The organism is Grimontia sp. AD028 (assembly GCF_000973155.1).
GTDB lineage: Bacteria > Pseudomonadota > Gammaproteobacteria > Enterobacterales > Vibrionaceae > Enterovibrio > Enterovibrio indicus.
This window is the reverse complement of sequence record NZ_LASY01000039.1, coordinates 1-57,671: the sequence shown is the minus strand read 5'-3', so window position 1 is coordinate 57,671 and position 57,671 is coordinate 1. Positions and strand designations below refer to the sequence as shown.

Annotated in this window: 46 protein-coding genes, 1 tRNA gene and 1 pseudogene (1 of these 48 running past the window's edge); 23 read left to right on the top strand and 25 right to left on the bottom strand. The window is 48.4% G+C overall.

The genetic code is table 11. From position 1 onward, the window contains the following. On the top strand, positions 1–531 hold the 3' portion of the coding sequence (locus RN22_RS09780) for a hypothetical protein (RefSeq protein WP_046304116.1). It extends 108 nt beyond the left edge of the window; the window shows 531 of its 639 coding nt (coding positions 109–639); its start codon lies beyond the left edge, outside the window; its stop codon occupies positions 529–531. Between the two features lie 29 nt (positions 532–560). Here the strand turns inward: RN22_RS09780 and RN22_RS09775 are convergent, their stop codons facing one another. Beyond that, entirely contained in the window at positions 561–1,343 is a 783-nt protein-coding gene (locus tag RN22_RS09775) for an ABC transporter substrate-binding protein (protein ID WP_046304115.1), read from the bottom strand. 140 nt (positions 1,344–1,483) lie between these two features. After that, positions 1,484–2,116: a PolC-type DNA polymerase III gene (locus tag RN22_RS09770; RefSeq protein ID WP_046304114.1), complete on the bottom strand. Its 633-nt coding sequence runs from the start codon at positions 2,114–2,116 to the stop codon at positions 1,484–1,486. Positions 2,117–2,427: 311 nt separating this feature from the next. Between RN22_RS09770 and RN22_RS09765 the strand changes: the two genes are divergently transcribed. After that, a complete protein-coding gene (locus tag RN22_RS09765) occupies positions 2,428–2,640 on the top strand; it encodes a cold-shock protein (RefSeq protein WP_002537692.1) in 213 nt (70 codons plus the stop codon). A gap of 77 nt (positions 2,641–2,717) precedes the next feature. Here the strand turns inward: RN22_RS09765 and RN22_RS09760 are convergent, their stop codons facing one another. The 5 genes from RN22_RS09760 to RN22_RS09740 form a co-directional block, all read right to left on the bottom strand. Next, entirely contained in the window at positions 2,718–4,421 is a 1,704-nt protein-coding gene (locus tag RN22_RS09760) for a glycoside hydrolase family 30 beta sandwich domain-containing protein (RefSeq protein ID WP_046304113.1), read from the bottom strand. Positions 4,422–4,605: 184 nt separating this feature from the next. Beyond that, the gene (locus tag RN22_RS09755; RefSeq protein ID WP_052737517.1) at positions 4,606–5,457 is read right to left on the bottom strand and encodes an alpha/beta fold hydrolase; all 852 of its coding nucleotides are present in this window, start codon (positions 5,455–5,457) and stop codon (positions 4,606–4,608) included. Between the two features lie 391 nt (positions 5,458–5,848). Next, on the bottom strand, positions 5,849–6,196 hold the full coding sequence (locus RN22_RS09750; protein ID WP_046304112.1) for a hypothetical protein: 348 nt from the start codon (positions 6,194–6,196) through the stop codon (positions 5,849–5,851). Positions 6,197–6,354: 158 nt separating this feature from the next. Then, the gene (locus RN22_RS09745) at positions 6,355–8,199 is read right to left on the bottom strand and encodes a diguanylate cyclase (RefSeq protein WP_046304111.1); all 1,845 of its coding nucleotides are present in this window, start codon (positions 8,197–8,199) and stop codon (positions 6,355–6,357) included. Positions 8,200–8,290: 91 nt separating this feature from the next. Next, a complete protein-coding gene (locus tag RN22_RS09740; RefSeq protein WP_046304110.1) occupies positions 8,291–10,462 on the bottom strand; it encodes a lipoxygenase family protein in 2,172 nt (723 codons plus the stop codon). Between the two features lie 679 nt (positions 10,463–11,141). On the opposite strand from RN22_RS09740, the gene RN22_RS09735 reads away from it, so the two are divergent. Further along, a complete protein-coding gene (locus RN22_RS09735) occupies positions 11,142–12,386 on the top strand; it encodes a site-specific integrase (protein ID WP_046304109.1) in 1,245 nt (414 codons plus the stop codon). Here the strand turns inward: RN22_RS09735 and RN22_RS09730 are convergent. Continuing rightward, the gene (locus RN22_RS09730) at positions 12,383–14,719 is read right to left on the bottom strand and encodes a DUF262 domain-containing protein (RefSeq protein WP_052737516.1); all 2,337 of its coding nucleotides are present in this window, start codon (positions 14,717–14,719) and stop codon (positions 12,383–12,385) included. The genes RN22_RS09735 and RN22_RS09730 overlap by 4 nt on opposite strands. A 13-nt stretch (positions 14,720–14,732) precedes the next feature. Further along, positions 14,733–15,977 (bottom strand): putative phage abortive infection protein, encoded by a 1,245-nt coding sequence (locus RN22_RS09725; RefSeq protein WP_046304108.1) that lies wholly within the window; start codon positions 15,975–15,977, stop codon positions 14,733–14,735. Between the two features lie 869 nt (positions 15,978–16,846). Here RN22_RS09725 and RN22_RS09720 point away from each other — a divergent pair. From RN22_RS09720 to RN22_RS09705, 3 genes are all read left to right on the top strand, one after another. After that, positions 16,847–17,776: a hypothetical protein gene (locus RN22_RS09720; RefSeq protein ID WP_046304107.1), complete on the top strand. Its 930-nt coding sequence runs from the start codon at positions 16,847–16,849 to the stop codon at positions 17,774–17,776. Between the two features lie 78 nt (positions 17,777–17,854). Beyond that, entirely contained in the window at positions 17,855–18,097 is a 243-nt protein-coding gene (locus RN22_RS09715) for an AlpA family transcriptional regulator (RefSeq protein WP_046304106.1), read from the top strand. Between the two features lie 257 nt (positions 18,098–18,354). Further along, positions 18,355–19,893, top strand: coding sequence for a replication endonuclease (locus RN22_RS09705; protein ID WP_046304104.1), 1,539 nt, complete (start codon positions 18,355–18,357; stop codon positions 19,891–19,893). A gap of 85 nt (positions 19,894–19,978) precedes the next feature. Here RN22_RS09705 and RN22_RS09700 read toward each other — a convergent pair whose 3' ends face one another. From RN22_RS09700 to rpsU, 7 genes and pseudogenes are all read right to left on the bottom strand, one after another. Then, positions 19,979–20,254 (bottom strand): hypothetical protein, encoded by a 276-nt coding sequence (locus RN22_RS09700; RefSeq protein WP_046304103.1) that lies wholly within the window; start codon positions 20,252–20,254, stop codon positions 19,979–19,981. Between the two features lie 328 nt (positions 20,255–20,582). Next, the gene (locus tag RN22_RS09695; RefSeq protein WP_046304102.1) at positions 20,583–21,362 is read right to left on the bottom strand and encodes a restriction endonuclease; all 780 of its coding nucleotides are present in this window, start codon (positions 21,360–21,362) and stop codon (positions 20,583–20,585) included. Positions 21,363–21,596: 234 nt separating this feature from the next. Beyond that, positions 21,597–21,672: transfer RNA gene (locus RN22_RS09690), tRNA-Ile, on the bottom strand. A 153-nt stretch (positions 21,673–21,825) separates the two neighbouring features. Then, positions 21,826–23,673: pseudogene (gene rpoD, locus RN22_RS09685) on the bottom strand (RNA polymerase sigma factor RpoD); the annotation flags it as partial. An 81-nt stretch (positions 23,674–23,754) separates the two neighbouring features. Further along, on the bottom strand, positions 23,755–25,509 hold the full coding sequence (dnaG, locus tag RN22_RS09680; RefSeq protein ID WP_002537658.1) for a DNA primase: 1,755 nt from the start codon (positions 25,507–25,509) through the stop codon (positions 23,755–23,757). Between the two features lie 123 nt (positions 25,510–25,632). Further along, positions 25,633–26,076, bottom strand: a complete 444-nt coding sequence (locus RN22_RS09675) for a GatB/YqeY domain-containing protein (protein ID WP_002537657.1) — start codon at positions 26,074–26,076, stop codon at positions 25,633–25,635. 24 nt (positions 26,077–26,100) lie between these two features. Then, complete coding sequence (gene rpsU, locus RN22_RS09670) at positions 26,101–26,316, bottom strand: 30S ribosomal protein S21 (RefSeq protein ID WP_002537656.1); 216 nt, start codon at positions 26,314–26,316, stop codon at positions 26,101–26,103. Positions 26,317–26,524: 208 nt separating this feature from the next. Between rpsU and tsaD the strand changes: the two genes are divergently transcribed. Next, entirely contained in the window at positions 26,525–27,544 is a 1,020-nt protein-coding gene (gene tsaD / locus RN22_RS09665) for a tRNA (adenosine(37)-N6)-threonylcarbamoyltransferase complex transferase subunit TsaD (RefSeq protein WP_002537654.1), read from the top strand. A gap of 216 nt (positions 27,545–27,760) precedes the next feature. Here tsaD and plsY read toward each other — a convergent pair whose 3' ends face one another. Then, entirely contained in the window at positions 27,761–28,393 is a 633-nt protein-coding gene (gene plsY, locus RN22_RS09660; RefSeq protein ID WP_046304101.1) for a glycerol-3-phosphate 1-O-acyltransferase PlsY, read from the bottom strand. A gap of 194 nt (positions 28,394–28,587) precedes the next feature. On the opposite strand from plsY, the gene folB reads away from it, so the two are divergent. The 3 genes from folB to RN22_RS09645 are packed head-to-tail and all read left to right on the top strand — an operon-like array spanning position 28,588 to position 30,255. Further along, positions 28,588–28,947, top strand: coding sequence for a bifunctional dihydroneopterin aldolase/7,8-dihydroneopterin epimerase (gene folB / locus RN22_RS09655; protein ID WP_039849772.1), 360 nt, complete (start codon positions 28,588–28,590; stop codon positions 28,945–28,947). After that, on the top strand, positions 28,944–29,429 hold the full coding sequence (folK, locus tag RN22_RS09650; protein ID WP_046304100.1) for a 2-amino-4-hydroxy-6-hydroxymethyldihydropteridine diphosphokinase: 486 nt from the start codon (positions 28,944–28,946) through the stop codon (positions 29,427–29,429). Before folB ends, folK begins: the two co-directional genes overlap by 4 nt. Positions 29,430–29,451: 22 nt before the next feature. Next, positions 29,452–30,255, top strand: a complete 804-nt coding sequence (locus tag RN22_RS09645; RefSeq protein ID WP_002537649.1) for an undecaprenyl-diphosphate phosphatase — start codon at positions 29,452–29,454, stop codon at positions 30,253–30,255. Between the two features lie 149 nt (positions 30,256–30,404). Here the strand turns inward: RN22_RS09645 and RN22_RS09640 are convergent, their stop codons facing one another. Further along, a complete protein-coding gene (locus RN22_RS09640) occupies positions 30,405–31,649 on the bottom strand; it encodes a multifunctional CCA addition/repair protein (RefSeq protein WP_046304099.1) in 1,245 nt (414 codons plus the stop codon). 205 nt (positions 31,650–31,854) lie between these two features. Between RN22_RS09640 and RN22_RS09635 the strand changes: the two genes are divergently transcribed. Next, positions 31,855–34,137, top strand: coding sequence for an AAA family ATPase (locus RN22_RS09635; RefSeq protein WP_046304098.1), 2,283 nt, complete (start codon positions 31,855–31,857; stop codon positions 34,135–34,137). Between the two features lie 156 nt (positions 34,138–34,293). Here RN22_RS09635 and RN22_RS09630 read toward each other — a convergent pair whose 3' ends face one another. The 3 genes from RN22_RS09630 to RN22_RS09620 form a co-directional block, all read right to left on the bottom strand. Next, entirely contained in the window at positions 34,294–34,908 is a 615-nt protein-coding gene (locus tag RN22_RS09630; protein ID WP_046304097.1) for a TIGR04211 family SH3 domain-containing protein, read from the bottom strand. 165 nt (positions 34,909–35,073) lie between these two features. Next, entirely contained in the window at positions 35,074–36,339 is a 1,266-nt protein-coding gene (locus RN22_RS09625) for an inorganic phosphate transporter (protein WP_002537644.1), read from the bottom strand. Between the two features lie 35 nt (positions 36,340–36,374). Continuing rightward, positions 36,375–37,055, bottom strand: coding sequence for a TIGR00153 family protein (locus tag RN22_RS09620; protein ID WP_046304096.1), 681 nt, complete (start codon positions 37,053–37,055; stop codon positions 36,375–36,377). A gap of 226 nt (positions 37,056–37,281) precedes the next feature. On the opposite strand from RN22_RS09620, the gene RN22_RS09615 reads away from it, so the two are divergent. Beyond that, positions 37,282–38,808 carry an inorganic triphosphatase gene (locus tag RN22_RS09615; RefSeq protein WP_046304095.1) on the top strand — a complete coding sequence of 509 codons (1,527 nt, stop codon included), beginning with the start codon at positions 37,282–37,284 and terminating at the stop codon, positions 38,806–38,808. Between the two features lie 33 nt (positions 38,809–38,841). Here RN22_RS09615 and RN22_RS09610 read toward each other — a convergent pair whose 3' ends face one another. Next, positions 38,842–39,624 (bottom strand): potassium channel family protein, encoded by a 783-nt coding sequence (locus RN22_RS09610; RefSeq protein ID WP_002537641.1) that lies wholly within the window; start codon positions 39,622–39,624, stop codon positions 38,842–38,844. Between the two features lie 151 nt (positions 39,625–39,775). Here RN22_RS09610 and RN22_RS09605 point away from each other — a divergent pair, with 151 nt between their 5' ends. After that, positions 39,776–41,374 carry a methyl-accepting chemotaxis protein gene (locus RN22_RS09605; RefSeq protein WP_046304094.1) on the top strand — a complete coding sequence of 533 codons (1,599 nt, stop codon included), beginning with the start codon at positions 39,776–39,778 and terminating at the stop codon, positions 41,372–41,374. Positions 41,375–41,466: 92 nt separating this feature from the next. Next, the gene (gene glnE / locus RN22_RS09600; RefSeq protein WP_046304093.1) at positions 41,467–44,319 is read left to right on the top strand and encodes a bifunctional [glutamate--ammonia ligase]-adenylyl-L-tyrosine phosphorylase/[glutamate--ammonia-ligase] adenylyltransferase; all 2,853 of its coding nucleotides are present in this window, start codon (positions 41,467–41,469) and stop codon (positions 44,317–44,319) included. A 92-nt stretch (positions 44,320–44,411) separates the two neighbouring features. On the opposite strand, the gene lpxL is transcribed toward glnE, so the two are convergent. Then, positions 44,412–45,341, bottom strand: coding sequence for an LpxL/LpxP family Kdo(2)-lipid IV(A) lauroyl/palmitoleoyl acyltransferase (gene lpxL / locus RN22_RS09595; RefSeq protein WP_046304092.1), 930 nt, complete (start codon positions 45,339–45,341; stop codon positions 44,412–44,414). A 205-nt stretch (positions 45,342–45,546) separates the two neighbouring features. Between lpxL and hldE the strand changes: the two genes are divergently transcribed. Continuing rightward, positions 45,547–46,983: a bifunctional D-glycero-beta-D-manno-heptose-7-phosphate kinase/D-glycero-beta-D-manno-heptose 1-phosphate adenylyltransferase HldE gene (gene hldE / locus RN22_RS09590; protein WP_046304091.1), complete on the top strand. Its 1,437-nt coding sequence runs from the start codon at positions 45,547–45,549 to the stop codon at positions 46,981–46,983. A 70-nt stretch (positions 46,984–47,053) separates the two neighbouring features. Here the strand turns inward: hldE and tolC are convergent, their stop codons facing one another. Beyond that, on the bottom strand, positions 47,054–48,373 hold the full coding sequence (gene tolC, locus RN22_RS09585) for an outer membrane channel protein TolC (RefSeq protein ID WP_046304090.1): 1,320 nt from the start codon (positions 48,371–48,373) through the stop codon (positions 47,054–47,056). Between the two features lie 270 nt (positions 48,374–48,643). Between tolC and nudF the strand changes: the two genes are divergently transcribed. The 8 genes from nudF to idi all read left to right on the top strand — a co-directional run bounded on the left by nudF (position 48,644) and on the right by idi (position 57,041). Next, on the top strand, positions 48,644–49,279 hold the full coding sequence (gene nudF, locus RN22_RS09580; RefSeq protein ID WP_002537635.1) for an ADP-ribose diphosphatase: 636 nt from the start codon (positions 48,644–48,646) through the stop codon (positions 49,277–49,279). A gap of 25 nt (positions 49,280–49,304) precedes the next feature. Further along, a complete protein-coding gene (locus RN22_RS09575) occupies positions 49,305–49,733 on the top strand; it encodes a DUF1249 family protein (protein ID WP_046304088.1) in 429 nt (142 codons plus the stop codon). Positions 49,734–49,778: 45 nt separating this feature from the next. After that, positions 49,779–50,603 (top strand): 3',5'-cyclic-AMP phosphodiesterase, encoded by an 825-nt coding sequence (gene cpdA / locus RN22_RS09570; RefSeq protein ID WP_046304087.1) that lies wholly within the window; start codon positions 49,779–49,781, stop codon positions 50,601–50,603. Positions 50,604–50,606: 3 nt separating this feature from the next. Beyond that, positions 50,607–51,185, top strand: coding sequence for an esterase YqiA (gene yqiA, locus RN22_RS09565; RefSeq protein WP_046304086.1), 579 nt, complete (start codon positions 50,607–50,609; stop codon positions 51,183–51,185). A 97-nt stretch (positions 51,186–51,282) separates the two neighbouring features. Further along, positions 51,283–53,175, top strand: a complete 1,893-nt coding sequence (gene parE, locus RN22_RS09560) for a DNA topoisomerase IV subunit B (RefSeq protein ID WP_046304085.1) — start codon at positions 51,283–51,285, stop codon at positions 53,173–53,175. Between the two features lie 28 nt (positions 53,176–53,203). Further along, on the top strand, positions 53,204–55,498 hold the full coding sequence (parC, locus tag RN22_RS09555; protein WP_082111390.1) for a DNA topoisomerase IV subunit A: 2,295 nt from the start codon (positions 53,204–53,206) through the stop codon (positions 55,496–55,498). Between the two features lie 183 nt (positions 55,499–55,681). Then, positions 55,682–56,407, top strand: a complete 726-nt coding sequence (locus RN22_RS09550; RefSeq protein ID WP_002537628.1) for a 1-acylglycerol-3-phosphate O-acyltransferase — start codon at positions 55,682–55,684, stop codon at positions 56,405–56,407. A gap of 97 nt (positions 56,408–56,504) precedes the next feature. Next, positions 56,505–57,041, top strand: coding sequence for an isopentenyl-diphosphate Delta-isomerase (idi, locus tag RN22_RS09545; protein WP_046304084.1), 537 nt, complete (start codon positions 56,505–56,507; stop codon positions 57,039–57,041). A gap of 82 nt (positions 57,042–57,123) precedes the next feature. Here idi and RN22_RS09540 read toward each other — a convergent pair whose 3' ends face one another. Beyond that, complete coding sequence (locus RN22_RS09540; protein WP_046304083.1) at positions 57,124–57,513, bottom strand: RidA family protein; 390 nt, start codon at positions 57,511–57,513, stop codon at positions 57,124–57,126. Between the last annotated feature and the right edge of the window lie 158 nt (positions 57,514–57,671).

Here is a 57,671-nt window from a genome sequence, read left to right as displayed (position 1 = left end):
AGTTTTGAGTGTGATGGTGTGAGCTTTACTGCGCTGTCGGGATTAATTGAAAAAGCCACCGAACAAGAGGTTGTCGTCAGGGTAGAAAAAGAGTCCATCACACTGTCCAACCCCTCAGGCTTTGAGGCGTTGGCGAACGTCGATGTGGCTTACCTGAAAAACCTTTCCATCAAATTCTCAGGTACGGTAAAGGAAGCGACCTGGATCCAGAAGAGCTTTGATATCGAAAATCCGCGGATTGACTGGTTTGAGATGCCAGACAAAGCGCATATTGCCAACATCCGTAAAGAGCGAAAAGTTCGTGCAGCAATGTTGGATGCGCGCGGTGGTGAAGATGAAGCCTATCAATACTGTGCGGCACAGGCGGAAAGCTTTTATGGTGCCGATTGTGGGTTCGACCAAAGCTTTGAGTCGGTATGGAACAAAGACACTCTGTTCACTACGGTGAGCTGCAGAGGAGAAAGCGGTAAGAAAACCCGCTATAAGTGCAGTACCTACGACGGCATGACCGTTCTCGAATCTTATTGGTAATCATCCAAAAATATCTGCTGGCTTACGGACTAATACCCAAGATCTGAATACCGGCGGATGATTTCCCCATACTTGCCCGACGCCTTTACCTGATCCAATGCTGCTTGCCAGCGGGTGATTTCTTCTTCTGGTGTGTCTTTTGAAAACGCAATATAAAGCTGGATATTAAACAGTTCTACGCCCGTGTTCTGGAGGCTCTCCGCATCGATACTGCTTTTTTGCATCAAGGGTTTGTAGGCAAACTCCCCAATCGGTGCCAAATCTCCCCGGCCCATCACTAACATGGAAAATGCCTGAATCGGGGAATTGGTAATATAGAGATTGTTAAAGTCTTGATTCTGAAGAAATTCTGTTTCCGGAAAGCCACGAGTGACTAGAATCGCGTTTGCTTCCCGCGCGTCTTCCAGTGACTGGATGTTGATGTCGCTGTCTTTATGGCGATAGAACGTGATTCTGTCTTCCACCAAGGGGCCAACCCATTTAAACAAGGGTTCCCGTTCTGGTGTGCGGCTCATTGAAAACAAAATGCGGTTGGATTTTCGTTTGGTTTCTTTGTAAGCGCGGGCCCAAGGAAGCATCTCAATATCGTCAGGATGCCCGACGATGGCAAAGACTTCACGTACGATATCGACAGATAATCCATTTAACTCGCCATTTTCCACATAACCAAACGGCGCAAAATCTTCCGTCATGACCGTGAATGTTTGAGACATTGCGAGCTGGCTGACTATCAGCAGAGGCAGTGCGAAAAAGCATCGAATAGCGGAGGTTAAAAACGACTTACCCGGGTTATTCATTCCTTCACCTGACATTACGACTCGTTACGTATTTTTATGTTTATACGCTTAAGTTTACTCAAGACGATTGCTTGCCTGTGTTTATTTCTGCTGAATCTCAATAGTGAACTTAGTCGCACCAACATGTCGCATAATGGGTGTCTAAGGAATTGATATTAAAGGCTGACTTTGCTGCGTTGCTTGTTCAAAAAAGAAGGCAGTGCTTGCTTGCTGGTTTTACTGATGGTTTGCATCAGTGCAAAGCTTGGGTTGGTGATGCCTTGCTGATCCAGTTCATCAAGCATCAGAAGCCAGAGCCTTGCTGTCATTTCAGCATCCGCCAAAGCGCGGTGGAAAACGCCATCATTGGCAATACCCTTAAAATGAACGAGATCGCCAAGTTTGTGGGTTGGGGAGTCTTGAATCAGGCGACGGGCAATCAGCATCGAGCATGTAAATTGACCGGAATAACCTCCGTGCAGGCGCTCCAGTTCCGCATCCAAAAAGCGCTTATCGAAAGAGGCGTTATGCGCCACAAGGTTAAACCCGGCGATAAACTCCGCAAACCGGCTCATCACCTCTTCGCAGCCAGACGCGGTGCGTAACATATTGTTGGTGATGCCTGTGTAACCTTCGATAAAACTACTGACGCGAAAGCCCGGATTCATCAATTCCTGAAAGGTGTCGATTACCTCACCGTCAATCAACTTTACCGCGCCGATTTCAATGGCGCGGTCGCCCATGTTGGGTGATAAGCCTGTGGTTTCGAAGTCGAGTACGACAACGGTATTAGCGGGTTTGGATGGCATGGAGAAGATCCCGAAGCGAGAGAAACAGAGGGAAGGAGTATACAGGGGAAACGACTACATGCGTGAAAAGTGAAAATAAAGCTCGCTATTTAACCAGCACACTGTATAGTTCGCGCCTGGCTAAGAAAGAGCTGTTAATGCCAAATTTAGTTTAAGTTTCTTCTCAGCTACTTCTCGATAGTCTTCGTTAATACCCTGCGTCAACTTGTGCTTCATCGACCATTCAATAGCTTTCCGTACAGCCTTGCTGTTTAACGTCGGCGTTTAGCTTGCCGTTAACATATTCAATTAAAAACAAATTAGAGGTTACTATGTCTGATAAATCGACTGGTCTGGTAAAATGGTTCGACGAAACTAAAGGTTTTGGCTTCATCACTCAAGATAACGGCGGCAAGGACGTATTCGTTCACTTCCGTGCAATCGTTTCTGACGGTTTCAAAACTCTGGCTGAAGGCCAAAAAGTACGTTTTAACGTTGAGCAAGGCCAAAAAGGCCCTCAAGCGACTAACGTAGAAGCGCTGTAATTCAGCGAGAAACGGCGCAATACTCGGTATATTGCGCCGTTTTATTTCCTGCCTTTTTCTTCCTCAGGGGATCGCCCTTAAAGTTGAACCCGCACCGTTTGCAGCGCATTCGCTGGCAGGGTTATCAGCGCACTCTGCGCACCAATCACCAAATCAAATTGTATCGGCTTCTTGGTCGTGTTCAGCAGTTGCACACTTAGCAATCCTGATTCATTCACCGTTGAACTGGCATGCAAATCATCCTGCTCCAATGCGCCTAACAAGGTATCGGTTTTGACGGCTTTATCGCCGGGACGAATCGTGCGACTGAACTGTGCCAGCACATCATAAATCGGCGTGTAATAGACATACCCGGTTTCCGTATCAATCATGATCGGCGCACCGCAGAAATTCCCGGCATGGTTAGGGCCGCCCTTGGCATCCAATACCGCATTCCAATCTACCCAACCGTTCATCCAGTGATTCAGACTGACAATAATGTCACGCGCGTAGCGGTGCACTGGGGTGTAGATAGGGTGGTTTTCCGGGTTTGGTGCCCAAGTGGCTGTGTATGCCCAATCGGTCGCGTTTTCATTCCACCAGAACTCGTCGTTATCAAACCAGCCGGACTCCTGAAATTTCACCGGATCCAAAATGCCTTTCGATGCAGGCTTACCGAGATCGTCAATCGTGCCTTCGGTATGGATGATGGCGAAATCCGGGAATTTGTTGTGTACCTTCTCCAGCACCTTTTCGTAAACATCGACCGTGCTGGAATACCAGTGAACGGCAGAGCCATAAACATACGGTGCGGTATCGGGATCGCCCAGAATCACATCCGTCCAATGCTCCAGATGATCACGGTTTTGATCGTAGATCAGCAATCGAGTATCGTTGAAAGCGCTTTCTTTTAAAGCCGGACCAAGAAACTCTTTGATGAAGGTATTCTGGGTCTCAGCAGTGAAGTGCATGCTCTCCCAGTTGCCGCTGTTGCCGTGCGGTTCATTAACTGGCGTTAAACCCCAGATATCAACACCGGCCTCCTTGTAGTGCTCAAGGTATTTCACCAGATAATCCGCATAAGTGGATTCATATTCCGGTTTGAGTGAGCCGCCTGTGCCTTCCCAGTCGTTCTCTTCTGAACCTTTGATGAACCAGGTATTGATATCCTTCATCCAAGGTGGCGCTGTCCAGGCAGAAGCAATGATGTTCAGGGTGCCGTCGTCTTGTTTTGCTTTGATCGACTTTGCTTCTTTGATCATCGGCAGCACGTCGAATGATTCATCCTGAATTCCCGGATACTTAGCTTTCGAAAAGCCATCGCTGTCTGGTGCGATTGTGAAATGCTCCAGCGCCGCGTCACCTTCGACTTCGGCATAGCCGAGCTTTCCTTCCACAGAAAAGTCAGTCGAGCCAATCGGCGTGCGGGTCAGCGAGAAGTTCGCGCCTGATTCGCCGTAGAGATTGTTCATCACTTCAAGGCGTTTTTCTGGCGGAAGGTGAGCCAATACAAACGCAGCAGATTCAGTGAAAGAGGTACCGATCCCAGTGATGGTTTGCTTGGTGATATCCGGTTGGATGACGACTTGTATGCCGTTTGCACGTTCAGTGGTAAAGGACTGGTTTGGCATCACTGACATTTTGTCGCCCGCTTCGCTGGTCAGCAGGATTTCACTCGTCGAGGTTAAGCCAAAATTCTTGTTATTACTCAATGCTTGCTCCCTGTCTTTATCAGAAGTGCAGGAAAGCAGCATTGCCGAAGACAACGCAACAAGCGCCGCAGCGACTGCTCTCACTTCCATGTTCTTTGCTCCACAGTGGGAATGATTGGTGTTAAATAAAAAGCCGCACATTAGTCCCTGATGTGCGGCTCTCTACGTATACCTGTTCTATTTTTTGAATGTAACCGGAGGCCATGTTTACTGCTTTGCTTTTCTTGCAATCAATACAGTCCCAGCAGTCCACAGAAACACAGGGCGATGATGATTACATGTTGCGCTCGGCACTGGCGACAGCGATCAGCGCATCAGCGACACCTTTTGGATCAGAGAAAATCACAGCATGACTTGAATCAAGGGTGAAAGTGCCTTTAACGGGCTGACCTTGAATCATCGCATCCTGAACGTTTGGTGGGATAGCATTGTCCTCAGAGCATTTCACGTAATAGCGGGGAATGCTGCCATAGTTTTCTTCTGTCAGTGACAGTTTATAGGTGAGCGGTGCAGTTGGCTCCATTACCATAGAGGCTTTCGCACCTTCAACGGCTTCTGCGGGCAAGTCATGTGCAAAGGCATGATGGATTTCGGACTCCTTTATTCCCACTGCGGTTTTATCTTCGTTAAAGAAGAGGTTATCCAATACCGCAGAACCCTGAACACCTTGCGTGGCATCCATAAAAGAGACGCCGTCAGGTAGCATGAAAGCACATAGGTAAACCAAGGCACTCACCTTGTCTGGACGTTCTTCAGCTACTTGGCTGGCAATCATTCCCCCGAAACTGTGGCCAACCAAAATGGTCTTATCATCTTGTTTATCCAAGATATCCGTTACTGTTTTGACATAGTCCTCGAAAGTAATGTCTGCTGGTTTAGTTTTGTCGGAGCCGTGTCCTGGCATATCTGGCGTATTGAAAGTGGCGGATTGTTGCATCGAGATTTGCTCTTGAACACCTTGCCACTGGAAGCCCCCAAGCCAGGCTGAGTGAATCATGGTGAAATTATCAGCTGCCGATGCTTTTTCTGAAATGAATGAATCAGAGGAACATGCGGCAGATAACAAGGCAGTAGCGATGGTGACAGGTTTTACGATGTTGAAGTTGAAACGTGATTGAAAACTCATATTTTTACTCCTTTTAAATAGAGTTAACAAAGTGAACTTTATGGGGATTGCATCTTGCCCCTCTTGTTCTAATCGCTTCTTTGCTCATCTCCGACTGGCTATTTCTTTATCGTAAAAATAGAAAAAGTTTGTTACACCACCATCCAAAGAGGCTCATGAGTGCATGCTTCCATTCATGGCTAGTGACAGAGTTTGTTAACAATATGATATGTAAAGTGAGTTTGGTGTAGAGGGCGGTTTGTAGAGTGTATTAGTGAAGTCAAACACTTACAGTAAATGCTACTGGCTTATAACTGTGTTTTGGACACTAGGAACTCATATTTCTTGAAATACTATTGAAAGTGAGACGTTTGGGAACACTGGAATTCAGCGTTGTATGTCTATCGTTGTTTCAAGTTGTGGTTTCCGGGGACCTCAGCCACTGAATCGCCAGCTTTTCCAGTGATTCCCAACTGGTGATTTCATGGGTACCGATGTGAAAACGGGAAGAAGTCAGTTGTCCATAGAGTTTGAAGTTAACTTTCTCTCTAGGGTACTGAATCTCGCAGTGCACCGACTTAGCAAGGGTATCGATATCAAAAGCGACTACCATGACGGGCAGCGACTTATCTCCGCCACGAATATTGAGGCGAAGCACCACTGGCAGTCCGGCATCATTGGCGAACATATACATAGGCACAACACTGTGCTTGCTGCCGCTAGGGAGCAATTTGTGAAGACAATCCAGCCTATCAAGCATACCTTTCCCCTTGGGTAGTAAGGATTAATCCAACTTAAGCTATTTCTTCAGTGTAGTGATGTTTACGGATTAGAAATTTGATTTGGTTAAAGTTTGTGCGATTTGGCGCAAGGGGAATAGAGAGCGGCGCGTTGTAAATGAAAGAGATACCACCGCAATTACGCCAGTGGCACTTCGCTTTCCTTTGGCGCATAGACAACGCGATTACGGCCTTCGTGTTTGGCTTGGTATAACGCATGGTCAGCGTTTTGCAGCAGCTGATCGAGATTCTGGGTGTGATGCCAGGTGGCCATGCCGACAGAAATGGTGACGTGAATAAACTGGTCTTCGAATAGAATATCCGTTTCCTCAACCGCCGAACGCAAACGCTCAGTCATGGTTTGAGCAGCGTCTTCAGGTGTGTTTTCCATGACCACAGCAAATTCTTCCCCCCCAAGACGCGAAAGGAGATCCGTTTTTCGCAAAGAGTGGTTCAGAATATTGCCAATATGGCGAAGAACGGCGTCTCCACAGGCATGGCTATGGGTATCGTTCACCTTCTTGAAATGGTCAATATCGATCATCAACAGGTGCACACTTGGCGAGGTGTTGCGTTTTGCCCGTTCAATGAATTGCTGTGCGCCTTCAAAGAAAGAACGTCTATTCGGTAGTCCTGTCAGCAAATCGGTGCGGGCTTCTTTTTCGGCAAGCGCTTTGGCTTCATAGAGCTGCTTCGTTTGCTCTTTAACCCTTTCTTCCAGCACGTGCGCGGCATTTTCTAAATATTTCCAGTGTTTGTCTTCAATGCGTTGCTTTTCACGCTGCATGTGCCTGAATCGAAGGATCATGACGGTAGTCAGCAAGATGACCTCAATCAGACCACCAAAATAAATCAGCCACTCAGCGAAAGCGCTGTCTGCAATGTATCCTCTGAGCCTTGCCGAGGCGAGTGCCATACCAATGGCAAAGAAGACCCAACTTCCTGAAAACAAAAGTGCGTGCGGTACTTTTTTCTTGTGTGCATAGATGCCCAATGGGATCAGGGAAAACGCACCAATTGCGGTGAAATCAATGATGATTCGGGAAAGATACGGCTTGCCAAAGAGATTCAGCACCACGCCGACCGCAACAATAGCCACCACGGCCAGCATAACTTTATCGACGCGCGGTAAGTGCTCCGGCACATTCAAAAAGTGACGGACAAAAAGAATGGCGACGAGTTGGCAAATATTTATCTGAAGCACCACCATCCATAATTCATAGTGCTGTGATGCGATTAAATAGCTCCATACTCCGCTGAATGCGGCAAAGAGTGAGGCGGCTGAAAACGCGAAAGCGGTGTAATAAAGATAAAGCCGGTCTTTTGTGGCGAAATAGGCGAGCAGGGTAGACAGACCCATGGCAATTTCAACACACAACAAAATCACCAATAGCGACAGCTCTACATGTGTAGAGTGGTAAAAATCAGACTCTTCCCAGATACGCATCGAGTCAAACTTATGCATAGGGAAGTCACTACCCTGAAACAGGCGGTAGTATATCTCTACCTCAGATTCAGGCGGGACTTCGACTGAAAACGCTGGCCTGTAAAAGGAGACCGGGCGCGAGTCTGTGGGCTGAGTGTAAACAAAGCGTTGATGCGTGAATGTGCCTTCACCGCTTTTCAAGCGTGAGTAAAAATCAATGGTCTCGACGGAGGGCTCTACATACTCCACGATGATCTTTTTACTGACAGACTCAGGGTTGGATAAACGGAATGAGATCCAGGTCGGAAGCGTGGAAAACCCCCTGTTCACGACGCCTTTTTGAGGGCGCTGCCAGTCTGCCAGAGACGCAACATCATCAATGGTTAATTGATGTGAAGGGTCATCAATAAAACGGAATTTATCAACTGTCGACCCCCCGCTTTCCCACTGTGACAAGTCAATGGTTGTTTCCGCAGAAACCAAACCAGAGACACTGAAAGTGATAAACAGGACGGAAAAAACCAGCGATAAAAAGTGATTAATCCGACGTTGCCACATGCATGTACATTCCTGAGTTAATGGACTTATTACCTTCATTCCCCGCCAGGCATTGCTGGTTACTCTGCAGGGAAATGCCAGTGATAAGATCCTAAATACTGATACTGTTCGGTATCAAAGAGGGCAGTTGCATCACATACGGCATAGGTCGTGAGGCATTGCGCTCATGAATATCGATTTCGATTCTGTTTAAGTTCATGTGGAACTGAGTCAGTATCGGTGCCACACGTTTGTCGGTGAAGTATTGGGTTCTTGGGTCATCCGTATAGTGACCAAGGGTGTCATATTGCACGCCAGCTAACAGGTAGGCGAATGAGGTTTGATACAGCGCCACATCCAAAGGTGGCAGCCAATCAATCACGTCTTCCTGAGCGAGTATTTCGTTACGTCCTGGCATTGGTTTGTAAAGCGTTCCGCTCGCTCCAGGGATATAAGACATCAGCGGGTATTGCGCATAATTCACTGAAGCATGTTGGGCACTCGCGGTATAAATGATTTGCGCCACGACACGGCAGAGATAATCAAAGCTGTCGATTTGTACCGGGTTCTTTTCATCATTGGTTGCCCTTAAGCCATCTAAGCCCCTTACGGCAGCGCGCTTTGGATTAACCAGCTCATTCACCCAGGCTTGAAGCTCAAAATCATCCAACACCATTTTGTTACGCGCTTCAGCCGTTTCGCCCTCGTAGTAAAGCGACAGGTAATCAGTCACGAATTGCTGGATCGCCGCCCAAAGGTCGAGGGTATCTTCCCTGAATGGGAAAGACGGTAATGAGTCGCTTGAGACACCCCGTTGATGGAAGATCTTGTCTGGATACTGATCATCAAACCGACGCTTTTCATAAGCGTCCACCAGTACTTCAGCGGTTTCCTGATGCGAAGTTGAAATCACGGAAGCCACAACGCCGCCTGGCACCATCAAGCTGGTGTAAGCGCCATGATTAATGTCCAAGGTGAAGCGGAAATGCGGTTTCAACAGCACCATCAGAGGGTGTGTTTGTGGCAACTGTCGATGGCTGGCGACAACAATGGGTTCAATCACCAAATGGCACGCGCCCAAATGTGCCACGGTTTCATGCTCAATCGTACAGGCGTTTTGCACCACCATTTTTGCCAGCAGCCACTTTGCGCCATCCACATCATTATTATTGGTGCAGTCATTTGGCGTAAAAATCGGTGTGGTGTCGGCATCAAAATGCTGCCCTAATTGAATGGCGATGGGCTGCATGGCACCGTCAGTCGGGTAGCCGTGTGGTGGCGACGCATTCCAATAAAACAGCGCAATCGGCGCTTCCGGGTAGCGGTGTAAACCATGCAAAGACGCGCCTTTCTTGCCTTCAAACATGGCGTAATCGCAAACGTACAATAAGCCTTTATTGGCCGCTTCAGTGAGCGTTAACGTGGCATTACCACTGACTTGTTGCAGGATGCCATCCGTTACGGGCATTTTTTCCAAAAGCTCTGACAGCAAATACACATTCTCATGCGCTTCTTTCTGAGTTCTGACACCTCTGAGGTTGGTGGTATTAAACCCCGCGATTTGCATGTAGCCAAAGTACCAATCTTGCAGACAAATCGGTAAATCCTCTTCCGGCATCCACGCTTTGCGCTCTACATCCAAAGCCTGAGGCGTCGGCAAGGTGTTAAACAGCAATTCGTAATCTGCCAGTCCTTTCGGTTTGAGATATTGATGCCCACGCTCTTCATTCAAGGTGTAATAAAGCGTGTCTTTAAGAAATGCCGTAAAGCCCTCTGACTCAAATTGCTTGGTGACTTTCGCCAACCCCTCAACAATGTGCATGAAATCTTTGGGTAGGTGAGAAAGGCCTTGAAGCGCGCCTTCAATAGCATTAGGTACCTCAGCCAGTGCTTCGAGTAACGCTTTGGTTGCTGCTGCATCTTCAATCACAGCCAGCGGAGAGCTTGGCGATTTCAACTTGTGATAGGCATCGTTAACCTTTTTGATCGACTCTGACACATCACCGGTTAAATCGTCCTGCAGCTCTCGCTCAAGCAAAGACACAACAACCTTGGTGAAGTTTTCCAGCAAGGGTAAAAAGACCTTAGCGACTTTCGCTCCATACTCGAGTGTGAACTCCTCTCCTTTAGGCAGCCCTGCAGAGAGGGATAAGGGCTCAATGTAGCTGAACATATAGTTATATGACGCTTGTGATACCGATACCTGAAACGCTCTATCCTGAATAGCTTCCTGAGACAGCGTCTGCGGAAGTGATGGAGTCATAGAGGAGTTTTTAGATTGCATGCGCTTTCCTTGCTGGCTTTTCCCAATTTCCTTTGGGATACATCTTTTCAAACGAAACCATGATTCACTTGTGGTTCGTTAGTTTTATATATGAAACAGCCAATAATAAAACAATCAGTAGATGTTCATGCGTGCAAATTCAGGCGCACTACACAAACATCGATATTTGCGGCGGTCATTTCATAAAATTGAAAGAATAAATCGCCGTTACATCTGACCACACTGTTCTTAGATTCAGAGGGGAGGGATTTGAACCTGCCTGACGCTTGTGCTGCCTGAAATTGGAATACATTACGCCAAATATCACTAGCGCTGAAAACTAACCCAGACTTTGTGAGTTTTGGGTGAAGCTTGGTGTTATTTACAGAGGCAGAAATATGCTTTACCGCATACCTGCTTCCTACTTATGGATCTTCCTCCGGCATACTGAAAATAATGTAAAAGGTTTAGCTGATAATGATTGTTTTTGAACTGGAGACCAATCGATTATGAGGGGGGTTTTTCGTTATTTTTCAATGAACGGGAATGAACGAAAATGAACAAATAAAACCATTAAAATCAATGTTATATCGTAAATATCTTTGTTTTCTCTTGTTCATCGAAAACCATAGGAATATGATTAATCTGCTACATATGTGCTACACAGCGAGCTAGGTAAGGTGCAGGGAAGCAGATAAACATGCCTATCAAAAAGAAGATTACGACCACCAGTATTAAGCAACTCAAGATAGAAGATAAGCGGATCAATGATACCGAAATTCTCGGCTTTCATGCGCGTATTTCTTCGGCGGGTCGCATCGTTTACTACCTGTTCTATCGTTTTGATGGCAAACAGGTGAACTACAAGCTTGGAAACGCAACAGATATCACTCCCGCTCAAGCGCGAGACCTTGCCAAAGAGAAAGCGGGACAAGTGGCTAAGGGCAATGACGTACATGAAGAGAAAAAGCAGGTACGCCAAGAAACCCAACGCCGGAAACATCTTAAGCTTCCCGTTTATCTTGATGAGCGTTATCTGCCGTTTTTGATAACGCGAAACCCCAAAACAGCTAACCGCATCGTTAACCACATAAAAAGCCGCTTTGCCTTCCTGATGGATAAGGAGCTGGATCAAATCACTCCTTGGGAGATTGAAAAGTGGCGCAGTGAGCAAAGGCAAAAGGGGCGCACGCCTTCAACCATCAATCACAGTGTGAACTCACTGAAAGGTGCGCTATCCAGAGCGGTTGAGTGGGGGCTGATTGATTCCCACGAATTGAGCAAAGTCAAAACCATCAAAGCGGATAACATTCGCGTCCGTTACCTTAATGAAAGCGAAGAAAAGCGGTTGCGCCATGCTATCAAGTTGCGTGATATGAATGCCCGCGCTGCTCGGCGTTCAGCCAACGAGCACAGAGAAATTCGAGGTTATGAGCAATTTCCAAGTTTGGACGATGTCACCTTCGTTGATTACGTGGAGCCGCTGATTCTCCTTGCCATGAATACAGGCTTACGGCGTGGTGAGCTATTGAGTCTTGCTTGGTCAGATATTTACTTTACAGAGCGTTACCTGCAAGTGCGTGGCGGCAATGCCAAGTCAAAGCAAGGCCGAACCATTCCACTAAACAATGAAGCGTACAACGCGCTTTTCAACTGGCGAGAGCAAAACCAGAAAGCGACTTATGTTTTTGAAGGTAAGGCAGGTGTACCTCTGACCGAGGTGAAAAAACCGTGGGGGATGGTGATGAAAATGGCTGAGATTGAAGAGTTCAACTTTCATGACCTCCGCCACCACTTCGCAAGTAAGCTGGTGATGGCGGGGGTAGATTTGAACACAGTCCGAGAGCTTCTCGGGCATGCCGACCTTAAGATGACGCTAAGGTATGCTCATTTGGCACCAGAGCATAAGGCGGCTGCAGTTAGCCTATTAGTGAAGGTAGATTAGATTTTTTCAGAAAATCGCTCTTTGAAGTATGCATAGTAGTCACCTTCTTCACCAAGATCTGGTGGGGTTAAAAGAAGTTCCTGAATCTCTCTTATTTTGTTTTTAACATCGGCAAATTCCAGTATTCTGAAATTGACATTAAAGGATATAATTTCAAATAAAATAAAGAAGTCAGCTAAAGTTCTCTTATTGTTCGCGCGAAAATCTGCAAAGTTAAAAAGATCGTTCAAAGCGTTTTTTAGGTCTTTTTCACCGTGTTCTTTTTTTAAGATGGATTCAAGTTCAGATATTCTATTTGCAGTCATCTCAATATGATGGATAAAAATCTTCTTTAGTTCCACATCAGTGGATATTTTTTCCAACAATGAAGAGATGTCCTTTTTGTCACTAATTCTGCAATTTATTCTTCCTGCTCTCAAAAAGAAGCCGACAGATTTATAGTTTTTCCTTTCACTATTGTTATAGGAGATATAAGCGAGCATAGTGATAAGCTCCTCATTCTGCATTCTATCTGTAGTTCCTTTTGTTTCCATGTTTTTCACAAAGAACCATTCAGACACAGATTTAGTAAGCGACTTAATGTTCTCTATCGCATCTTTTTCAATAAAAGAATTCCACATTTCGAATGAGTTTTCTTTTATTGGATACGGTTTGTTATTTAACCTAACAAAAAGATCTACAGGATCAAATGCTTCGTTGAATGCACTTTCTATTTCGATTACTCCTAATTTGAATTCTAAGATCTTGTCTTGAATGGAATTCGGGAGCTCTGAATACTTTGAACCGTTTAGTTCCTTTAATATCTTAAGTCTCTTAAGAGGAAAGTTATTTAGGTTGGCGTACCGCTTGCTTCCATCTTCATCTGTGTATGGCTCACCCATGAACCCAATTATCGATAATAGCCTTTGTTGGCCATCGATAATCTCCTTTACATTATTTTCGTTTATGTAAACAAAAATTGGAGGGAGCTTTATACCTAAAATAATACTTTCAATTATAGCAGATGCTTTAACAACATTTATTTTTTCTTGGCGTTGATAGCTTGGTCTTAGCATATAATTTCTGCTATTTAGATCTAGGGCGATTTCTTCAACTGGTAACATCGATGCATCTGGACGATGCAATCTCAAAGAGGAAAGCTCTTCAAGCTTTAATTTTGCTTCTCTTTCACTCTGGCGCATTCCTTTTACTTCATTTCTGAAGTTGTCATTTTTTATGAATTTCGAAAAATTCACTTCAAATTCACCTTCAAATATATCCGCTATTGTTTTAAATCGCTCAATTATATTTGTGTAGTAGTGAGCATTACCATCTGAGAACATTGACTCTTTTCGTATACACTGTTGTTGTATTCGCTTTATACGTTCAAGGCAAATGATATCATCGTCATCTATTTTGTGGTCTCTTAGTATTCCAATGGCCCAAAGTATACATTCTGAAAAGTATCTATTTTGTCTTAGCTTTTCACTCTCAATGTTTTTGATATATAGCTCACTATCGTAAATATTTTTCAGCATTGTTTCACATACTAATTCCACGTCTTCAGTATTATCGCTTCTAACATTATATAGTAGATCTATAATCTCAGTTCTATTAGAGCCGTTGGCATATGTCTTTATTGGAAATGAAGACAAAATAAGATACTTTCTCAGGAATTCGAGTGCTTTTGCTGTGCTAGTGCCATTTTTACCACCAATGAAAAGATTGTTTATTTTTGTTAGGATGTTTTCATCAGCGCTTATAAGGTTCTTAAAGTGGTTGGTGATTTGATCGTCATCATAAATGGCGTTGTCAATTTCTGCAGCATTTAGAGGTGTGATGCCAGAGTTGTATCTTCTAAATATTTCTTTTTTTATTTTGTCTTCTAAGTTGGAGTCCAATCTAGGTTCGTTAATAACCTCAAATTCAAAGACGCGTATCTTTGTATTGTCTAGAATACTAACAATATCATTATCTAGCTTCGAAAAAGTATACCCCTTAAACTGAGTTAGTTTATTTAAACCTTTGATGCTAAGTTTTAATTCATTGTCTCGAAACCTCTTTATTGTTTCAAAGCGCTGCCTACCGTCTATTACCTCAATCGTATCTCCGGTATTAAAAAGGATTATTGGTGGAATGTCAGTGCCTAGTAAAATACTTTCAATAAAGAATGAGGCCTTCGAGTTATCCCATACATAATTACGTTGGTAATATGGATGATAATTTATTTTTCTAGCCATTCTTTGTCCAAACAAAGTTCTTATGGATAAAGAGTATTCGCTAGTTTTTAAATGTTTTTTGAATATATCTTCAATTTGTTGCTGATTGATATATGGCTGATTGTTGTAGTTCATTATTTTTCCTGCCCTATATTGCGTCACTAGCGATGGTGAGTGCTCTTTTGGATTTGATTTTTATCTTAATTGTGTTGTCGGACATTTCACTGTTCTCTATTTCAAAGTCGGCATGTTCTTTATATTGAGATGTGATAAGTATGTCGGATAATAAAAATTCAAGATACTTACTGAAATTGCCATGTTTAAAATATCTATGATGAGACTCTTCGCATTTTAGCGTGACGGAAATTTCCACGTCATCTTCCGATTCCAGTCGAACTGTGAGCTTATCATATTCATAGGAGATGGCTACCTTATCTTGAAAGTCATCTTGACGTATCTTTGTCTTAACGTCATCCATGAAATTAAATAATTGACTCTCAAGGTTGGAACTGAGTTTAGATAATGCTGATCGTGTGCTTGCATCACTGAAAAGATATCTTATTTCACACTTTGATTCTTTAGTAAGATGCTTTAATAAATTATATTTTAGAATTAGCTTGTATAGCTCTTTAGATTCATCACAATAAGAGTTGTAATAAATGGCAAGTAGTTCACTTTCTGAAAGTTGCGAGCGAAGAATTTTAACATATAAAAACTTCTCATTTTCAGAGATTTCTGAATTGTCCACTGTTTTTATTATCCTATATAGGATCTTAAAATAGTGTGCAAAGGATTCATTTTGTTGACAAACAAGCTCTTGGTATTTGTCTAGGAAATGCTCAAAGTGTTCTTGATGGCTTTTCAAATATGTCGGTATTCTTCCATCGTTAAGGGTTTCTTTTATTTTTTCAAAGAAGTATCCATTTTCACATTTTTTATTTAACTCTGAGTTTATTCTTGAATATAGTTCAAGCAAAGAAAAGTAGGTACTTTCTAAACTTTGCTTTTTTAGTATTTTGGATTGTTCAACGAATACGTTACGGGTTTGGCTCAGTTCTTCTCTTTGTAATCTAAACTCTTCTGCTTGTAGATTTAGAGCGTCAACTTGCTTGGTGAGAGCTTGTGAGTTGGTTTGGAAATCTCCACGCTGTTCTTTTAGTGCTACGTAAAAAAGAAACACACCAGCAAGTGACCAAAGAGAGCCAAAGACTCCTCCGAAAAAATCCCCAAATGTACCGAACTTTGAATTATCAATAGGTACCGATGTAATGAATTTAGGAGTCTGCCATAGAAATAAAATTAGCAAAGGAATCACTAAGAAGAATATCCCAATACATATTCTTATTATGGTTTTTGCATTTAAAAATTGATGGTTGTAATTTGAGTTGTTCATTTAACTTCCAAGAACGAGATGTCTCTTTGTTTTGTCGGTGGGCTTTATCTAAGCCTAAGCTACCGCACTTCCTGATCATAGCATGCCAGTCTATCAATTCTGAACGTAAAGTAACACAAGTACAAGTAACAAGCTGTTTGACATTGTTAACTATTAGAAGAATGTCGCCTTAACTAAGTGATAGGGCTGGTAAATTGAATGCCAGTTAGGTTGTTGGCGTTCATAGGATGGTGTTTGATGAGTTGAGTTTATGATGAAACGAAGGAGTAAGAGTAGCATGCCAGTAAAGATAATTTTTAATATTGTAACTAAAACGTCCAATTGGATTATTTTTGCTTTGTCTTCATCATTTTCAAATTCAATATACTTTAAGTCAGCCTAAACAAGTGAGCTAGATTGCTTGTATTAGGTTATACGTGGTTGGAATATCGCTTTTTGGCCGACTAAGACGCGCTAGCACTAGGCTTCTAAAAGAAAAGGGTAAGCCTAAAGGTTCAGCTTGTTCGGTTTACAGACCTAAAGACCACTCGACCTCTGAGTTTTCTCTAACCATTGAACACTGACTTTGCATGACTTGTAGAGAATACGAGCCAGATCGCTTGCAGTGACGTTACGTCGCTACCGACTTGCCTTAATCTAACCGGATGTAAAGTTGGCTTGGAAGCCGGCAACTGAACCGAGTCAACAAAGGGATTTAGCCAACCAACTTCGGTTAGGTGAATCTTTAGGTTACCTCTTTCGGTCAAAGCCAATCGTTCGGCTTCTTAACCGACGAAGCCGCGTAAATACTAGGCCTCTAACCGAAACGGGTTAACCTAAAGGTTCGGCTTGTTCGGTTTACAAACCTAAAGGCTAGGAATAAGGCAAGGATGCAAAAAAGACGTTTTTACCGCATAGATGAAATCAGCGATGTTACTGCCTTAACCAAAGGCGATTTGCTCTATGCCGTTGAGCAAGGTGAGTTTGGTCTATTGGCCAAAATTTCAGTCAAAGGTATCGCTTACTCTCATAACAACATCAAGGGGCGGTTCGTGCTTGGTGACATGTTCGACTACGACGGTCACATAGCCCTTTCGAAATCACAGTCTCAGTCTGCCATTTTGGGAAAGGTCATTGAATTGACCACATTTGATGTATTTCAGCCAGAGTTGGCAACGAATTGGCGTTCTGTCAGTACCGCTTTCCCAAAGGCGAATAAGTCTGGGTTATATGTTCATGATGTTAAACCTTTAGGTTCGAAACCGAACAAACCGTTTAGGGCTGTGGCCCCTCTGGTAGAAATGCCGAGTGGTCTAGAAAAGGTAAAGAACTACGTCGATGAGCAAAGCGAGAAAGGCATAGAAGACAAAAGCACGTTTGGGTTCTTTGAGTTCGTCGGTAAAGCCTTATCCAAGATGGACGAGAAGCAACTCGCGCCAGCCAAGTTGAAAATTGATAAGGAATCGCTGAGATTTGACTTAGAGGTAGTAAAAAAGTTCTTCCACGTTGAGGTTGATAGAAAAGATATAAAGGGCCTTCTCTCTGGAACTGATGAATCCTTTGACCACCCAATCTATGAAATGATTCGTCTTGTATATTTAACTGATCCTGACGCGAAGCCTCGAAAGGTATGGAATGCAATCAAAGCTGATTTCATTTCGGGCAGCCGAGTATTAGACCGCGAAGGTTTAATACTAAATATGGATAACGTTTGTGTTGAATGGATAACCCCTCATCCAAGAGACAATATGAAGTACACATCCTTCACGACTCACGCAAGAAATATTCGCTCAGGGAATCTAACGCCAACAAAAGCATAATGAGAAACGTAATGACTTCCATAATGAGCTAATTCGCTATCTTAACGTGTCCCTCAGTAATCAATGAGGGACATTGCAATGCATACCGAAAACACGAATAAACGCGCATACACAGAGCAAGAAACTTCCGCCTATATCGGCATGAGCCGTTCTTTTCTGCGTCAATCGCGCATGGAAGGCCACCGCCAAAACCGCACCGAAGCACCACCGTTTATAAAAATTGGTCGTGCCGTCCGTTACCTGAAAGAAGACCTCGACCAATGGCTTGATAGCCACCGCAAGCAAACTCACCTTGTTTGTGATGGAGGTGATCATGCTTAACGCCAAGAAGCCTAAGTTAAACAAGCACCTTCGAGACGTTATCGGAGCGCTCCAAAAAGGGCATTGGTTCGAGCTGTGCAATTCAAGCAAGCCATGCATTGAAGGCCGTTACGCCTGCTCTGAGGGTTTCGGTATTCGAGTGATGCACCGGACGATTCTCAAACTTCAACGAGAAGGGATTCTGACTAAAAGACAGGTTCAATATTACGGTATCTCATGGCTTCGCTACGAACTCACTGATGCAGGGAGGGCTTTAGATGTTAGCCATTGCTGATAGCGAATTGGCGAAAATTGATTGGGATGACAGGGCGTTCGTAAAAGAGCGCCTTTCCTTATTGCCCGCCAAAGCACAGAAGATTCTATTCGCCCGTTACAAAGCAATCTCAAATAAGCAGGTTAGAAACACTGACCTTCGTGAATTGGTTGATGGCCTAACGACAAAGCTTACCGTTTCCCCTGAAACGCTTAGTCTCAGCATGTCAGAAGATGAGCTTCGTGAAGAGGCCGAAAATCTGGTTGATGCGGCGTTGTCTATTCGTCGAGCCATGATGGGTAACGAGCAAGAAACGCTTTCTTCACTGACCGCACTTTGCCTCAGCTATGGAATTACCCCACCAGAAGAGAAGAAATACACACTCGAAGGGCGTTTACGGCGGCTGTCGGACAAGTCTTGGTGGCTGCGCAGACTTCGCAGGGCATTGCGAGCAAACATAGAAACCACCATGCGCCACTTTGGGGAAGTGAATCGCTGTAAAGCTATCTATTGTTCGGACGAAACACTTACCGCCAGGACTGCACAGAAATTCCATCAAACGGGATATCTTTCAAAGACTGTCATGACCAACCAACACGGCCAAAGCTTTAGCCTGTTGGAGCTTTCGCAAAAGGGCGTATCAGACCCAAAAATCCGCAAAACCGAGTTGATGGTTCGTGCACGTGGCTTTGAAGACCTCGCCAACGAGCTAGGTCATGTTGCCACCTTCCTCACCATTACTTGCCCGTCAAAGTACCACCGCAGCTATGCAACGACAGGCGATGATAACCCTAAATGGCAAGGCTACACGCCAGCTGAAGCCCAAACCTATCTCAACGAGAACTGGAAACTGGTTCGCGCCAAGTTGCAGCGAGAAGATGTACGTTTCTATGGTTTTCGCGTCGTAGAGCCACAACATGACGGCACACCGCATTGGCACTTATTGCTGTTTGTTGAGCCTCGCCACTATGACACCTTGATAAACATCATGCGTGATTATGCGATGCGTGAAGATGGCGACGAGAACGGCGCAGATAAGCACCGCTTCACCGAAGTGAGGATTGACCCTAACAAGGGTTCAGCAACGGGTTATATCGCTAAATACATCTCTAAAAACATCGATGGTGAGAACCTTGAAGCGGGTGTTTATGGTGAAGACCCAAAATGCGCAGCGGCTAGGGTGGATGCGTGGGCGGCGTGTTGGAGCATTCGCCAGTTTCAGCAACTTGGTGGCTGTTCGGTGACTGTTTGGCGCGAGTTGCGTCGTTTAAAGGCCATGATGGGTGAAAGCAAGTTGGTAACAGAAATCCATGAGGCAGCGGATAAAGGATGTTGGAAGACGTTCACCGACTTAATGGGCGGTGTGTTCTGTAAGCGTACTGAACAGGCTATCGCGCCGCATTATGAACTCGCCGTTGATACGGCAACAGGCGTTGTGAAAACGTCTATGTATAGCGAAGAGGAGCTTTTAAAGGTACTGAAAGGCATCTCTTCGGGTGGCAAGACCATTATCACCCGAACCAACGAGTGGCATCTGTCCTAGGGACAGATGCTCTTTTACTTGGAGTTCTGTGAATAACTGTATTTCTATGCCGTAATGATTAGGCTCGAGAGAGGTAGGCTGATGCTTATCGACGTTTATTCGTAATGATTTCGTCGTCATTGCTTGCAAGCACTTTGACTACTGAATCATCAAGGTTGTTTCGTTCTAACGCTTCCTCATTAACAATTTTTCCATAAGTCGTGGCTGCCTCACCCAATACTGCAACTTTCAATGCCAAAATTACTGTACTTAAACCCGTAATTAGGGTGAAAACCGCTCTAAAGATAGGTCCAAAAAACTTGGATGATTGAATTCTCATCAAAATACGGCGAAGGGAAAATGCGTTATTTGTTGTGTTCATGTATTTCCTTTTTGACAGTGACCATTTGAAGGCTATTTCTTTGAAGTATATAAGGCGTGGTGCTTAACTATGACAAGAGATTATGCTTTAACTGTTGGCAAATAAAGCTACTTAAGGTAATTCTTAAATTGGTGGCACCATATCCTAGCAACTAATCAAAAAGTCTGATTAGTAAGAAGAACTCGGACATCTTTATGCCTTAAGTTGCTGTCGAGCGAACACTGGGGCACCACCATTGAGTAATATTATGTCAATGTTGATATGTATTTTCCTGTAAAGTTCCTGTGTAACAACTGAAAAATGAAACTTAAGGTTAACTCTCTCGCTTTTAGTTGTTTTCAATGTATCGGCATTGTGGGAAGCGAGAACACCCATAGAATGATTTGCCGATGTGAATACCTTGTTTGGCAGTTCGCAGCACCAGTGCGGATTTGCAACGGGGGCAGGTAGGCGGTTGAATTGCTGGCGACGTTTCGCTTTCAGCTTTTGGTTTGATTTCCTCTATGATGGTGAGCAGTTGATGACCGTTGATGAGTTCGAACTGTTTGGCGTTAGCAAAATTGATGGCGTCCGCGGTAAAGTTGCCAGAGGTGACAACAATCATTCGATCGGCTTGGCGATCTAGCATGACGCCGTAGAGTTCTCGCAATACCTTCACGCCAACCTTTCTCGCTTTCCAGTGCTTACATTGAACAAGGTGCAACTCACCATCTTTGCGAAGCGCAATATCTACGCCGCCATCGGGCACATGATTCAGGCTTTGGGAAACGGTAAACCCCTTTTGTCTGTAGTACTCACCCACTAACCCCTCAAAATCCAACCAGTGCATTTTATGTAAGTGCTCAAACGTGGCTGTTTTAGCGAGGCGCTTTCGAGCGATGTGGCGCTTTAACAGGGAAAAGGGGGCGGGGAGCAGGGAAATGAGGGCGAAGGGAACTGCAAGAGTGCGCGAAGCGTCAGCCAAAGCCTCAGAGACGATAGAACCGCCACTAAGGATGTAAGGCACTAAATACGTAAGCGTTGTATACATAACACCTGATAGCACGACACTCACCCACCATGGGGCATCTGTTAGCTGCGTAAGTAGGTGTTCGTTTTGCTTTGGCATCTCATTAGCTCATCGTTTCGCGATACGGCAAATTAATCACAGCTTGCCGATGTACGGTAGATGGACGTACGGTGTATTCGATGTGGGTTTTAGAAAGGGGTGAAACGGAGAGGAGATTTCTTGAGAACTGCTCTAACGTGTGTCTGGTGTAGCAAAAATTTGCTACATATATGCTACACAGAAGCAGAAAAGCAAAAGGCCTGAGTGGTTACTAACCTCTCAGGCCTTTAAATTTGGTGGCCCCTCGCAGATTTGAACTGCGGACCAATCGATTATGAGTCGACTGCTCTAACCACTGAGCTAAGGGGCCGTGTAGGGGGTTGATTATAAGGGGTGGAAGCAGGGGTGTCTAGACGCAACCACACCCTATTCAGTATGCTTTTTAGCCACTTAGTTCAAATCGCAGAAATGAAAAAGGCGAGCAGTACTCGCCTTTCCAATATTGCTTTAAATGCGTCTTGGATTATTCGTCCAGGAAGCTGCGCAGAACTTCTGAGCGGCTAGGGTGACGCAGTTTACGCAGTGCTTTCGCTTCAATCTGACGAATACGCTCACGCGTTACGTCAAACTGTTTGCCCACTTCTTCCAGCGTGTGGTCGGTATTCATGTCGATACCGAAACGCATACGCAGAACTTTTGCCTCACGTGGTGTCAGGCCAGCCAATACTTCGCTGGTTGCCATCTTGAGGTTGTTCATGGTCGCGGAATCCATTGGCAGCTCGAGGGTGGTATCCTCGATAAAGTCGCCCAGATGTGAATCTTCATCGTCACCGATTGGGGTTTCCATGGAGATTGGCTCTTTGGCGATCTTCAGCACTTTGCGGATCTTGTCTTCTGGCATTTGCATGCGCTCTGCCAATTCTTCTGGCAGCGGCTCACGACCCATCTCCTGAAGCATCTGACGTGAGATACGGTTCAGTTTGTTGATGGTTTCAATCATGTGAACAGGGATACGGATAGTACGTGCCTGGTCTGCGATTGAACGGGTGATTGCCTGACGGATCCACCATGTTGCGTAAGTCGAGAACTTGTAACCACGACGGTATTCGAACTTGTCTACCGCTTTCATCAGGCCGATGTTACCTTCCTGAATCAGATCCAGGAATTGCAGGCCACGGTTGGTGTATTTCTTGGCGATAGAAATAACCAGACGCAAGTTCGCTTCAACCATTTCTTTCTTCGCACGGCGTGCTTTCGCTTCACCGATTGACATGCGACGGCTGATGTCTTTTACGCGCTCTACAGAAAGGCCGGTTTCGTCTTCAACGATTTTCAGCTTCTGTACGCAACGACGAAGATCTTCTTCGTACTGCTTCAGGCGATCGACATATGGCTTTTCTGAAGCCAGTGCTTCATCCAGCCAGCTGTCTGATGATTCGTTGCCGCTGAACAGTTGTACAAAGGTTTTCTTCGGCATTTTCGCTTGGTCTACACACAGGCGCATCACGATGCGTTCTTGTGTGCGTACGCGATCCATAGTGTCGCGCATTTCGTTAACCAGGCGGTCGAATTGTTTTGGTACCAGACGGAATTGCTTGAACACTTCTGACAGTTCGGCGATGGCGCCTGCAGTGTCTTCGTGGAAGCGGCCGTTTTTCTGGATTGACAGCTGCATGCCTTCGTAAGCCAGACGCAAGTCGTTAAACTTTTCGCGTGCTAGCTCTGGGTCGATGCCAGTGTCTTCTTCTTCCTCGTCATCATCATCGTCGTCGCCGTCATCATCCTCATCTTCCAGTTGCTCTTCGGTGAGCTCTGAACCGATGTGTGTGGCGGTAGGTGCGATGTCTTCCTGGTTCGGGTCTACGAAGCCAGAAATGATGTCTGTCAGGCGAAGCTCTTCTGCTTCTACTTTGTCAAACTGATCGAGCAGTGATGAGATGGAGCCAGGGTATTCGGCAACCGATACCTGTACTTGGTTAATACCATCTTCGATGCGTTTGGCGATGTCGATTTCGCCTTCGCGGGTAAGCAGTTCTACTGTACCCATTTCACGCATGTACATGCGCACTGGGTCAGTTGTACGACCTATTTCAGATTCAACGCTAGAAAGTGCTGCTGCTGCTGCTTCGACGGCATCTTCGTCCGCGACAGTTTCAGACATCATCAGCTCATCGGCATCTGGCGCTGTTTCCACCACCTGAATGCCCATGTCGTTGATCATCTGAATGATGTCTTCTATCTGATCAGAATCGACAATGTCTTCCGGTAGGTGGTCATTTACTTCTGCATAGGTTAGATAGCCTTGTTCCTTACCTTTTGCGACAAGCAACTTTAGCTGTGACTGCGGATTTTGATCCATAGACGATATCCAACTTCGGGTCTGAGTGAAGAATTTAGTATGCGGAAACGCAAACTGCCAATTTTAGCAAAATACAAGTATGCTGGCTAGTTTCTAGTCGGGCCGGTTGAGGATTAACAACTGCAACTCCCGCTTCTCTTCGACTGATAAGCCGACGGTATTCGATTTAGCTTGCAACTTGGCTATTTGTTGTTTGACACACTGATCCAGAATTTTGTCCAGTGAGTCTAAAAATACATCTAATACATTGTTTTCGTTGATAGGTAGTTCCCAACTTGCCAATTTGGCTAACAATGCTTCTTGTTCAGTGCCGCGCCAATGTTCCAGCAGCTGTCCTGTCGTAATATTGGGACGGGATCGGCAAAGTTCAAGCATGGTGGTGAATAAATTTAAGCCGGGGATCCCGAGCTCTTCCACACCATCAAGTGGCGGTACGTTTTCTACAAACCCTGGATTCTGTAATAACAGGGTTATCACTTCGCGCATCGGCGTGCGTTTCATCTCCGGCAAAGGTTGACGTTTTTGCGTCTGTCCTTGTCGGCTGATGAGCTTTTCGAGTTGTTGCTCATCAGGTAGACCTAGCTTCTGGCCCAAAATGTTACGTAGGTAGAGACGAAGTGTGCCGCCCGGCACTTTGTCAATCAGTGGCACAGCCAAAGTGGTGAGCTTGGCTTTGCCTTCCTGACTGCTGGTGTCGACTTGTTCCATCAAGGTGTTAAACAGGAATTCTGACAGTGACATGGCACCAGCGAGGCGTTGTTCAAAGCCTTCTTTGCCTTCCTGTCGAACCATGGAATCCGGGTCTTCACCGTCTGGCAGGAACATGAATTTGAGCTGGCGACCATCTACCAAATGGGGAAGTGCCTGCTCCATTGCACGCCATGCGGCGTCACGTCCTGCGCGGTCACCGTCGTAGCAGCAAATCACGTTGGAGGTCTGGCGGAACATGGTTTGCATATGTTCTGCGGTGGTAGCTGTACCCAGTGATGCAACGGCATAATCAATGCCAAATTGCCCCAGGGCGACCACGTCCATGTAACCTTCAACAACGAGTAATTGCTTGGGCTCGCGGTGTGCCTGTAGCACTTCGTACAGGCCATACAACTCACGTCCTTTGTGGAATATCGGGGTTTCCGGTGAGTTGAGGTATTTCGGTGTGCCATCGCCAATCACGCGGCCACCAAAACCGATAACACGTCCACGACGGTCACGAATAGGAAACATTACACGGCCACGGAAGCGGTCGTAACGGCGTCCGTTGTCGTTTTCTATCAGCATGCCGGTTGATACCAGTGCCTGCTGGCTGGTGTTGTCACGGCCAAAGCGTGAACGCACCTGATCCCATTCGTCAGCGACGTAGCCAATCCCAAACTTCTGCACGATTTCACCGGAAAGGCCACGGCCTTTGAGGTAATCAATCGCTATTTTACCCGCTTCATTGCGCAGTCCACCCTGATAGAACTGGGCGATTTGCCCCATCATCTGGTAAAGGTCGCGTTTCTGATCGCTGCGTGCATAAGGCCCTTTCGGGGCACCACCGCCGGATTGCTCTCTTGGTACATCTAGACCGAGCGAAGATGCTAATTCTTCGATGGCTTCGACAAATTCGAGGCGATCAAACTCCATGACGAAGTCGATGGCGTTGCCGTGCGCACCACAACCAAAACAATGATAGAACTGTTTCTCTTGGCTGACGGAGAAAGACGGGGTTTTTTCGTTATGGAAAGGACAGCAGGCACCGTAGTTTTTGCCTTGCTTTTTGAGTTTCACCCGCGCGTCTATTAGCTCGACAATATCGAGTCGTGCTAGCAGATCATCAATGAATGAGCGTGGGATCTTTCCTGCCATAAACCTTTATGCGTTCGGTGAATAAGAGAAGAGGGTACTCTCAGTATTTGCTACTGAGCGAATACGAACAAGCCGCGCACTCCAAAAATGGATAGCACGGCTTGTTTGCAGGTCGGATAAAAGTTAAGCCAGATTAGCTTTAACCAATTGGCTGATTTTACCCATGTCAGCTCGGCCCTGAACCAGAGGTTTCAGAACGGCCATGACTTTACCCATGTCTTGCATGGAGCCTGCTCCAGAAGTTGCGATGGCTTCTTTCACCAGAGCATCAACTTCTTCGTCGCTGAGTGGCTTTGGCATGAACTCTTCCAGAACGGAAATTTCTGCCAGTTCCACATCAGCCAGGTCATCACGGCCTGCTGACTGATATTGCGAAACAGAATCACGACGCTGCTTAACCATTTTGGTCATCACTGCCAGCACTTCGTCTTCGTTCAGAGTTTTCTGACCGTCAACTTCTTGCTGTTTAATTGCAGCCATGATCAAACGGATAGTGCCAAGACGAGGTTTGTCTTTGGCTTTCATCGCCGTTTTTTGTTCGTCTTTCAGACGTTCAATCAATTCCATCTCGCAATCCTGTATTAATCGTAATTAGTACAGGCGAACGCGACGTGCGTTTTCGCGAGCCAGCTTTTTCAGGTGGCGTTTAACTGCAGCTGCTTTAGCGCGTTTGCGAACGGTAGTCGGCTTTTCGAAGTGCTCACGACGGCGAACTTCAGAAAGGATACCTGCTTTTTCACAAGAGCGCTTGAAGCGACGCAGTGCTACGTCGAATGGTTCGTTTTCACGTACTTTAACTACTGGCATGTGCCTTTCACCTCAGGGGTTAGTCAGTTATCGCTGGAGACAGATTGACCAGCTTTGATTAAAAATGGTGCGGAATTCTAATCCGATACTAGGGTGCTTGTAAAGCATAACTGGTGAATTTGATGCCGCCCATGTAAGATTGCCGCCTGATTTAGAAACCAGCAGATCGAAAGCGGATCGATCTGTGATCCAAGTGAGCTGAGGTGTTATGCGAATTCTGGGCATCGAGACGTCGTGCGATGAGACCGGCGTGGCTATTTATGATGATGAAAAAGGTCTGTTAGCGCACCAGTTATACAGCCAGGTAAAACTGCATGCTGATTACGGCGGTGTGGTGCCTGAACTGGCTTCTCGCGATCACGTTAAGAAGACGATTCCGCTGGTTAAAGCTGCGCTGAAAGAAGCGGGCCTGACGCCGAAAGACTTGGATGGCGTGGCTTACACGGCAGGCCCAGGTTTGGTAGGCGCACTGTTGGTTGGTGCGACGATTGGCCGAAGTTTGGCTTATGCGTGGGATATTCCTGCCGTCGCAGTTCATCATATGGAAGGTCACTTGCTAGCGCCGATGCTGGAAGATAACCCACCTCCGTTCCCATTTATCGCGTTGTTGGTTTCTGGCGGCCACTCGATGATCGTTGAAGTAAAAGGTATCGGTGAATACCAGATCCTTGGCGAATCGATTGATGATGCTGCCGGCGAAGCGTTCGACAAAACTGCGAAGCTGATGAACCTGGATTACCCAGGCGGCCCTCTGCTTTCTAAACTGGCAGAAAAGGGCGACAGCAGCCGCTTTACGTTCCCGCGTCCAATGACCAATGTACCGGGTCTGGATATGAGCTTCTCTGGCCTGAAAACCTTCACCGCCAATACCATTGCAGCTAATGACAATGACGACCAAACCCGTGCTGATATCGCCCGTGCGTTTGAAGATGCTGTCGTTGATACCTTGGTGATCAAGTGTAAACGCGCATTGAAGCAGTGCGGTATGAAACGCGTGGTGATTGCTGGCGGCGTAAGTGCCAACCGTCATCTGCGTGCCAAGCTGGAAGAGCTGGCGAACAATATCGGCGGCGAAGTTTACTACCCACGCACTGAGTTTTGTACCGACAACGGTGCCATGATTGCTTACGCTGGCATGCAGCGTCTAAAAAACGGCGAGCACAATGATTTGGGTGTGAAAGCTTTTCCACGCTGGCCGATTGATACGCTTAAGCCGATTGAAGGGTAAGAGTGAAGAGCAGGGCTTAGAAGAAAAGGTCCTAGGAAAAGAAAGGTCCTAGGCCCTAGGAAGATCAAGAGCCTAGGAAGAGCAAAAAGCAGAGCTTATAGAACAGAAAAAGCGGCAACTGAATTTCAGTGCCGCTTTTTTATTTGTCTACGTTGGGAGCAATCTCTTCTAGGACCCTAGGACCCTAGGACCCTAGGACCCTAGGACCCTAGGACCTCAAACCTCTTTTCCTTCCTGCTCTTCACTCTCTGTCAGTTTCTTCTTTTTGTTCCAGATCTTTTGTTCTTCCTTGCGAAGCAGGCGTTTAATGTTTTCCTGATGACGGAAAATGATAAGACAAGAGAGCATGGCGACGGGCATGGTGAACTGGGGTTTGACCATCCACGTAAAGAGTGGGGCAAACAAAGATGCGAGAAGTGCGCCGACAGAAGAATAGCCCGTGACTAAAACGGCAGCTATCCATGTCCCTAACATCATGCCGGTGAGATCTAAGCCTATAGGTGCAATGGCACCGAGTGCAGTTGCGACCCCTTTACCGCCACGAAAATGAAAGAAGATGGGATAGATATGGCCAAGGCAGGCCGCGATACCAATCAGGCCGAGCATGAAAGGATTGACGCCCAACAGGTAGCTTACCCAGACAGGAATAGTGCCTTTGAGCATGTCGCACAGCAGCACGAGTGCCGCAGCGAGCCGACCACCTAAGCGGAATACATTGGTCGCACCTGGATTACCTGAGCCTTGTTCTCGTGGGTCTGGCAGGCCATAGAGACGACAGATCAATACTGCGCTGGATATGGAACCCAGTAAATATGCAAGTACGATCATCAATAGGCCAAAAGCAGTCATTCAGTCATCCAGTTTGAACATTCGCTAGGGCGGCGAGAACTTGGTATAGTTCGCGCACCAGACACAAAGTATCCAATTTTTTAAGGATATTGTGTAGATATAATGAGCGCTCAGGCTATTTTTGCCGTGGCGCTGGTTGAGCCGATGTTACGTGCTTTTGCGCATAATGGGTATCCGACCTCTGATATTTTTGAGTGAACATGGATTTAGTATTTATTGAGCAGCTTGAAGTCGTGACCACTATCGGCGTCTACGACTGGGAACAACAAATCAAACAGAAGCTGGTGTTTGATATTGAAATGGCGCATGACAACAAGCCTGCGGCAGATAGCGATGATGTGGCTTACGCACTGGACTATGCCTCAGTGAGTGGCGCGATTATCGATTTGGTCGAAAACGGCCGTTTTCTCCTAGTGGAACGCGTTGCTGAAGAAATTGCGGCGCTGATCCAATCTCAATTCTCTGTGCCTTGGGTTCGCGTGAAAGTGAGCAAACCAGGTGCTGTCCCTCAGGCCCGCACCGTGGGTGTGGTGATCGAGCGAGGCGCCAAGTGACTCAGGTTCTCGTGAGCGTCGGCTCTAACATTGAGCGCGAGCATCATATCTCTGAAGGTATTGCCGCACTCAGGGAACTCGACCCTCAATGTCGTTGCTCCCGCATTTTTGAAGCTGTTCCCGTCGGCTTCGAAGGTCCTAATTTTTATAACCTTGTCGTTGAACTTCATACCGAACTGAGCCTCGAAGGCATTATGGCTGCATTGCGTGAGATTGAATCGCGATGGGGTCGTGAACGCGATGCGATCAAGTTCCGTGATCGCACGTTGGACATCGATTTGCTGACTTACGGTGAGTTGTCTCAGCCTTCTGGGCCGGCTTTGCCACGCAATGATGTCTACAAGTTTGCTTTTACCCTCTGGCCATTGGCAGAGCTTTGCCCTGACCAAATCATTCCGGGTGATGACAAAACTTATCAAGAAGCGTGGGAGGCATTCTCAGAAGAACAACCCCTTTGGCCGGTGACCGATTTTTCCCTTTGATAACTATAAGTGACTTAAAACTATGAGCATGTTTGAAGCCTTTGCGCTGGCTTTAATTCAGGGTCTGACGGAGTTTCTCCCCGTCTCGAGCTCTGCGCATCTTATTCTTCCGTCAGAAATTCTAGGTTGGCAGGATCAGGGCTTGGCCTTTGATGTTGCTGTTCATGTGGGTACCTTGCTTGCTGTTGTGGGCTACTTCCGAAAGGAAGTAACGCAATTGCTGGGCGCATTCTTCCGCTCCATCTTCAAAGGCGAGCGTTCTTCTGATGCCACGCTGGCATGGATGATCGCACTGGCGACGATTCCAGCGTGTCTGTTTGGCCTTTTCATGAAAGATATCATCGAAATTTATTTGCGTTCAGCGTGGGTGATTGCGGTGACCTGTATTGTTTTCGGCCTGCTGCTTTGGTGGGTTGATGTGAAAGCCAAGTGCGAGTTTGACGAATACAAAACCACGCCGAAAATGGCGCTGTGGATTGGTATTGCGCAGGCGCTGGCGATGATCCCCGGCACGTCCCGTTCTGGCGCGACCATGACCATGGCGCTTTACCTAGGTTATACCCGTGAAGCTGCGGCGCGTTTTTCTTTCCTGATGTCGATTCCAATCATCGTACTGGCGGGTTCTTACCTTGGCCTTGGTCTGGTGAAAAGTGACGTCCCTGTCATGTGGGCGCCGATCATGACTGGTGTGCTGGTTTCATTCATCAGTGCGTATGCGTGTATCCACTGGTTCCTGAAACTCGTGACCAAGATGGGTATGAAGCCATTCGTGATTTACCGCGTAGCTCTGGGTCTCGGCCTGATGGCGTTCTTGGCGACGCGATAAAAGCCTGGGGGGCCTGGGAAAACAGATCCTAGGTCCTAGGAAGAGCAAGAGCAGATCCTAGGAATAGAAAAAGCGGCAACTGATCACCAGTGCCGCTTTTTTGTATTTGGAGTGCGGGATACTGCCTTCTAGGACCTAGGACCTAGGACCTAGGACCTAGGACCCAGGACCCTATTCCCTTCCAGATACTTTTTCACCGCTTCAATCCGCTGCCTTGTCAGCTCTTCCCGTATTGCTGGGCCTTTAAAACCAGCAGCGACAATCGGTTTCACTTCCACAGTATTAGCGGCATCAAACGCGCCGGTCAGCCATGCTGACTGCGGATAGTCACGCTCTTCAAATCCTGTGCGGCCTTGGTGATCGGCTTTGCTCGCGGTGGCGAGCTGAGGGATTTTCTCGGGTTTTCGCCAGCAGTCATTGCGGTCGAATATCTTGACGAAAGTGGCGGCTTTTAATTCACCTGCGTTGTGTACATTGGTGTGCTCGGCGCAGACCAGAAGGGCGGCGTCGCGGTAGGCGTTCGGTACACGGATGCGCTCGCACAGGGTTTTAATCGGTTTCAAACCGAGCTTGGTATGTAGCTTGTGGCTTGGCCATTCCTCCTGTGGTGTCAGCCCCTTGCCAAAATCATGAACTTGAGCAGCAAAGCGGATGACTGGGTCTTCCGTCAGTAATGCAGCTTGTCTGGCGACCATTAGGGTGTGAATACCGGTGTCGATTTCCGGATGCCACTGTTCGGGCTGAGGTACGCCGAACAGGGCATCTATCTCAGGCAGCACGACAGCCAATGCACCGCAGTCTCGCAGCACGCTTAAGAACACTTCAGGATGCAGGGCAGTGAGTGACTTTTCCCACTCTTTCCAGACGCGCTCGGCGGTCAGGGCGTCAAGCTCGCCGCTTTCGACGATTTCCTGCATCATCGCAAGGGTTTCATCAGCCACGCGAAAACCAAGATGATGAAATCTTGCCGCAAAGCGTGCAACGCGCAGCACACGTAGCGGGTCTTCTACAAAAGCAGGGGAAACATGGCGAAGCAGGCGATCGTTGAGATCTTGCTGGCCACCGTAAGGGTCAATCAAAGATCCATCTTCGGCTTTGGCAATGGCATTGATGGTCAGATCACGTCGCTGCAGGTCTTCTTCCAGCGTGACATCAGGTGCGAAATCACAAACAAAACCTGTGTAGCCTTTACCTGATTTGCGTTCTGTGCGCGCCAGTGCATGCTCTTCATGGGTTTTAGGGTGGAGGAAAACGGGGAAGTCCGAGCCCACTTGCTGGTAACCAGCATTTAGCATGGAATCAATGTCTGCGCCGACCACGACCCAGTCCCGATCTTTGACTTCCAGACCGAGGAGTTCGTCGCGAACGGCACCGCCGACAAGGTAGGTTTTCACATTACTATCCGAAATCTAAGCAATAATGTGATCATCATATACCGAAACCATGGGTCTATGCAGGCGCGAACCGTGCGCAGAATACAGGGATGTGTGTAAAAGCTGCGAACCTGTCCCTGATTACACAGTCTGAAGCTGCGACTGGCTTTACTTCATCTTTAGGCCGCGCTACCTTGCGAGCCATTGAGGGAACAGAGAAATATTCATGTACCAAGACTTTTTCCGGTTAACCGAGTCGCCATTTGCGATCGTGCCTAATCCTAAATTTTACTTTTTGAGCGAAAGGCACAAAGAAGCGCTGAGTCATGTCCTGAATGGCATTGAGGATGGCGGCGGTCTGGCGCTGTTAACCGGTGAAGTGGGGACGGGTAAAACCACCACCATGAAAGCCTTGTTGGATCGCATGCCCGAGAAAACGCAGGTCGCAACGATCCTGAATCCGAGTGTGTCTGTTCTCGAACTGCTTCAAACGCTTTGCGATGAGCTGGGCGTGGAATACAAAGAGGAAGACAGCTTTAAGCGCCTCTATGACGCCATATCCGATAAGCTGTTCAATAACGAATCCAAAGGCATCCAAACTGTGTTGCTGGTGGATGAAGCCCAGCATTTAATGCCGGATGTGTTGGAGCAGCTTCGCCTTCTTACCAATATCGAAACCTCTTACCGCAAGCTGTTAAAAGTGATTCTGATTGGTCAGCCTGAGCTGCAGCAAATGCTGCGTCAGTCTAATCTTCGTCAGCTTGCTCAGCGCATTACCGCGCGTTATCACCTGATGCCGCTGACGCCGGATGAAGTGCATCAATACATCACGCACCGTATCAGCTGCGCGGGTGGTTTGGAGCCTTTGTTTGATGGGGCTGCCATTAAGCTGATTGCCAACGAGACGGGCGGAGTGCCGCGTTTAGTCAATCTGGTCTGTGATAAAGCGCTGAAGATGGCGTTTAAAGAATCGCGCCAGAAGGTCAACAAAGCCATTGCGGCGCGTGCTTGTCAGGACGTATTGGAATGGCAGGGCGTGGTACAAAGCAAGCCACAGACTGACTACAAACGTTATTGGCCTGTTTATGCAGGTGCGATTGGTGGTGCAGCTTTACTTGCTATCGCTATTCGGGTTGGACTTGGTGTTGGCAGCGAGGATGAAGCGATTGTGGTCGCCACAGAATCTCCTGCTCCTGTGGTTGTTACTCAGCCGGCTGTTGTTGAAGCGGTTGAACAACCTGAGCCTGTTGTTGTCGTTTCTGAGCCGACACCTGTGGTGAAAGTCGAGGCTAACAAGCCGGTCCAGACCATTGTGACTTTGCCACTTAGCGAAGTGACTCGTGAGAGTCTGAGTGCAGGTTCGTCGATGCAGTCCCTTTATAAGCTTTGGGGCTTTGATGCCGATGTGTTGGCGGCGGGCTGTTCATCAGAAGTACGTGGAGAGCTTGCCTGCTTTAAAGGAAACTTACCGCTTTCCCAATTGTTGACCATCGACCGCCCCGCAGTGTTGGAAATGAACGGCACTGGTGGCCAAAACTGGTTTGCGGTGCTGTATGGCAGAGGTGACGGTCAGTTTGAATTGCTGGCTGCGGACAAACGTCTACTGGTGAGCGAAGAATTCCTGAACCAATACTGGAGCGGCGAAGCCTTGGTGCTTTGGCGTCCGCCATTGGGTAACCCTAACTTTATCCGCTTTGGTCAGCGTGGAGAGCGCGTTCAGTGGCTGGATCAGCGCCTGAATCTGGTGCTGGGCGAGAATGCGCTGGTATCTAATACCTTTGGTCAGGAGCAGCGCGTGAAAGTGCGTGAGTTCCAGCGCAGCAAAGGCTTGGATGCTGACGGTATCCCTGGTGCGATGACCTTTATGGTTCTGGACTCTGTGCTGCAAATGCCTGGGCCAACGCTGGTGGGCAGCATTGATGCTACACCGGGCGAAAAGCTGGCGCTTTCAGATGGCGAGATTGTGGTGATGCCAGATTCAGATGTCTTTGAACTCGCGCTTGAGCCTTTGCCGCAGCCTGTCATTGAGCCGGTTGTGGTAGAAGATATTGCTCAGTCTGAGTCGTCAGAGCCTGAAGTGGTAGAAATCGGCAGCACAACCTTTACCGCGCCGAATCAAACGCAACTGAAAGGGAATGACGAGCTGACACTGGAAGATTTGGACTTGTCTGAGCTTTCCCCTGAGCTGGCACAGAAAGTCGAAGCCGCCATGGGCAGTGATAAGTCTCGTACCCTGGAAGCGAAATTGGACCGCGCTCAGCCAGAGAGCAATGTCGTGCCGATTGCTGAGCTGAATTCTGCGCAATTGAACCGTTTGCCTGCGATGGACTTTCAGACCCATATCTATACCTCGAATGAGAGTAATCGTTGGGTGAAGGTCAATGGCAAAGAAGCCCGTGAAGGTCAGTTCGTGGCAGATGGTGTGTTACTTCGAGGCATCGAGCCCCAGCAAGTGGTGGTGCAGTTTGAAGATGCGCTTATCGCGATTCCTGCGCTAACAACATGGTAATGCAAGAGTTCGCGTCTAGAGTTTTTTCCTAGGTCCTAGGTCCTAGGTCCTAGGGTCTGGGAAAAGTAGTAAAAGCCAAACGCTGTCGCCTTTTACGCTGACTCAAAAAACAAAAAAGCCGCTTACGCGGCTTTTTTGTTGTCGTTCGATTATCGCTTACGCCCAACCATTATTACGTTTCTTGCGGCGTGGGATCAGGTGCGGCAGGATAAGACCAAACAGCAGGCCACCACCGGCAACCATGCCACCGTAAGCAAAGTAGCGCATCAGAAGGTCATCTTTCTGAGTGTCGATACGTGCGCGCAGTTCGCGGATTTCGGTTTGCGCATCGATCAGCTTCTGGTTCAGTTCGCTGGTGTGTTGCTCCAGCTCTTTCACCTGTGCGTTACGCTGATCCAGAGATTCAATCAGGCCTTTGGTTTTTGCTTCGGCATCGCCTTGTGCACTCGACAGTGCCTCTTTCACTTGCTTAAGCTCTTCTTCCAGTGCAGGTACGCGAATTTTCAGACCAGGTTGTTTAGAAACATACTTGGTTTCAACCCAGCCTTTACGACCACGATCATCAATAACTTGGGTGTAGCCAGCGTTACGGTTACTGTCCACAACTGTCACTTTCGTGCCCGCATCCACACTGCCGATAATGCGGTATTGGGTGCCCGGGCCAGAATGCATGTAAGTGAAAAGCTCATCTGAGATGTAGTTGTCCTTCGCATGTGCAGCATGGACCGCCAGCATCATAAGTACAGCCAGGGCAGAGAAAAGTTGCTTCACGGAGTATTCCTTTGTTTTGGTCGTGATAGATAAGACTTATAGGATTCAAATACTAAAAAATTTTGGGGTTCAGGTACAACAAAAGGGAGGCATAACCTCCCTTTTTTGACCGAAGACTGACATCACTGCACAAAAACGTGACTGAAATGCCTTTCTTAGTTTGTCTTATACGCCGAATGCAGCCTGCATGACGTAGAAGAAAATCACCGCAAGCAGCGCACCGGCTGGCAGGGTGACTACCCAGGACGCCACGATATTACGCACCACACCAAGGTTCAGTGCACCGATACCACGGGCAAAACCAACACCTAACACCGCACCGACCAGCGTTTGCGTGGTAGAGATAGGAAGGCCCGTACCAGATGCCAGAACAACCGTTGATGCGGTTGCCAGCTGAGCCGCGAAGCCACGGCTTGGCGTAAGTTCAGTAATACCAGAACCTACGGTCGCCATCACCTTGTGACCCAAAGTTGCCAGACCCACTACGATACCGATACCACCCAGCGGTAGAATCCACCATGCAATGGTGCTCTTCTCGGTGATTTGGCCCATGTGTTCAACGGTAGAAACGATAGCCGACAGTGGACCAATCGCGTTTGCTACGTCGTTTGAACCGTGTGCGAATGCCATCGCACAGGCGGTTACGACCATCAACAGGCTGAACACGCGCTCAACACCTTGATAGCCATTTGCGCTTGCCGTGTCATCTTTGTATTTGCGGCTGATGTAGACGTAACCGAACATCATGATCAGAGAAGAAACCGCAATGGATACCATCACTGCTTCACCGGTAGAAAGATGCAAGCCGACGTGCTTCAGACCCTTCTTGATCGTCACCATAGCGATAATCATCGCTGTCAGGAACATGTATACCGGTACGAAACGCTTGGCATTGATCAGCGGTTTGTCGGTATCAAAAATCAAACGCTGGGCGCTGACAAAAATCGCGTAAGCGAACACACCGGAAATCAACGGCGTGACAAGCCAGCTGCCTACGATGCCTTGCACGGAACTCCAGTCCACCGCTTCGGTACCCACAGACACACAGGCGAAACCGATGATCGCACCGATGATGGAGTGGGTCGTAGAAACCGGCCAGCCCATGTAGGACGCAACCAGAAGCCAGGTACCCGCTGCCAGTAGCGCAGACATCATGCCGTAAACCAGCACTTCAGGTTGGGAAGCGTAAAGCGACGTTTCAATCACCCCTTTTCGGATGGTGTCTGTCACTTCACCACCGGCCAGATAAGCGCCGGCGAATTCAAAAATCATCGCAATGATGATGGCTTGTTTAACGGTCAGCGCTTTAGAACCCACTGACGTACCCATGGCGTTGGCAACGTCATTTGCACCGATACCGATAGCCATCATGAAACCAAAGACTGCGGCCACCAAAATAATAATGGTGCCGTAATTCGCTAGGATTTCCATTGTTTTACCTTGTTATCTCTTAGATGAATGGCGCGTTACGAGCGCGACAGCATCAGCTCTAGACGCGAGCCAACACGTTGTGCCTGATCAGCGATAGCGCCGACCCATTCAAGAATCTTGTAAAGGAACATCACATCAACCGGGTTGTATTCACTCTCGATTGACATCAATTGCTGGCGAAGTTTGATTTGCATTGAGTCAGTATCGCCCTCAATGGTATCCAACTGGTGGATCATTTCTTCAACCAGAGTGACTTCACGTCCTTTAAAGCCAGTTTCCAGCAGTTCATCCAATTCACTGATAACGCGACGTGCCTGTTCGGCAGCATCCAGACAACGTTGCACGTAAGCGACGAAGTCGGTGTAGAGCAAGGAAGGGACTTGGAGTTGTCGACCAATCACGCGGCCGGCAATATCTTTGGCGAGGTTTGCAAGCTTGTCCTGTTGGATAAGCAGGTCGAGCATGTCAGTACGATCTACCGGGAGGAACAGACCGCGAGGCAATTTGAGACGGATTTCACGTTTGAGCACATCAGCTTCTTTCTCAATCGTGGAAATCTCGTGGCGCAGTTGTTCTGCACGATCCCAATCGCCTTTCTCACATGCTTCAAAGAAAGGGACCAACAGTGAACAGCAGTCATTAACGCGGCTCACGTGGCGTTGCAAAGGTTTTAAAGGGCTCTTTGCGAACAGCCCAACAATTGTATTTACAGGCATAGCCGTATCTACCTAAAAGACCTGTCCAAAGGATCAGGCTAAATATTACACCGAAAACCATCTGATTATTTCAGGAGTATGGCTTTTTGGTGACGCGATGGTTATTTAGGCGGCGAATGTTATCGTAATCACATTTGTATTGATACCGTTTCAGATCAATGAAAGTCTCTTGCTCGACTTAGCGAATATCCATATCCTTGTTCTGCTATTGGTTATAGGTACCTTTATGGAAACTGAGATAGAGCTAAAGTTTTTTGTTTCGACGGATTTTTCACGACAGATTCGGGACAAAATTGCTGATTTAAAGGTATTGCAGCAACGCCAGCGAGACCTCGGCAATATTTACTATGACACCCCGGATTACCTGCTGCGACGCCATGATATAGGCCTTCGTGTCAGACGTTATGACGACGTGTTTGTGCAGACACTGAAAACCGCAGGACGCGTTGTTGCAGGACTTCATCAACGTCCGGAATACAATGCAGAACTGGACTCTCCGGTTCCTGACCTTTCCTTGATCCCTGCCGATGCTTGGCCAGAAGGTTTAGACATCGAAGCACTCAGTGCTAACCTGAATCCTTTGTTCTCTACTGATTTTGAGCGCCAGCAGTGGTTGCTTGCGATGCCTGACAGCAGCCAGGTAGAGTTGGCTTTCGACAGCGGCGAGGTCACAACGGAAGAGGGCGGTTATGACCCGATTTGCGAAGTAGAGCTTGAGCTGAAGTCTGGTCAGACGGATGCGCTGTTTGTATTGGCACGCGAACTGGCAGAAAACGGCGGCCTGCGTTTGGGTAACCTGAGTAAAGCCGCCCGTGGCTACCGCTTGGCGACAGGCTACGAAGGCGAGCCAGTGAAACCGCTGACCATGGTCAAAGTGAATGGCCAGATGACGGTAGAGCAATCATTTGTGAAAGCGCTCGAGCATGCGCTCGACCACTGGCATTACCATGAGCAAATCTACGTAGAGCGTCCTGAACAGAATGCTATCTTCGAGATGTGTAATGCAGTGTCGCTTATCCGTCAGGCTCTGGTGCTTTACGGCGGTCTTATTCCCCGTCGTGCCAGTGCGCTGCTTCGTCAGGAGCTGCAATGGCTGGAAGGGGAGCTGGAATGGGTTTATGAAGGCCGTGCCATTGAACGTCTTCTCGACGACAAAGGTCACTTCCTGCGTAAACTGAACGCGCAAAAGCCGTTGATGGCGAAACTTTCTGATCGATACGACGAATTGCCAGAACGCGCTGAAGTGCTGGAACTCCTTCACTCAAGCCGTTACTGCAACCTGTTGTTGGATCTAAGCCGCTGGATTCTTACCCGAGGCTGGCAACCGTTCCTGGATGACAAAGCCCGTGAGAAACTGGGTGAGCAAATCCGCCAGTTCGCTAACCGCTCGATGGCCCAATCCTGGGATGAGCTGTTGAGTGTCTTTGCGGAAGGTAATGAGCTGGATCGTTTTGCGTATCTGGATCAACAGCCCCGCCTGACCCGAAACCTGATGTCAGGGTGCTGTGTTGCTGCCCTTTATGACAGTGAAGAACGTGAAACCTTCCGTCTTCCTTGGCTGGATTTGTTGCAGGGCATTGAAGACTTTCAGCTGCTTGAGCCGGTCAGAAAGCTGGCTGATGATGAAGATTTGGAAGAGGAAGATCGCGCGCAGATCGAAAAATGGCTGGGTCGCAAGGAAGAATCTTTGCTGCATGCCATGATGCAATCGCGTCAGATTGGCCTACAGCTTGATCCCTATTGGGATATCTAAATTCTGAATATCGAAAAATAGCGCCTGATGGCGCTATTTTTTTGCTTGTTGCGGAGGTGGTTTGTCCTCCAGCTTGGCTTCAATTGCCGCAAGACGCTCCAATATTTCAGTTTGCTGCGTGAGAATCAGTTCCAGCGCTTCGCGGCGGCGTTCTTCTCTTTCCTGCGCTTTCTTCTCCGGCTTAGTGACATAGGAAGTCACAAGGCCGGTGATGGCACCAAAAATCCCCACGCCACACATAATCACTATTACCGCGACAGCGCGCCCTGCCGGCGTCACAGGGTAGTAATCGCCATAACCTACTGTCGAGATGGTGACAAACACCCACCAGATAGCATCAGTCAAGCTGGTGATGTTGGCTTCGACCGCGGGGCTTTCAAACGCAAATACCGCGGCAGAACCAGTGGAAACAAGAACCGTCAGCAGCAACAGAATGGTCGCCATGGTGGTTTCGTTTCGGTTTTCGCTCATGTAGGTGAGCAGTGACTGACTTTGTTGAATAAGGCGTATGACGCGAAAGATTTGAAAAATGCGGGCGAAACGCAATGCTTCGACCACAGGAATGCTGGCGAGGATATCTATCCAATGTGTTTTCAAATAAGTGACTTTGTTATCACTTTTAAGAAGATGTAGGGCGATTTGTAGCAAAAATATCAGACAAATCAGCGTATCGATGCCTAGCAATAAGGTATAAAGAGGGTCGCTTTTAGGCAGCAATAAAATGGTAGTGACCACACAAAGTGAGACAAAGGAAAGCAACAGACTCAACAATCCCATCGGATTCAGATCTAAGTTTTTCGTTTCGGTCTCGCTCATCACTCAATAAACAACCTGTGCTGCCGTTAGTTCTTTAGGGCTCAGCATCTCTACCGAAGTTTACTCTCGACAGATACCTAACCCTATTCCGCTTGCTTTCTCTCTACTGTATCGCAGTTTAGGCGATGCAACTATCAAGGAGTCATCGAGAATGTCACAGATGATATTCAGGCCTTGGGAAAAGGCCGTTGCCAACATCAAACTGGTTCCCAAACTCATTCTTTTAATGGTTTTCAGTACCTTGCTATTGGTGGCAAAACAGCTGTGGGACGCCAATACGTTCCGAGACTCTGTCAGTGAGGTCACTGAAGCGCAAAGCCATAGTCTGGCATTGCGAAGTGCTGAAATGGCAAAAGAGCTTTTGAAAGAAGATAACGGCACAGCGCTGCTTCAGCGTGTAGTGAGCCGAGAAAATGCGACCAGCGAAATCAACCAATACATCTACTTCACCAACCGTAAAACCGGTGAAGTTCTGGCGCACCCAAGCATTCGTAATTTTGATGGATTGAACCTGCCACTTGAAAATGGCCGAATGCTGACGGAAGTGATTCGAAATTCTCAGGGTGAATTTACCTACCATCTTGCCAACGAAGGGCGCCATGGCATTGCGGTGCCGGTAGGAAGCACCGATTGGCTGTCCATTTCTTCGCAACCAGATTCCGCGGCAGAACAATACTACAACGCTTATCTGATTCAGGTGGCATGGCAAACCGCGCTTATGATTGTTGCCTTTATGGTCATCCTGCTGGGCGGCTCTAACCTGATGCTTCGCCAAATTAATTGCTTGATTGACGGTATGCGTAACATGGCTCAGAAGAATCTGAGTGTGCCAGTGGTGATGGACTGCAAAGATGAGTTCGGTGAGCTGGCGCGTGAACTGGAAAAAAGCCGTATTCAACTGTCGAGCGTGATTAAAACGCAGCGTCACTCTTCGGAAGAATTGTCTGATATGGCTGAGGTGATGAGTATCAGCATGGATGAAACCCGTGAGTCTGCCAAAGAACAGTTCGGTGAAATTGACCAGTTGGCGTCTGCCATGAGTGAAATGACGTCCACGGTACAGGATGTGGCGGGTCATGCGCGTGCAGCTTCACAGGCGACCGAAGCGTCCCGCGAGCAGGTGGCGAACGGTCAGCAGTACGTGAGCAACACGATTTCGACTATCAACAAGCTGTCTGATGATATCCGCGAGTCAGCGAGCGTGGTCAATCAAGTAGATGAGCGCGTTGAGAAAATCAGTTCTGTGGTCGTGACCATTCAGGGGATTTCAGAGCAAACTAATCTGCTGGCACTTAATGCGGCCATTGAGGCAGCGCGTGCCGGTGAAATGGGACGTGGCTTTGCCGTGGTAGCCGATGAAGTTCGCAACCTGGCGCAAAATACGCAGAAAGCCACTTTAGAAATTCAGGATATGATCACCCAGCTTCAGTCTTCTGCTCAGCAGGCGGTTGGCCTGATGGAACAAAGTGTGGTGGAAGCGGTGGAAAGCGTAGAGTCAGTCAGTAAAGCGGGTGAAGAGCTCAATCTGATTGTGGAGCAAATCTCCCAAATCAACGATATGAACTTCCATATCGCCACCGCCGCAGAGCAGCAAGCCTCAGTGGCTGATGAGATGAACCAGAATCTGACCAATGTCCGAGAGCTGGTGGAAGCGTCTGTGACTGTGGTGACTGAGCTGGCGGAAACCTCAGAAAGCATGCAGGGCAATGCAGAACAGCTGGATCTGAAAATCAAAGAGTTTGCGGTTTGATTTCCGTTTAGGAATGAGGAAGCCCACCGATTGTGTGGGCTTTTTTTATGATATTTTAAGGTTAACTAGAAAGCTCAAAGGAAAGAACACCGATGTCGCTTCCCACGGAACTGGATGCTTGCGCAACCCGCGCTATCGACACTCTGGCTGAAAAACAGCCTGATAATCTTGAACAATGGCAAGGTGCTGACAGGGAAGCCCTTTCCCGCACATTGGCACTGAGCGACTTCATCAATGAATCGGTGCTTCATGACGAAAACCTGCTGCCTTGGTTGAAGGACAATCTCGGCTCCGGTCTTCGTATCGCGCAATACCGTAAACTGCTGAAAGAGCAGCTCGATAGCCAGCAGGATGAAAATATCCTGTTGCGTGAGCTTCGCCGTTTCCGTCGACGTGAGATGGTTTGGCTGGCGTGGCATGACTTTAACGACACCATTTCCCTTGATGATGGTCTCGCCCACCTCTCCAAACTGGCAGAAGCCATGATCATGGAAGCTTACGGCTGGCTTTATCGTTTCTGCTGCAATGAGTGGGGAACGCCCTGTGATGCGGACGGAAATCCACAGCCAATGTTGATCCTCGGCATGGGCAAGCTGGGTGGCGGTGAGCTGAATTTCTCTTCTGATATCGATCTTATCTTCACATACCCCGAGAACGGCGAAACCCAAGGTGCGCGCCGAAGCATTGCCAATGCCCAGTTCTTCACCCGTCTCGGTCAGCGTTTGATCAAAGCGTTGGACCAGCAAACCTACGATGGTTTCTGTTATCGCGTTGACATGCGCCTTCGCCCATTTGGCGATAGTGGCCCTCTGGTCATGAGTTTTGCGGCGCTTGAAGATTACTATCAGGAGCAAGGGCGTGACTGGGAACGTTACGCGATGATCAAAGCTCGGGTGATGGGGAAAGAGCAGTTTGCCTGTTACCAGACTCTGCGCCAGATGCTGCGTCCTTTTGTGTTCCGTCGATACATCGATTTCAGTGCGATCCAGTCTCTGCGTCGTATGAAGGCCATGATCCGCAGTGAAGTGCGTCGCCGTGGCCTGACAGACAACATCAAGCTTGGTGCGGGTGGCATTCGTGAAATCGAGTTTATTGTCCAGTCTTTCCAGCTTATCCGAGGCGGTCGCGATCCGATTTTGCGTAAACGTGGCCTTTTCATCACTTTGAATGCGATTCGCGAACTGGAGCTGCTGCCGGAGAAGGAAGCTGACACGCTCGAAGCATCGTACCGCTATTTGCGCCGGGTGGAGAACTTGCTGCAAGCCATTGGTGATAAGCAAACCCAAACCTTGCCAGACAATGACCGTGACAGGTTGCGTCTTGCTGTTGCCATGGGGGAAACGGAGTGGGATGCGCTACGTGAGAAGATTGCTTTCCACATGCAGGGTGTACACGACATCTTCGATAACCTGATTGGCGACGAAGAGGAAAACGAAGAAGAGAAGATCGCTGCTGAATTCAGTGAGATCTGGGATGCTGTACGCGATCCGGATTTGGTTGAGAAGATCCTGAACGATATGCAGGCGCAAAGCGCTGAAGATCAGGCCAAAGCATTGCTACGATTCAAACAGGAGTTAGCAAAACGCACCTTGGGCCCTCGCGGCCGTGAAGTGGTAAACCGCCTGATGCCTCTGATGCTCAGCCACATTGTGTGCCGTGAAGATGCTATGGCGGTGCTTGAGCGGGTGCTCAAACTGTTGGTTCGAATCGCCACGCGTACAACGTACCTGGAACTTCTCGATGAGCACCATGGAGCAATCACCCAATTAGTGCGTCTTTGCAGCGCAAGCCCAATGGTGGCAGAGCAACTGGCAAATTACCCGATCCTTCTGGATGAGCTTCTGGATCTGCAACACCTCTACAACCCAACGCCACTCGATCAATACCGCAACGAACTGTTTGACTTTCTTGCCCGTATTCCGGAAGAGGATATGGAGCAGCAGATGGAGAATATCCGCCAATTCAAGCAAACCCAGTTGCTCCGTATTGCCGCCGCTGACATTGCTGATGTGTTGCCTGTGATGAAGGTGAGCGATCACTTAACCTATCTGTCTGAAGCCATTGTAGAAGCGGTAGTGAATCAGGCTTGGTATCAGATGACGGAAAAGTATGGGCAACCATCTCATCTATCCGGCCGTGATGGCCGCGGCTTTGCGGTGATTGGTTACGGCAAAGTCGGAGGCATTGAGCTCGGTTACAACTCAGACTTGGATGTAGTGTTCGTGCACGATTGCCCGGATAACACCTACACTGACGGCCCGAAAGAGATAGACAGCCGCCAGTTCTACCTGCGACTGGCTCAGCGTATCGTCCATCTGTTTTCTACCCGCACTGCATCAGGTGTGTTGTATGAAATCGACACCCGCCTTCGCCCCTCCGGTGCATCAGGTATGTTGGTGACCACGCTGGAATCGTTCGAAGAATATCAGAACGAAGAAGCCTGGACCTGGGAGCATCAGGCGCTGGTGCGCACCCGTTTGGTTTATGGTGATGCATTGCTGACAAAGGGCTTTGCAGATGTGCGTAAGCGCGTACTGACGAAAGAGCGCGACGTGGATGCCCTACGCAAGGAAGTGGTCGAGATGCGCCATAAAATGCGTGACCACCTTGGTAGCAAAGAGAAGGGCAAATTCCACATTAAGCAAGATCCGGGCGGAATTACTGACATTGAATTTATGACCCAATTCTTTGTGCTGGCGAATGCCAATGACGAACCGGCATTGACCCGATGGAGTGATAACGTCCGCATCCTCGAAGACATGGCACAAGCGGGCATTCTCAGCACACCGCAGGCACTGACCTTACGCGATGCGTATGTCGCAATGCGCGATGAAATTCATCGTCTGAACCTGCTCGATGCGTCTGTGGAAGTTGATGACAGTGCATTCATAGCAGAACGTGAAGCGGTGAAAGCGGCTTGGGAAGAATGGATGGAGCCTGTGTAAAACAGACCCTATAGCTTAGGAAATGAAAAAGCGGCTACTGATTCAGTGCCGCTTTTTGCTGAATGACTTGCAGGATTTAGCCCCTTGATACATCAATCATATAGGGAGGGTTCGCCTTCCGGGCGACTCTTGAATCGGCGGTGCAGCCACATGTATTGTTCAGGCGCACGCATGATAGAGCGCTCCACAAACTTGTTGGTATAAACCGCAGAAGCTTCGGCATCATCGTAAGGGAAAGCCTCCATTGGCGGGTCCAGTCTCATGGTGTAGCCAGTGCCTTCACGATCTCGCGTAATAGTGAAAGTGGCGACTTTACATTTGCTAGCAGAAGCAAGTAGATGTGTTCCCGTCGTGGTACAGGCTTTTTCGACCGCAAACAATGGTGCCCAAGCATAGCGGTGGCGGCCGTAGTCATGATCCGGTGCATACCAAACCAGCTCGCCTTGACGAAGGCGTTTTATCATCTGTTTTACGTCGCGACGATCAATGCATTTGTTTTCGCGTGTACGTCCACGGTATTGGAACCAGTCATAAACCGGATTGGTATTAGGGCGGTAAACACCATAACCTGGAGAGTGAACCCCAAACGCACGGGCACCAAGCTCCAAATTAAATGAATGCACCGCGACGACAAGTACACCTTCTTTGTTGGCTTTAAACCCTTCGATTTGTTCAAAGCCTTCATATTTCATGTGTTTCTTAATGCGCCATGCAGGCCAGAACCACGCCATACAAGTTTCGAAAAAGGCGAGGCCCATATTCTGAAAGTTTTCTTTCAGTAATGCCTCGCGTTCACCACCTGTCATTTCGGGAAAACAAAGCTCCAGATTTCTTGATGCAATCTTCTTTCTGCTTTTGAAGAACTTCATGATCAGCAAGCCAAGTTTACGGCCGATAAAACGCTGTAAGCGGTAAGGCATCCAGCTGATCAGAAACATCATTCCGACACCAATCCAGGTGTGCCAATACTTAGGATGTAGTAAGGACCATTGGAAAGTCGGCGCTTCAGAATTGCTGCTCATGGCGTTGTCGTATTTCCTGAATCTAGCGATAAAAATGAGGGTGTTGAGTATATACCGAAACCTAGGAAATAGTCAGTTCCTGTGGGAACACTACTTAACTGTAGCAATTCAAAGACATTGGCGGCGCAGGATGTCGTCGGTGTGGCTGTTGCAGTGATGTGTTTATGGTAATATCGCCGACGTTCCTTTTTCCCTGGAGAAAACAATGAAACTGACTTTGCCTGACTATCAGCAAGCCGACGTTCTGGTTGTTGGTGATGTGATGCTTGACCGTTACTGGTATGGCCCAACGGGACGTATCTCTCCGGAAGCTCCGGTGCCGGTCGTGAAAATCAACCAGACTGAAGAGCGTCCTGGTGGTGCGGCGAACGTGGCAATGAATATTGCTGCGCTTGGCGGCAAAGCACAATTGATTGGTCTTGTCGGTCAGGATGAGCAGGCACAAGTGCTGAACGACACGCTTAGCTCACTGAAAGTGGAATGTGATTTTGTTGGCTTGGAGAACTACCCAACCATCACCAAACTGCGTGTGATGAGCCGCAACCAGCAACTTATTCGTCTGGACTTCGAAGAAGGCTTCCATGATGTAGATATTCAGCCAATCCTTGCTCGCATTGAAGCAGCATTGCCTAAAGCGAAGGCAATGATCCTGTCTGATTACGCGAAAGGCGCATTGGAGAATGTTCAGCCAATGATTCAGCTGGCACGCCAGGCAGGCGTTGCAACACTGGTTGACCCGAAAGGCGCTGACTTTGAACGCTACCGTGGTGCAACGTTGCTGACACCAAACATGAGCGAATTTGAAGCCGTTGTTGGTACTTGTCGCACGGAAGAAGATATTGTTGAGCGTGGTTTGGCACTTATCGAAAAATTCGAATTCGAAGCTCTGCTGGTTACCCGCAGCGAAAACGGTATGACTTTGCTTCGTAAAGGCTATGAACCACTGAATCTGCCTACGTTGGCGAAAGAAGTGTATGACGTGACGGGTGCAGGCGATACCGTGATTTCTGTGCTGGCGGCGTCTTTGGCTGCGGGTAAACCTATTGAAGATGCGTGTGCACTGGCGAATGCTGCTGCAGGCGTTGTGGTTGGCAAACTGGGTACATCGACGCTGTCGACTATTGAACTGACTGAGGCGGTTCACGGCAGCCATCATTCTGGCTATGGCGTCGTGACTGAAGAGCAACTTAAAGCCGCTGTTCAGATGGCGCAATCACGCGGTGAAAAAGTGGTGATGACCAACGGTTGTTTCGACATTTTGCACGCAGGGCATGTAGCTTACCTGAATGAAGCGGCCAAACTGGGCGACCGTCTGATTGTTGCTGTGAACACTGACGAATCTGTGCGAGGCCTGAAAGGTCCGGGCCGTCCTGTAAACCCTACCGATCGCCGTATGGCCGTATTGGCAGGTTTGGGCGCAGTGGACTGGGTTGTGCCTTTCGGTGAGGAAACACCGCAACGTCTGATCAGTGAAGTACTGCCAAGCCTTTTGGTAAAAGGCGGTGACTACAAGCCGGAAGATATTGCAGGCGGTAAAGAAGTGATTGCTGCGGGTGGTGAAGTTCGCGTATTGAACTTTGAAGATGGCTGTTCAACCACAGAGATCATTAACTCAATCCTGGGTGGTCACAACAAGGCCTAATGGCTTTTGTGATAGACCGAGATAGAGACAAAAAAGGCGCCGAGGCGCCTTTTTTAGTGCGTACCGAAAATTACTTTTTCGGTGGCAACAGACCGTTGTTGATATCAACCAGATCCTGCTCGCTCAATGTACCCACAGCCTGACGAAGCTGCAGCACGCTCAGGACATAGTCATAACGCGCATTGGACAGGTTGCGGTTTGCATCGTACAGACGACGGGTCGCATCCAGCACATCAACAATAGTACGTGTACCCACTTCAAAACCTGCTTCTGTCGCTTCCAGTGCAGAACGCTGTGAAATCACAGTTTGTTCGTAAGCACGCAGTGCGCCAATGCTGGCATTGATGTTGTTGTAGAAAGCACGTACATCCTTCACGGTAGAGCGGTATGTGCCTTCCAGCTGTTCAGAAGCCGCCACGTAGTTGAATTGCGCTTCTTTTACGCCCGCAGTGATGGTGCCACCGGTGTAGAGAGGCATATTTAAGTTAATGCCAGCCGTTAGCTGGTTGTTGTCGCCACTATTGCCAGTGGTTTTGTTATCTGTGTCAGCGTAATCATAACCTGCATTGAGAGTCAGGGATGGCAAGTGACCAGATTCTGCCAGACTGATGCGCTCTTTTGCCGCATCGCGGGAAATGCGCTGTGCCAGCAGACTCAGGTTACCTTCTTCTGCTTGCTTCACCAACTCGTCGGCCGTTTGCTGCGGGCGGGTTGCTGAGAAAGTTCTGGTGTTTAATACATACAGGTCAGAATGGCGGGTGCCGGTGATTTCGCGAAGTTCCTCATAGCTGTTGGAAACTTGGTTTTCAGACAGAATTTCCTGAGCAAGTACTGAGTCAAACTGTGCTTGTGCATCATGCACGTCAGTGATCGCTGACAGACCGACTTCAAAGCGCTGCTTGGTTTGCTCTAACTGACGACCAACCGCCGCTTTTTCTGCGCGGACGAAAATCAGATCATCAATGGCACGAAGCACGTTGAAATAAGCTTGGGAAACACGAAGGATCAGTCCTTGCTGCTCCGCCGCATAAACCGCATCTGCCTGACGGGCAGTGATCTCGGCGATATCAAGGTTAATCCAGCTGTTTTGCTCGAAAAGCTCTTGGCTTAGATCAACACCTGCTGATAAAACGTTGGTGTCAGATACGCCAGGACCATTCGTGCTGTAACGGGTAAGGTTGTACCCAGCATTCAGATTAATCTGCGGCAGCAAGGTGCCACGGTTAGTGTCAACGGCTGCGAAAGCAGCGTCTTTGGTTGCAGCAGCTTGTAGAAGTTGTGGGTCGCTTTGCTTCGCCTGCTCGTAAACCTGAATCAGATCATCAGCGCTTGCCAGGGGAGCGGCGGTGCCCAGCGCAACCCCGATAAAGAGGGGGAGCAATTTTTTCATAGTAGGTAATCCCTGAACGTATCGTTATTTGGTCAGTTTTCAGAAGGTATCCGGACCTTACGGCTAGCCCCTAGTTTAAACTATGGATGCTTACTTGGAACTGACAATGTGATGGTTTCTTGAGAAAAATTGATTGTAAAACCATCTGAACCATAAAGATATTCAAATAATTCTGCAATCCATACCAAAAAAGTCGAGGTGTGACATTGCAGCCCCATATTTCGACCATTTATCATTTGCCACCCGTTTGCAGGAATAAAGGGATATTCCGTGCCACAGCAAAATGCACCGTCCCAGTTTGGGAAAGGCGACGTAAAAATTGAAGCAAGTGACGTTGTCTATAATGGTTACTTCAAGATGGTGAAATATCGATTTCGTCATCGCCTGTTTGCTGGTGGCTGGAGCGAGACCATCGATCGTGAGCTTTTCGAGCGTGGTCATGCTGTCGCGATGCTTCCTTACGATCCGGTGACTGATCAGGTCGTCATGGTGGAGCAAATTCGCATTGGTGCGATGGTGGCAAGTGAATCTCCCTGGCAGCTTGAAATTGTCGCTGGGATTATCGACAAAGATGAATCGCCAGAAGAAGTGGCGGTGCGTGAAGCGGACGAAGAAGCTGGGCTGACTGTTGAAAAGCTTGAGCCGATGACCAGCTACCTGTCGAGCTCTGGCGGGTGTTCTGAACGCATTCATTTATACCTTGGATTGGTCGATGCGTCAGAAGCCAAAGGTGTTCATGGCTTGCCAGAAGAAGGCGAAGACATATTGGTACATGTGGTGCCGTTTAACACAGCAATGCAATGGATTAACGAAGGCAAGGTCGAAAATGCCGCGTCTCTTATTGCTCTGCAATGGCTGGCACTGAATCGTGACAGGGTTCGCGCGGAGTCATCCAGCATTGGGTGAACACGCAGCGATTGGGAATAAGGGTATGTTGAGGCAAGGGTATCGAGTCGACTTGAATGCGCTGATGCGCATGTACGAGACCAACTACGCTAAATTGCTAAGACTGATGCCGCGTGACGACAACGTGGGGGAATCCTGCGTGTACGAAATTCAGGGACATGAGTTCCAGATGGATATCGTCGAGTCAACGCGCTATACCACCTTGCTTGATATTTGGCAGCGGGGTGAAGTCCCTCAATATTTGCGACCCAGACTCACAGTTCGTATGTATCATGATGCACGTGTGGCCGAAGTGTGTACCACACAGCAGATTTCTCGTATTCAGCCGCGCTATGATTATCCGAACCCGCGTATGCACCAGAAAGATGAAAAGCATCAGGTTAATGCGTTTCTTGCTGACTGGTTAGCGCATTGCCTGCAAAACGGTATAACAAAACAGAATATAATTTATTAGTTTGACGCGCATGAGCGCGTATTTACGATCAGGGTTTTCAAGACGTTGCGGATAAGCCATCTACCAAGCCAACACAGCCAGACCGTCCGGTTGTTACAAATTACAGATACCCATCTCTTTGCAGACCCCTATGGTTGTTTGCTTGGGTTGAATACGGCTGCGAGTTTTCAGGCAGTAGTCGGTGAAATTCAATCCAGTCAGGTTGAGTTTGATGCCATTATCGCAACCGGCGATATTTCCCAGGATCACACTGCAGAATCTTATCAACGTTTTGTTGATGGGATTGCTCACTGGTCGCAGCCTTGCTTCTGGCTACCTGGCAATCATGATTACCAACAGGAAATGCAATCCATTCTGACGCAATCCACGCTGCAACGTTGTGATAGCGTGTTAGTTGGAGAGCATTGGCAACTGGTAGTGTTGGACAGCCAAGTGAAGGGTGTCCCGCACGGCCGCCTTTCTAAAGAGCAACTTTCCTTGCTTGATACTGCGCTATCAACGAACAAAGACCGTCACACCCTGGTGCTGCTGCACCACCATCCGCTCCCAGCTGGCAGTGCATGGCTGGACCAACACCAACTCCATAATCAGGAAGATTTCTGGGCGGTGATTGAAAAGCACAACAACGTGAAAGGTGTAGTGTGTGGTCATATTCACCAAGCGCTGGATACCGAACACAAAGGTCGTCGCGTCATGGCTGCTCCTTCAACCTGCATCCAATTCAAACCGGATTCTGATGACTTTGCGCTGGATTCTACTAACCCTGGCTGGCGCGAAATTGAATTGCATCAAGACGGCACCATTATCACTCACGTAGGACGACTCAAGGGCACGGAATTTCAGCCTGATATGAATTCCACAGGCTACTAAAATATGAAGCCCTTGCTCCTCTATATTCATGGTTTTAACAGCTCGCCACTCTCTGCGAAGGCAGAGCAGATGCGGGCTTGGTGCGAATTGCACCGTCCAGACATAAAGCTGGAAGTTCCCCGTCTCGCCTGTTACCCTGCCGAAGCCGCACACCAACTCCAACATATTATTGAAACCTACAAAGGTGACTATCAGATAGGTTTGGTTGGTAGTTCTCTCGGTGGCTATTTATCGACCTGGCTTAATGCCCAGTATGGTTTTCGTGCCGCACTGGTGAATCCAGCCGTGAAGCCTTATGACTTGCTGGCTGATTACCTCGGACCACAGCAAAACCCTTATACCGGAGAAACGTACCTGCTTGAGCCTCATCATATGGATGAGCTGAAAGCCTTGGATGTGGCCTCAATTTCCCATCCAGAGACACTCTGGCTGCTGCAGCAAGAGGGCGATGAAGTGCTTGATTACCGAGAAGCTGTCGCTAAATACCAGGGATGTAAGCAGACCGTTGAAGCAGGTGGCGATCACGCCTTTGTCGGATTCGACAGATACCCTGCTGATATCATTCAATTCCTGGGACTGTGACCACAACTCACAGAATAACCTCGTTAGCTGTGACAATATTTGACAAGCTAGCGCGGCATCACTGACCATGTGACAAAATTTAGAAAACCATTCATCTATGACAGACCAAGCTTATAACGCGGGATCCATTGAAGTTCTCAATGGTCTTGAGCCAGTGCGTCGCCGCCCTGGCATGTATACAGACACGACCCGTCCAAACCACCTCGGTCAAGAAGTTATCGACAACAGTGTCGATGAGGCATTGGCGGGGCATGCACGTAAAGTGGAAGTCATCCTTCATGCGGATCAGTCCCTTGAAGTGATTGATGACGGCCGTGGTATGCCGGTGGACATCCACCCGGAAGAAGGGGTTTCAGGGGTTGAACTTATCCTTTGTAAACTCCATGCCGGTGGTAAATTCTCCAACAAAAACTACCAATTTAGTGGTGGTTTGCATGGTGTGGGTATTTCGGTTGTAAACGCCCTGTCTAACCGTGTCGAAGTCTCGGTAAAACGCGACGGTCAGGTGTATGAAATCGCCTTTGAACACGGTGATAAAGTGCAGGAGCTGACAGTGACCGGCACCTGTGGCCGCCGTGCAAAAGGCACACGTGTCCACTTCTGGCCAGATGCGAGCTACTTCGACTCACCGAAATTCTCTGTTTCCCGCCTGAAAAGCATTCTGAAAGCCAAGGCTGTGCTTTGCCCTGGTCTGGAAATTGTCTTTACCGACAAGAACACTGATGAGACCACTAAGTGGTGCTACGAAAGCGGTCTTAAAGACTATCTGGCAGAAGGTGTAAAAGGTTACGAACTCCTGCCAGCAGAACCTTTTGTGGGCGATTTCAACGCGCCGCATGAAGCGGCCGACTGGGCGGTTATCTGGTTGCCGGAAGGTGGCGAGCTGATCGCTGAAAGCTACGTTAACCTGATCCCAACTGCTCAGGGTGGTACGCACGTGAATGGCCTTCGTCAGGGCCTTCTGGATGCGATGCGCGAGTTCTGTGAATTCCGCAATCTGTTGCCACGCGGCGTTAAGCTGACAGCCGATGATATCTGGGACCGCTGTGCCTACGTGCTGTCTGTAAAAATGCAGGACCCGCAGTTTGCCGGCCAGACCAAAGAACGTCTGTCATCACGTCAATGTGCTGCTTTCGTCTCAGGCGTCGTCAAAGATGCCTTTAGCCTGTGGCTGAACGAGCGTCCGCAACTGGCGGAACAACTGGCAGAAGTGTGTATTGCCAACGCGCACCGCCGTATGCGTGCCGCGAAGAAGGTGGTGCGTAAGAAAGTGGCGTCAGGCCCAGCTCTGCCAGGCAAGCTGACAGACTGCTCAATGCAGGATCTGGCGCGCACGGAACTGTTCCTTGTCGAGGGTGACTCAGCGGGGGGGTCTGCCAAGCAAGCCCGTGACCGTGAGTTTCAGGCCATCATGCCGCTTCGCGGTAAGATTCTGAACACTTGGGAAGTGTCAGCCGATCAGGTTTTGGCGTCTCAGGAAGTCCACGATATTTCTGTGGCGCTGGGTATCGACCCCGACAGTGAAGATTTAAGCGGCCTGCGTTACGGCAAGGTATGTATCCTCGCCGATGCGGACTCGGATGGTCTTCACATCGCCACACTGCTTTGTGCGCTGTTCGTGAAGCACTTCCAGGCGCTTGTGAAAGCCGGTCACGTGTATGTGGCGATGCCACCGCTCTACCGCATCGACTGCGGTAAGGAAGTGTATTACGCGCTGGATGACGAAGAAAAAGCCGGCATCCTTGAGCGTTTGAGCCAGAAGCGCGCCAAAATCGACGTACAGCGATTTAAAGGCCTGGGTGAGATGAACCCACTGCAGCTTCGCGAAACCACCATGGATCCGAATACCCGCCGTCTGGTTCAGTTGACCATTGACGATCAGGAAGAAACGGATCGCATGATGGACATGCTCCTGGGTAAGAAACGCGCAGAAGACCGCCGCCACTGGTTGCAAGACAAAGGCGACATGGCTGAGCTGACCGAAGTTTAAGCAAGAATTTTAAGATCGGACGTTTTCAATGACTGATATCACTTATGACGGTGTCGAACAGCTTCCGCTGAGGAAGTTTACTGAGGATGCATACCTCAACTATTCGATGTACGTCATCATGGACCGTGCACTGCCTTTTATCGGTGACGGCCTGAAGCCGGTACAGCGCCGCATTATTTATGCGATGTCTGAGCTTGGCCTGTCGGCAACTGCCAAATACAAGAAATCTGCCCGTACCGTCGGTGACGTGCTGGGTAAGTATCACCCGCACGGTGACTCTGCCTGTTACGAAGCTATGGTATTGATGGCTCAGCCGTTCTCTTACCGCTACCCGCTGGTTGATGGTCAGGGTAACTGGGGTGCGCCGGACGACCCGAAATCCTTCGCGGCGATGCGTTACACCGAATCGCGCCTGTCACGTTTCTCGGAAGTGCTGCTGTCTGAATTAGGACAAGGCACTGTTGACTGGCAGCCAAACTTCGACGGCACCATGAAGGAGCCGAAAGCGCTGCCTGCACGTCTGCCGCATATCCTGCTGAACGGGGTGACCGGTATTGCGGTCGGCATGGCGACTGACATTCCGCCGCACAACGCCCGTGAGGTGGCGAATGCGTTGGTGGCGTTGATTGATACGCCAAAACTGGAGCTGGATGACCTGCTTGAGCATGTCAAAGGCCCGGATTATCCGACCGAAGCAGAAATCATTACACCGCAGGTAGAGCTCAAGAAGCTGTACCGCGATGGTCGTGGCTCCATCAAGATGCGTGCTTGCTGGCACAAAGACAACGGCGATATCGTGATCACTGCGCTGCCGCACCAGGTTTCTGGTGCGAAGCTTCTGGAGCAAATCGCTAACCAGATGCGCGCGAAGAAATTGCCGATGGTCGACGATCTGCGTGACGAGTCGGATCACGAAAACCCGACCCGTATTGTGATTGTTCCACGCTCAAACCGTGTGGATTGCGATCAACTGATGAACCACCTGTTCGTTTCAACGGATCTGGAAAAGAGCTATCGCGTTAACCTGAACATGATTGGTCTTGATGGCCGTCCTCAGGTGAAGGGTCTGGTTAGAATCCTGACTGAGTGGCTGGAATACCGCCGCGAAACCGTGCGTCGCCGTCTGCAATACCGTCTGGACAAAGTACTGGCTCGTTTGCACATCTTGGAAGGTTTGTTGGCTGCGTATCTCAACATTGATGAAGTGATTGAGATCATCCGCACCGAAGATGAGCCGAAAAAAGAGCTGATGAGTCGTTTTGACCTCAGCGAGAAGCAAGCCGAAGCGATCCTTGAAATCAAACTCCGCCAGTTAGCCAAACTGGAAGAGATCAAGATCCGTGGCGAGCAGGACGAGCTGAACAAAGAGCGCGAGCAACTAGAAAAGCTGCTGGGTTCTGAGCGCCGTATGAATACCCTGCTGAAGAAAGAAATTCTGGCTGATGCTGAGAAGTATGGCGACGATCGCCGCTCACCTTTGATTGAACGCGCTGAAGCGAAAGCGATGACAGAGCGTGATTTGATCCCGAGCGAGCCAATTACTGTGGTTCTGTCTGAAAAAGGTTGGATCCGTCATGCGAAAGGCCACGATGTTGATGCGACCACGCTGAGCTATAAGTCTGGTGACAATTACCTGGCGTCCGCGCGAGGTAAGAGTAATCAGCCTGCTGTGTTTATCGGTACTGATGGCCGCAGCTATGCGCTGGAGTCGCACAGTTTGCCTTCTGCGCGTAGTCAGGGTGAGCCGATTACTGGCCGCTTGAACATCACAGCAGGCACGACAGTGCGCCATGTGATGATGGGCGAGAATGATCATTTGGTGCTGATGGCGTCAGATGCGGGTTATGGTTTTGTGTGTAAGCAAGACGACCTTCTGTCGAAAAACCGCAGCGGCAAAGCCTTGCTGAGCTTGCCTCAAGCAGCAGAAGTGATGGCACCACAACGTGTGTTTGATATCGACAACGACGATATTGTCGCTATCACTAACGAAGGCCGTATGCTGGTGTTCCCGGTGAAAGAGCTGCCTCAACTGGGCAAAGGTAAGGGTAACAAGATCATCAACATTCCTTCTGCGCGCGCGAAAGCCCGTGAAGAACTGTTGGCGCAATTGTTCGTTATCCCGCAAGGCTCAACAGTGACTCTGCATGCCGGTAAGCGCAAGCTGTCATTGAAACCTGCGGACATGGATAACTTCCGTGGCGAGCGCGGCCGACGTGGCTCTATGCTGCCACGAGGTTTGCAGCGAGTAACGGCGATTGAAGTAGCGACACCAGATACGTCGTCGGCAGAAACCTCGGCGCCAGATACTCCGGAAGCTGAATAAGAAAAGGCCCTCTACGGAGGGCTTTTTTTCGTCTTGTTAACCGAAGGTTGATGATTTTTGTTAATGCATGCGTATACTAGTCGCAGCCAATTTAAGCGAACAAGTGTACGCTGTAATTTTTACCAGACCGCCTCAGGCTAACAGCCTGATTCCTTGCGGCTAAGTGGTGTTAGGAGAATTTGAATGTACTTTATACTGCGACTGCTGGCTGTCGCGTTGTTTGCGATTTTCATGCTTGTATTCGGTTGTGGTTACTGCCTGTTCAGCCCGAGAAATCCAAAGCACGTTTATACTTTTGGCCGCATGTTCGGCAAGCTTTCTTCTCTGTTTGGTATCAAGCTTGACCTGCGCCAGTCTGAAGCCTCAAAAGACGTTGGCACCTGTGTTTATATCGCCAACCACCAGAGCAACTGGGATTTGGTGACCGTATCGAATGCTGTTCGTCCACGCGCAGTGACCGTGGGTAAGAAAAGCCTCGCTTACATTCCTATTTTCGGCACCTTGTACTGGCTGACCGGTAACATCCTGATTGACCGCAACAACCGTAGTAAAGCAGTCGGCACTATTGGTCAGGTGGTTGACCAAATCAAAGACAATGACGTCTCTGTTTGGCTGTTCCCTGAAGGTACGCGTTCACGCGGCCGTGGTCTGCTGCCATTCAAAACCGGTGCGTTCCATGCTGCCATCGGTGCAGGTGTGCCTATTGTTCCTATCGTCTGTAGCTCAACCAAGCACCTGAGTGCGTCACGTGGTGATAACGGACACATCATTGTAGAAGTGATGGATCCGATTTCTATCGAAGGCTATGACAAAGACAATGTGCGTGAATTGGCGAAGAAGTGTCATGACATCATGGCGGCCAAACTGGCAGAACTGGACGCAGAAGTAGCCGAGCTCAACAAGAAGTAATAGACTACTCAGTAAATGTAAAAACCAAAGGATACGCAGATGCGTATCCTTTTTGTGTTTTAAGAAGCCTCTGATTTGTAAGAGAAGTAAGACAGGTATGCTGAGAGATCAGGTTGTTCTGGTAACAGAAAATGGCGAGCCAACAGGGCTTGCCGAAAAACTGGCTGCGCACGAGCAAGGGCTTTTGCATCTGGCATTCTCGGTGATGATTTACCGGGAAACCCCGCATGGCCGCGAATACCTGCTCCAGCAAAGAGCGATGGGTAAGTACCACAGTGGTGGATTGTGGACTAACACCTGCTGCTCGCACCCTATGCAGGGAGAGTCTTTTGAGGCCGCAGCGAAGCGTCGCTTGAACGAAGAGCTTGGCATTGTTGCGCCGCTCAGCTTCGAGATGGGCGAATCATTTTGCTATCGCGCTGAGCTTGATAACAATCTGACTGAGCATGAGTTGGACCAAATCATCGTGTGTCAGGTAGACGATGTCACCCTGGTTCCCAACCCTGATGAAGTGATGGATTGGCGCTGGTGGCCTCAGCAGGAAATGAGTGCTGCGATGGGAGAAAAGCCCGAGCAGTTTACGGCCTGGTTCCGTCAGGTTGTCGACAAGATAGAAGTGCAGTTGGCAGCTTAACAATTTGCCCAGACAATAAAAAAGCGACCTTGTGGTCGCTTTTTTCATTCTCGTTCAATCAAAGTCGTGAGACCTAGAAAGATTATTTGCGTACCGCGATCGCTTCGATTTCGATGCCAACATCTTTTGGCAGGCGAGCGACTTCAACACAAGAGCGTGCTGGGTAGTGTTCTACACCGTGCTCGTCGAAGAATTTGCCGTATACCTCGTTAACAGTACCGAAGTCGTTCAGATCTTTTACGAATACGGTCAGCTTAACGATGTCGCTAACAGTCAGGCCAGAAGATTCAACAACCGCTTTCACGTTTTCCAGAGACTGGCGTGCTTGAACCGCGATGTCTGCTGACACTTCACCAGTGACAGGGTTCACTGGGATTTGGCCTGAAGTCAGTACCATGTTACCCAGATCGACGCCCTGAATGTATGGGCCAATTGCTGCTGGAGCGTGTTCAGTGTGAAGCACTTTAGTCATTTACCAATCCTTCATTCAATGTTTTTCGGTAGGGTGGTTAGTCTGCATGGCGACTCGCCTGACGTAAACCCAATTCCATCACATTTTATACCCGACACCATGTAATGTTCCGCTCATAGACAAGAAAAGCCAGCGCAAAGGCTTAATGCATGTGAATT

Coding starts and splice junctions, on each gene's coding strand:
- rpsU (WP_002537656.1), bottom strand. CDS start 26,316: ATGCCAGTAGTTAAAGTACGTGAAAACGAACCATTCGACGTAGCACTG.
- RN22_RS09740 (WP_046304110.1), bottom strand. CDS start 10,462: ATGCAATCTAAAAACTCCTCTATGACTCCATCACTTCCGCAGACGCTG.
- dnaG (WP_002537658.1), bottom strand. CDS start 25,509: ATGGCAGGAAAGATCCCACGCTCATTCATTGATGATCTGCTAGCACGA.
- tolC (WP_046304090.1), bottom strand. CDS start 48,373: ATGAAAAAATTGCTCCCCCTCTTTATCGGGGTTGCGCTGGGCACCGCC.
- plsY (WP_046304101.1), bottom strand. CDS start 28,393: ATGACTGCTTTTGGCCTATTGATGATCGTACTTGCATATTTACTGGGT.
- RN22_RS09620 (WP_046304096.1), bottom strand. CDS start 37,055: ATGCCTGTAAATACAATTGTTGGGCTGTTCGCAAAGAGCCCTTTAAAA.
- RN22_RS09695 (WP_046304102.1), bottom strand. CDS start 21,362: ATGCCAAAGCAAAACGAACACCTACTTACGCAGCTAACAGATGCCCCA.
- RN22_RS09760 (WP_046304113.1), bottom strand. CDS start 4,421: ATGGAAGTGAGAGCAGTCGCTGCGGCGCTTGTTGCGTTGTCTTCGGCA.
- RN22_RS09715 (WP_046304106.1), top strand. CDS start 17,855: ATGCATACCGAAAACACGAATAAACGCGCATACACAGAGCAAGAAACT.
- yqiA (WP_046304086.1), top strand. CDS start 50,607: ATGAAGCCCTTGCTCCTCTATATTCATGGTTTTAACAGCTCGCCACTC.
- RN22_RS09720 (WP_046304107.1), top strand. CDS start 16,847: ATGCAAAAAAGACGTTTTTACCGCATAGATGAAATCAGCGATGTTACT.
- parC (WP_082111390.1), top strand. CDS start 53,204: ATGACTGATATCACTTATGACGGTGTCGAACAGCTTCCGCTGAGGAAG.
- RN22_RS09635 (WP_046304098.1), top strand. CDS start 31,855: ATGTACCAAGACTTTTTCCGGTTAACCGAGTCGCCATTTGCGATCGTG.
- RN22_RS09750 (WP_046304112.1), bottom strand. CDS start 6,196: ATGCTTGATAGGCTGGATTGTCTTCACAAATTGCTCCCTAGCGGCAGC.
- RN22_RS09575 (WP_046304088.1), top strand. CDS start 49,305: ATGTTGAGGCAAGGGTATCGAGTCGACTTGAATGCGCTGATGCGCATG.
- lpxL (WP_046304092.1), bottom strand. CDS start 45,341: ATGAGCAGCAATTCTGAAGCGCCGACTTTCCAATGGTCCTTACTACAT.
- RN22_RS09540 (WP_046304083.1), bottom strand. CDS start 57,513: ATGACTAAAGTGCTTCACACTGAACACGCTCCAGCAGCAATTGGCCCA.
- RN22_RS09725 (WP_046304108.1), bottom strand. CDS start 15,977: ATGAACAACTCAAATTACAACCATCAATTTTTAAATGCAAAAACCATA.
- RN22_RS09615 (WP_046304095.1), top strand. CDS start 37,282: ATGGAAACTGAGATAGAGCTAAAGTTTTTTGTTTCGACGGATTTTTCA.
- RN22_RS09770 (WP_046304114.1), bottom strand. CDS start 2,116: ATGCCATCCAAACCCGCTAATACCGTTGTCGTACTCGACTTCGAAACC.
- RN22_RS09625 (WP_002537644.1), bottom strand. CDS start 36,339: ATGGAAATCCTAGCGAATTACGGCACCATTATTATTTTGGTGGCCGCA.
- RN22_RS09550 (WP_002537628.1), top strand. CDS start 55,682: ATGTACTTTATACTGCGACTGCTGGCTGTCGCGTTGTTTGCGATTTTC.
- RN22_RS09645 (WP_002537649.1), top strand. CDS start 29,452: ATGAGCATGTTTGAAGCCTTTGCGCTGGCTTTAATTCAGGGTCTGACG.
- RN22_RS09765 (WP_002537692.1), top strand. CDS start 2,428: ATGTCTGATAAATCGACTGGTCTGGTAAAATGGTTCGACGAAACTAAA.
- RN22_RS09700 (WP_046304103.1), bottom strand. CDS start 20,254: ATGAACACAACAAATAACGCATTTTCCCTTCGCCGTATTTTGATGAGA.
- RN22_RS09675 (WP_002537657.1), bottom strand. CDS start 26,076: ATGGAATTGATTGAACGTCTGAAAGACGAACAAAAAACGGCGATGAAA.
- RN22_RS09610 (WP_002537641.1), bottom strand. CDS start 39,624: ATGAGCGAGACCGAAACGAAAAACTTAGATCTGAATCCGATGGGATTG.
- RN22_RS09745 (WP_046304111.1), bottom strand. CDS start 8,199: ATGTGGCAACGTCGGATTAATCACTTTTTATCGCTGGTTTTTTCCGTC.
- parE (WP_046304085.1), top strand. CDS start 51,283: ATGACAGACCAAGCTTATAACGCGGGATCCATTGAAGTTCTCAATGGT.
- RN22_RS09755 (WP_052737517.1), bottom strand. CDS start 5,457: ATGAGTTTTCAATCACGTTTCAACTTCAACATCGTAAAACCTGTCACC.
- tsaD (WP_002537654.1), top strand. CDS start 26,525: ATGCGAATTCTGGGCATCGAGACGTCGTGCGATGAGACCGGCGTGGCT.
- RN22_RS09705 (WP_046304104.1), top strand. CDS start 18,355: ATGTTAGCCATTGCTGATAGCGAATTGGCGAAAATTGATTGGGATGAC.
- glnE (WP_046304093.1), top strand. CDS start 41,467: ATGTCGCTTCCCACGGAACTGGATGCTTGCGCAACCCGCGCTATCGAC.
- RN22_RS09735 (WP_046304109.1), top strand. CDS start 11,142: ATGCCTATCAAAAAGAAGATTACGACCACCAGTATTAAGCAACTCAAG.
- RN22_RS09605 (WP_046304094.1), top strand. CDS start 39,776: ATGTCACAGATGATATTCAGGCCTTGGGAAAAGGCCGTTGCCAACATC.
- idi (WP_046304084.1), top strand. CDS start 56,505: ATGCTGAGAGATCAGGTTGTTCTGGTAACAGAAAATGGCGAGCCAACA.
- RN22_RS09730 (WP_052737516.1), bottom strand. CDS start 14,719: ATGAACTACAACAATCAGCCATATATCAATCAGCAACAAATTGAAGAT.
- RN22_RS09775 (WP_046304115.1), bottom strand. CDS start 1,343: ATGTCAGGTGAAGGAATGAATAACCCGGGTAAGTCGTTTTTAACCTCC.
- hldE (WP_046304091.1), top strand. CDS start 45,547: ATGAAACTGACTTTGCCTGACTATCAGCAAGCCGACGTTCTGGTTGTT.